Genomic DNA, 53,841 nt, shown 5'->3' on the forward strand with positions numbered 1-53,841 from the left:
TTTTTGCAAATGTACAGTATAGAATGTAATTATATCATCTTCAGTTATTTACAAAAACATAAAATCTAACACTGAGAGAAATTTGCAAGTTTATTAGAAAATTCTCTATTTTAGAGCAATAACTGCAAGCACCTTATACCACCCCCTTATATCAACTTTAAAGACATTAAAATCAGGATAGTTAGGATTAATAGAATGGCATACTACCTGCTTTTCGTCAATAGTACACGGAAAGACGTTCTTAATGATAATGCCGTTTACTGTGTCAAGGACGAATGTATGTCCCCAATCAATAAAAGCCTTATCGTTTATTTTCTTTAGAAAAACTTTACTTCCGTTAGGAAATTCAGGTGACATAGAGTCTCCAGAAATAGTAATTGCTAAAGTTGCTTCTTTGACAGGGGATATGATTTTCTCGCAATCATACTCCATAACCGAATCTTCAAATTCACTGAGCGTCCCTCCTATTGCTTTTACAGGAAGCAGAGGTATCAACACACCAGAAATATCCGGCTTTAAAGGAATCCTCATTTCGCCTATTCCTTTTTCTATCCACTCTGGATTAACTTGTGCATCTATCTTTTCTTTAATTTCATCCCACACCTCTCTTCTTATGTAACCACCTTGCTGAAACGTATTACGGAAATAAGAGTTAGATTTTCCTATAATAGCTGTTATACCGTTAATAGTAGTATTGTTAGCACTTGCAAACTTGCTAAGTCTGTCCATGAATGCTCTTGTCTGTTCGTCTGTCATAATTCTAAAATTCTATTAATAGTACTTAATTATTATTATATTATTCTCTATTTATTATTAACTTTGATAGTAATTTATTAATTTTGGAGTGAAATTTAATCACTTGCATCATTTCGTTGGTGCAAATTTAATAGTAATTTATGATTTAATATATTAAAAGGTAGTTAAATATGGTTTATAAAAGTAAAATGGAGTATTATCGTGCCGTGATTCAGTTCTATGGCGATTGTATTGCAAAAGGAATGCTTAAAGGAGAAGCGAATAAGGCTACAAGAGAAAAATTCTCTATTGCAAGCCCGGATACTATCTATAAAATCATCCGAAGAGTTGTAAAACGGCGGAGTGACGAAAATATGGGAGGTATGGCAAATGGTTAGTGAAATGCCAAATGTGAAGAAGCAAGGCAAGTATAGTGCAAAAGAAACAGCACTTGCTCTTGGTATAGACCCGAAAACCCTTTGGAGGCATACGCAACTTAACCACATACATTGCGAACGTCGCAAGTGTAATGGCAGACCTGTGTACCTCGGAGAAGAGATCATCCGTTATTGGGGTGCTATGTATTAATAAGGTACGCGTATGAAAAGGGATAGTTATATCTTCTATAGAAACTGGTGGGAAACATTTCGTAACATGCCAAATGAGTTAAGGTTGCAAATATATGATAGTATTATGCAATATGCTTTTGAAAGGAGTATAGACGGAATACCCGTTGTTGCTATGGGGTTTGTAAATATGGCTAAACCTCTCATTGATAAAGATTTTGCTAAATACGAAGCTATCTGTCAGAGAAATAAAGCCAATGGGTTACGTGGAGGCAGACCTAAAACCCAGATAAAACCCAGTGATAACCCAGAAAACCCACTGGGTTCTTTGGGTTCTGTTACGGAAACCCAAAACAACCCAGAGAAACCTTATAATGATAAAATGATAAATGATAATGATATATATAATAAACCTAAAGGTTATGAAAAATTTGATTTCTCATTCCTAGAGGAACCATTTAGAGTTTTGTTCAATAGGTGGCTGGATTACAAGAAAGGTCGTGGAGAGAAATATAAAACACAAGATTCACTTCAAACAGCATTCAGAAAATTAAAGAGTTTAAGCAACGACAACCCTGATGAAGCTGCTGAGATTGTAGAACAAAGTATTGGTAATAACTGGGCAGGCTTATTCGCATTAAAGAATCAGAATAACGGCATAAACACTGGCAAAATACAGAAGGAGGGGTTTGAATGGAAACAATAAGTACTATATATCAGCAAATAAAGGATGGCACGGCAATAATGCCGGTGGAGTTTAAAGTTCTCAACGCAAAGAAGCGGATTCTAAACGGCTTTAAATATTTCTGTGGTGAACACGCTCAGTGGTTGCCAGAGTATCAAAAAGTTGCTGATTGGTTAGAGGACACAAAAGGCAGAGGATTATTCCTTATTGGTTCCAACGGCAGAGGCAAGAGCGTTATAGCGACAAAAATACTGCCCTGGTTCTTTAAGGAGCAAGGTTTCGGATATGAGATATTCCTTGCCAGCGAGATAAATCAACATAAGTCAGAGGTAATGTACCCAAAGATTCTCTGTATAGATGATATAGGAGTAGAGGACACGGCTAATGACTACGGAGAGAAGATAAATGTATTTGCAAAGGTTATGGACGAAGTAGAAAGAAAAAAGAAGATGATTATCATAACATCAAATTTAACACAGATACAGCTTGAAAAGAAATATTCCACAAGAACTATTGATAGAATCAACGGATGTTGCAAAGTAGTAGCATTTAATGGAGAGAGTTTAAGAGGTAAGTTTAACATATAACAAGTACAACAATGACAAGAATCAAATTACAATCAATCGCGATTAACAACTTTAAAGGCATTCGGTTCTTAAAGTTGAATTTTGAGGGCAAAGACTCCACTATTCAAGGAGCTAACGGCTCGGGTAAGACAACTATCTATAAGGCATATTACTGGTGTCTTACAGGTAAGACTATCGAACCTAACGAAACGGTTCAGACTTTGGACCAGGACAATGAAATAGTCCACAAGATAGAAACATCGGTAGAAATGACTCTACTCATTGATGATAGCTATGAAGTCATTCTAAAGAGAACCCTTACAGAGAAATGGAAAGCAAAAGGAATGCCGAATGAAACTTTTGACGGAACGGAGCAGAAGCAATTCTTCAACGAGATTCCTTTTAATAAGAAAGAGTTTGAAGCAAAACTGAACGGGATATGTGATTTAGAGAAATGGATTCTTCTCTCTAATATCAATACTTTTATGCAACTTAAAGCCGACGACCGCCGTAAGATGCTTATCAGTATGGCCGGAGAAGTAAATGAGCAAGAATTAATGAAGCCCTACCCTGCTATTATGAAGGCTATAAATGTAGAGAAGAAGAATATAGAAGAATTACAGAAACAAGTTCTCTCTACTAAGAAGCGTTCTAATGACGAGTTAAAGACCGTTCCGAGCCAGATAGATGCACAGGACAGACTTAAAATAAATGAGGATTTCGAAGCTAAGAAGAAAGAAAAGGGCGTTATTGAACAGCAGATTGCCGATATTGACCGTCAACTTGAAGGTAGTAACGAGGAGTTAGAAGCCGCAAAGAAACATAGAGAGGAAATTCAATCCATCACCGCTAAGATAGCGGAAGCTGAAAAGTCTTGGCGCATCAATTACGATAAAGAGCGAGAGGAAGCCACCAAAGCTCTCTCCAATGCACAATCCGAGTATGATAGCGCATTAAAGAGTAAAGAAACTATTGTTGAAGAGCAAGTAAAGAAAGCAACTAATATTAAATCCTTAGAAGAGGAGTTTGACAAGAAGAAAGAAGAATGGGAGAAAGTTAATCTCACAGTTTACACCGCCGAAACTCTTACCGCTTGCCCTGTATGCGGACACGTCTTTACCAAAGAAGAGAAGATTGCGAAAGGAAATGCGGCAATAGAGCACTTTAACGCCGATAAGTCGGAGAAGTTAAAGAAACTCTTAGAAGAGGCCGGAATGATAAAACAGCAAATAACGGCTCTCACGGGTTCTTATAACGAAGGTAAACAAATTATATTACCGCAAGCCGAAACGCTGTTAGCGTCCAAACAAACCGCCTTAGATGAAAAGAAAAAGGAACTTGAAGCAATTAAAGCGAAGAAAATAGAGGACGATAGCAATATTTCTAAGTTAAAGAGCGAACTTTCAACAGTTGAAAATAAAGTCCCTTCCTCTACAGATAACGGTGATAAGCAATCACTAAGAGATAAGAAGAAAGAACTTACGGAAACTAAAGACGCTCTTACCAAGATACTTGCCGGAGAAGAAACCAACCGACGCATTGAAGAGGAAAAAGAGAAACTTAACAAACGAGCCGAGGAACTTGCTCAGATAGTTGCCGACTGTGATAATACTCTTTATCAGATAATGGAGTACAAGAAATCCAAGATAAGTGCTATTGAAAGCAAAATTAACGGGTTCTTTCAGATAGCACGCTGGAAATTCTTTAAGAAGAATATAACTGACGAAAACTATTCTGAGGTATGCGAATGCTTACATAATGGAGTAGATTATAACTCTACTAACGCTGCCGACAAGATAAACCTCGGAGTGGATATTGTATCAAGTATCGGCAAAGCATACGGAATAGAGGCTCCTGTGTGGGTAGACTTCCGCGAGTCGGTAGCCGACTTGCTGAAAGTCGATAATCAAGTTATATCGCTTGAACACGTAGCAAATGCTACACTTACATTAAATAATTAACATATGAAAGAAGAATGGAAAGACGTAGTAGGCTATGAAGGATTCTATCAAGTATCTAGTATTGGTAGAGTAAGGTCTATGGATAAGAAGATAGGCAATAAAACCTATAAAGGGAGAATGCTTAAAGTTATCAATACTAAGCGTTACAATGTAGTATGCCTATGTTCTAATGGAGTACAGAAGCAAAAATTAGTTCACACTCTAGTAGCGGAGGCATTTATTCCTAACCCTGAAAACAAACCATACGTAGACCATATAGATACTAACATGACAAATAACAAAGTAGATAATCTTCGTTGGGTTACCCCTAAAGAGAATTCTAATAATCCTCTTACTTTGAAGCATCAATCATTAAGCCAAAAAGGTTTAGTGAAAAAGCATTGGCCTTGTTCAGAACAAGCTAAGAAGAATATTGCTTTAGCGAAGTCAAGGCCTGTAAAGTGTTGCGACTTAGAAGGAAATGAAGTTGCACAATTTGACCTCTTAAAAGATGCTGCGAAATTCGCAGGAATATCTATTTTTGCTATCTATCACAATTTACAAGGACAAACAAAGACGGCTGGCGGTTATCGTTGGTCATTAGTAAATAACATTTAAAAACTACAGTATTATGGAAGAAAATCAATTAGTGGTTCAAGAACAGAGCCAAGTAGCAAAGATTAATCTCTTTGCATCAAAAGAGGCATTTGAGTTAGGCCAAAGAATGGCGGCAGTTTTTGCTCAATCAACTCTTGTGCCGAAACAGTATCAGGGTAATATAGGTAACTGTATTATCGGTCTTAATATTGCATCAAGAATGGGTGCCGACCCGTTAATGGTTTTTCAGAATCTCGTTATCGTACACAACGTGCCGACATTTGAAGCTAAGTTTGCTATCGCCTGCTTTAATGCAACGGGCAAGTATACGGCTATCAAGTACAAGACAGTCGGAGATGTGGGCAAGGATACTTACGGTATGCAAGCCTATGCAATAGAGAAAGCCACTGGCGAACTTGTCGAAGGACCCATTATCACTATTGCAATGGCAAAAGCAGAAGGCTGGTACAATCAGAATCCTAAATGGAAGAATATTCCCGACCTTATGCTCCGCTATCGTGCGGCTTCATGGTTTATCCGCACTACTGACCCCGGTGTGATGATGGGCTTCCAGACTCGCGAGGAGGTAGAGGATATTTCGGATGAATTAGAGGAGATTGTCGAAATGCCAACAGATGCTGCACAAGAAGCCGAGCAGAACGCTAACACAGAGCAGATTGTTATCCCTACAACCGTAGAGGAACCAAAAGAACATGATGCTTCTGTCGCAGAACCCGAGAAGAAAGAAGAACCGAAAGAAGAAGAAAAGCCAAAGGCTGCAAAGCCGATGGGCGCATCCGAAACCCCTGAACTCTTTAAGTAAGGATGATGACACTTGATATAATCGATTCAGGCTCCAAAGCTAACGGTTATGTTTTGCACAACGAGAGCGAGGCAATCATAATAGAATGTGGTTGCCCACTCTTGGAGTGTGAAAAGATACTGAATTTTAACATAAGTAAAGTAAAAGCTGTACTTATATCCCACGAACACGGAGACCACGCGAGATTCGCCAAGCAATACGCCTCAAACGCATTAAAAATATGTTCCACAAAAGGAACACTTGACGCTATTGGTATAGACAAAACGTTTAGAAGAGAAATGAGGCTGCTAAGTCTGCATCGCTTTGGAGATTTCCTTGTTATGCCTTTTAAAACGCAGCACGACGCAGTAGACCCTTGTGGCTTCTTAATTGATTGCCCCGATGGAAATAGAATTGTCTTTGCAACTGATACTTACTATCTAAGATATACCTTTCCAAGAGTTAACTATTATATGATAGAATGTAATTACTCCAAAGAAATCTTAAAGAGTAACGTGAAGAACGGGATTATTCATCCTACCGTAGCAAAACGTATCACCGAGAGCCATATGTCCGATGATAGGTGTATGAGTACCCTCATAGCAAATGATTTGTCAGAAACAAAAGGGATAATACTACTGCACGGTTCAAGAGATAATAGTTCAGAGAGGAAACCTCTAATAGATAAGATTCAGAAGATAACAGGTAGAGCCGTTTATATAGCCCAAAAGAAAACAAACTTAACTCTCTTATGAAACAGCAGAAAATAATTAATAAAGTCTATTTTGTTGCCGTTATACAAGACGACAAAGTAAAAGAGATTCTTACTGGCAAGTGTTTGGACGACATAATGTTTAGTATAAAACTTAAATACCGAGTATTTCAAACACAGATAATGGAATATAACGACGAGCACAATATCTACGTCCCTGATGTCAATGAACACTTAATGATGATACGGCGGCAACAACAGAACCATAATTATAAATAATACTTAATTCTAATAAATTATTATTAATTAATTATTATTCTTAATACTTTATTCATAGTATTTTATTAATTTTGGAGTAAAGTTTAACATATAAACCCGACAGCGATGAAAGAGATAAGCATTGACGTAATGGTGTCAGGTGGCACTAAGTACTACGGCACATTAAAGTTCATGTGGGACTTTGGTAAGATTCTTACAGAGAAGAAGGTGCATAGCCTTGTGGTAAGCAAATACCCTACATTGAAGTATGAGAAGTTTACGGTAGCATTTAATAGGTAAAGCGTATGAAGAGTATCAAAGAATTTGCGACAGAGTATGCACAGGACAAGTACCTTCCTGTTCAGACATCCCAAGCAGTAAAAGCAGGTGCAAACTATGTGCTTGATGAAGTTGAGTGTATTCTTGAAGAATACAAGCTTTCGGACTGCGAGGAAATATGTAACGAGTTAATAGCATTGGTTGGACAACTAAAGAAATAAGGTTATGAGTACATTTCCATGCGATATTTGTAATAAATGTGTTAGAACAAAGGTTGTATATCAGACAGTTCTAACGCCTAATGATAGTGAAGAAAAGTGTGAATACGGTTGTACTTTGTACAATATTCCATGTGACACAAACGCTGGTAGTAGATGTAAGTCGGTAAGAAAGTGGTTGAAAAAGAACTATTAAATGAATAAGGCTATGACACAAGAAGAACAATTGGTGATACAAGCAAAAGCAAAAGAATATGCAGAACTGCGTACAGAGCAACTACCTGACTTTATAAAATCTAATGTAGTTCGCGATGCTTTATATTGTGCTTACCTTGAAGGTGCTGGTATTAGAACAAAATGAATTTGAATAACTATGGCAACAATTACAGAAAATAACGAGGTAATGCAAGAAATGAAACAAAATCTTGCACAAAAAATACACGATGATGTTCTTGCTCTTTTGGAAAAATACGAAGAACCTTGCTTGGCTCTTAAAATGAGTATTGACATTGACGCAAGTGTTAAGATTGTACATTATAGTGGAAATGGTAGAAGAAGCAATCCTCCTATGACCATTGCAGAGACTAAAGCAAATTATAGTACACATGGAATAATAAATTGGAACGATTAACTATGGCAACAATTAGAGCATACACGACCATTGAGCAAAGTCGTAAGTTGGCAGAGATACTTACGCTTGAAAGTGCGGATTGCTTTTGGGATTACGATGAACTACAAAAGTATCATCGTATAAATTGGTTTGAAGATGGCTATGACAAAGATGGTCAACTTAGACTTAACAAGAACAATGTTTGTGCTTGGAGTCTTGCAAGTTTGCTTGGTGTTTTGCCAAAAGGAACTAACATAAGTACCCCTGACTCTCTCAATAAAATTAGGTATAGTTGCTGGAACGATTATGATATAACCTATGCAGACAATCCTGTTGATGCTTGCGTGGCTATGATTGAGAAATTACACGAACTTAAAATGTTGTGACTATGGACTACGAAAAGAAAAACAAAGATGCTATTAGCACTATCAAGCAAGCACTTAGACAACTTGCAACGAATGGTGTTCCTGTTGGTAATATAATAGAAGCCATAAAGGATATAGAAGAAAAGTACGCAGAGAGCGAGGGTGAGAGGATAAGGAAACTTCTTATTGAAGCGGTGATTCAAGTTTTGCAAGACCAATATTGTTCTAATAGAGGTGTTTCAAAAGAAAAGGTTCTTGCTTGGCTTGAAAAGCAAGGTCAAACTTTTACCAAGAAAGATGTAGATGATGCTTATCTCAAAGGTGTATGTGATACAAAGCACGAACTTGAAAAGCAAGGTAAGCAGAAGCCTGCTAATGAGGTTGAACATAAGTTTAATGTTGGTGATTTCCTTGTAAGTGATTATTGTATGGGCAAAGTAGTTGAACTTACTAATGACGCTTATCTCTTAGACACAGAACAAGGCATCCCCTTCTCTTGTGAACATAATGCCCATATCTGGACTATCCAAGATGCAAAGGATGGTGATGTGCTTTTTACTTCATCTACAGCAAGCCATGAAACTTTTATATTCAAAGGCATAGATGAAAAGGGTAATACAAAATGCTATTTTTCTTATGATTCTGAAGACGGTTTTAGAGAAGGTATATATCATTTCATTGGTAGGGCAACAAACTGCAAACCAGCAACCAAAGAACAGCGTGACCTATTATTTAAGAAGATGCACGAAGCAGGCTATGAATGGGATGCTGAGAAGAAAGAGTTGAAGAAGATTGAGCAGAAGAAGACTCCCATAGAGGGAGAGTTCCCGTATGATAATCCTTCTGACACCTTAGAGGGTGAGATAGAGAATATATGGGGAAAGTTAAGTAGTGGAGATAGATTCTCTGCCACCAAAGAGGGTTTTCGCGAAGTAATAACCCACTTCGTTAATTATATTAAAGAACAAGATGACTGGAAACTTGTAGAGCAGAAGCCTGCTTGGAGTGAAGAGGACGATATTATGGCACATGATATAGACTATGCTCTCAGGTGTCAGATAACCTACCCAATATCAAGATTACAGTCTATGTCTACTTGGATTAATAATCTTAAAGAAAGAGTGCAACCAAATCCTGCTTGGAGTGAGGAAGACAGAAGAATGCTTATTGGTCTTATTGATGAATTAGATGCAATTATGAATAAGGCAACACCAAATGAAATATCTGTTTATAGTAAGTATGCAAACTGGCTCAATTCCATCAAAGATAGAGTTGGTTGTAAAGTGAATTGCACAACCACAAAACAGAGAAGTGAAGAAATGGGCAAATTGTTTCTTGATGCGATTTCACTACTTAGAGACTATGCAAGTGGTGTCGATAAAAATAGTCAATTAGGGAAGAAGATTGGTAGAGCAGACGCATTCCTTTCAGACCTCTATCACAATGCCTTTTATCCATCTACTCATAATATGAGAGAAGATTTAAGAAAAGCTGAGTGGAGTAAAGAGGATGAATACTATTATGGAATTATTCAGCATATCCTAAATAACGAATGGGTTAAGGAAATTGATGAAGAGAATGCAATTAATTGGTTTAAATCTCTCAAAGAAAGATACATTTGGAAACCGAGTGATGAGCAGATGAAAGCACTTGAACATGCAATTAATTGCTATTCGGGTGTCTCTCCAACTAACACAGAAGAAGTTTATACTCTCGAAATTATGAAAGAGCAATTAAAGAAATTAAGGGAGGAATAGTTATGAAAGCAAACGAATTGATGATTGGTGATTGGGTGGAATGTACTTATTGGACTCCATCAAAGCAACTAAAAGTCGCTGAAATTAGACGGATTATGGATGATGAAATTAAGATAGGTGTTTATTCTGATGATTTGATTTTGATTTTTAGACAGTCAGAAGTGAAGCCAATACCCATAACACCAGAGATTCTTGAAAAGAATGGGTTTATAAATTACACTGATTTCTATATGTGGAAAGAAGAATCGTTAGAACCCATTCATCTTGATAACTATGATGAAGACGGGTGGAGGTTGCGTATAAATTGTGATAACATTCCGTGCGAATGCAAATATGTGCATCAACTCCAGCACGCATTAAGACTTTGTGGGATTGAAAAAGAAATTGTAGTATGAAAAAATTTAGTTATCCTATACCAGAAAGAAAGATAGGTGAAGTGTTTACCTATAATGGCAAAACATACAAAGTAATGGATGCAAGTAAACAGCCATTATATAGAGTAACAAGTGCTGGAGGTAAGCCACTGGGCAAATTTGACATAGGCTGTTGTATAAGAAAGCCTGATACAGGAAATATCGAGAACTTATGTGTCTTTACTGACTATTGTGGAAAGATAAACAAAAGACATATAGGCTACTGTATGGCTCCTTATAGGAAAGACGGTAATACGGTATACTTTGTAGAAGTAAACAAATAAAAAAAGAAACATTATAATTATGGAACAGTTATGAAAGCAACGGAAACAACGATTAAAGTAGAAAAACCTGTGGCATACATTGAGCATAAAGCCACAAAAAGTAGAATACCAGTATATATACCTATTAGTTGGTTTAAGAGGTTTATGTTGCGTTTTTGTTTTGGATTAGAATATAATAAAGCTGAATAGATAGATTATGGATAAAGAGAAATGGCAGTCAATGACTGACGAGCAGAAGACCTCGTATATGAGGAAAGTATTCAAAGAAATGAATATAGGTGACAGTTTTGACTATACTGAATGCCGAAAGCTCTATGAACGTATGACAGAAGAAAAAGGAGGCACTCATGGAGTATATCACAATCCTTGTATCGTTCTTGAATTGTTTGACCCTATTATGGCTCCTGCTATCTTGGGTTGGATGTATTGTAACTTTGACGATAATGGTGACTGTGCAGGATATGGAAAGGGAAGCCCAGCACCACTATTCGGATATAATATGGTTGAACTGACTTTCGATAAGGGTACGCTTATGGGATTTTCTGATTCAGAAAAGCAAATACTGCGTGAGGCTATAAGTATTATTGGAGAAAAAACAAAGCAGAAAGGAGAAGAGGCATGAAGGTGGAAACAGAAGATAAATGTCTTAAACCGACTAAATGTTTTTGGTATCACGAGAAAGATAATGAATGTTATGTATCACCTTATGAGGGATGTATAAGAAATAAAGCACAGAAAGGAGAATAGCGTATGGATATGATATACATAGCAATAATAATGCACGCAACAATTCTAAGCAGTGCAATCATAGCAGCAAGTTATATATTAAGAAAGTAAGCGTATGACAAACAAAGAAGCAATAAAATTCTTACAGCAACTCTATCCAAACGGTGGTCACTGTTGGCTTGATGAACAGAGAATAGAAGCTATTGGCATGGCTGTAAAAGCTTTGCAAGAAGAGCCTGTCGCACCCAAAGTACTGAAAGACATACTTAATGCAAAAACTGCCGCTGAAAGCCTCGGTATCTCACAGGAAGAGCATGACAGGATTGTTGATGAACTTATCTATGGCAAAGAGCCAGAGTTGGTAGATGTAGATGATTTGCCAGAAGAAGAGCCTGTAAGCGAGGACTTGAAAACAGAACTCAACAAGTATATCAAAGACTATTTTACTATTGACACAGAACAACTTGATAGGTTTGGTATTGAAGAGAAGGACTATATTTATTCGATGGACAAGAGTGATATGCTTGCGTTGGCTGAACATTTCACTAACTGGCAGAAATCAAATCTTTGGAAACCTGCCGATGGAGAGGATTTGCCAGAGTATGACAGAGAGGTTATAGCCTTGATTAAGTATAATGCACAGCACAATATCCATGATGAGGAATATCCTACTTATAGAGTTGGATTTGGTCATAGACCAGACCCTAAAGGATGGGATGGCAAGAGTGTTACCACAGGACAGGTAGAGCACTATACGCCTAAGACCTATGACAAAGGTGATTGGAATATTCCAGATATTGTTTATTGGTTAGATGTTGAACTTCCAAAAGAAATAGAACTATGAGTAAAGCAGAAGAATTTATACAGGACTACACAAGGAATTGTAGCAATGAATTTGAACCACAAAAAGCCCCACCATCAGTTTACAATCCTTGGCTAACACCAAATGAAGCAAGAAAGGCTGTGGAGATTGCAAGGGAAGAAGTGATTGAAAAGGCTTGTGAGTATCTTGACTTACATTGTAATGAGGTAAAGACTGAAGACAATGGCATAGCTGGCTGGATTGATAATGAGTTTATTGATAACTTTAGAAAAGCAATGAGAAATGAGATACAAGATAAAGTACAAAGACCTCATAAGAAAATTTAAGCCTTTTGCAGATAATAAGGTGGTTATGGTAGCTTCTAATGGAGAAGTATCTTTCTATGATGAAGAAGGAATGTTTCGTATCACACACCTTGTAGAGAAAGATGATGGAGAACTTGTAAGGGTAGTAGAGGATAATGAATTATGAGCAAAGAAAACAAACACATCTACACGCTTGAACTAACAGAGCGTCAGGCGAAACTACTGTCGTATGCCTGTGACCAGTTCACACGGCTAATACAAGGGCAAGACAATGCCTTTCAAGACCTCTTTGAGGAAGCCTGGGAGAAAAGGGCGTTACTACACGCAGGAGATAGTATGCACAAGGAATGGGATGGTGGCTGGTATAATATGCGCCACGAAGCGGAGAAGATAGCCAACGACATCAAGAAACGTTTCTGGGGACTTGATAGGCAAACGCTCAACGGAATACACTATGACGATACTGCGGACATCCTTTGGGATATTCATCGCGTTCTTAGACATCAGTTCTACTTAGACAGAGGCGACACGTCTATTGCTACCGTGGATAGCGAGAACCCGACAAGTTCCGTCGGTTCTGAGCCGCTTTCTATTGTTAGACGGGCAGATATACCAACCGAGGACTTAAAAGCTGATATCGCCCGTTTGTATGCCGAAATCGACAAGTGTATCAGTGACCTCGTAGTAGCGAGAGGCAAACGTGATGACAAAGGCATATCCGATGCCCATTGGAAAATGGAGTCTCTTATGGTAAAAGCGCAACAAGAGTTTCAGGTTATTTACGAATTCTTAAGCAAATGAATATGGAAGCAAAAGAATTTAGGTCAGTAGGCAAGATGTACAAGAAGATTGCGGGCAAACGATACAGACTACCGCGAAAGGTCAAAAAACGCTTCAAGACCAATATGTGCAAGCATGGTTTGGACATCAAAAAGCTAAAGTTTAGTTACAAACGCTTAAATATGGATATGTATGGAAAGACTAAATGACAACGAAGTAAAAGAAGTTGCGAGAATGCAACAGATGATAGATTTATACGAAGGATTTATCTGCGCTTTACACATGATGATGTTGAGCGAAAAAGAAATTAACTATCCACAATTTACCGACACCAACTTTGACAAGGAAATGAATAAAATATGGCGATGGGTAAAAGAACACAAATGAATATGGAATGGAAATTTCGCGGCTGGGATGCCACAGGTAACAAAGGTTGGGTTTACGGCGATTTGGTACACAATCAGAAAATTACAAAGACAGGCTTAGAGCCGAGAGTTATGGTAGGAGGCTATGAGGTCGTGCCGGAGAGCGTAGGCTTGTGGACTGGCAGAAAAGACAGCAATGGCAAAGATATCTTTGTCGGCGACATCCTTAGAGACGCATGGGACCTTGTCAATGAAGTAATATGGGATGATGATGCCGCTGGCGTGTATCTCTACTATAAAGACATATACTCTACTTTTATGGATAAAGAATATGAGCATATGGAGATTATCGGCAATAACTTTCTGAACAAAGAACTTTTGGATAATGAATAACAAAAAGCTGAAAGACCTTAGAAAGGATGATAGAATATGGTATTGGCATTTCACTTGTACAACACCTATCTATGTAGAGAGCATAAAGCGTGAAGGTGACCTGATGCGCATTAAGGTAAAGTGGGACGAAGCGGAATTTGAATGCTTCGGACACGCATTAGGCGTAACTTGTGTAGGACATAACAGGAAACTCAGAGAAGATATTATGTTTACCTGTTCTTACGACATTTCCAAGAATAACGAAGAAAAGAGGCAGAAGATAAAAGCACTTCTTCCTGTATTGAGTGATTTAACCAAAAGAATAGAAAAGTTATGAAAGAGAAAGAAGAGAAATACTGCGGCGAATGCTGCTGGTTTTACGGAGAGGACACCTACGGATACGGAAGTTGCCCGTTCCGCTTTGCAGATATTCATGAGTGCGGACAACAATGTGACACACCGACGAAGTATGTCAGCAAGACACAGATGCGCCACTATCAGGCTATACTATTGCAAGCAAATAGGTATCGCAGGGATGATAACGTTCCTGCCATCTATAAAATGCCAGACACGAAAGAACTTGGCAAGGCGATAGACTTTGCTTTTGAATATATAAAAGTATTCAGCAACCTATGAAAGAAAACAGCCTGTCCTCACGGATGGGCTGTTGTCTATTAAAACCTAAAACTATTACTAAAAACTCCTAAATCCATTCAACCTTTTAGACTGCGCTCACGGGCTATCCAAAAGTGAACTAAACAAATACATGAAAAAACTATTACTAAAACAAATACATAAAAATGAACGTTTACATACCTCTGTATGCCGTTAATGCTAAAAACACACAATTCATGAAATTATTTTTCTCCTTATCCATCTAATCATCATCACGATAGCCGCAATGATGACGGCGATGGTTACGCCTGTTGTTACCTTTCCGAAATCAAGGCAGAACTGCTCCCATTTGTTGAGATTCCTCTCGACTGGATATGGGGTACGGATGGAATCAGTCTTGATAAACGAGTCCACTACGACACGCTCTTTCCATCGGTCTATATATTTGGTATGCCATTTCTCATACCATACCGTATCACCTTTTGAGTGAATGAAAACGGAGTCCTTGACGAGAACCGAGTCTTTTTGAATGAACGTGTCCGTCTTGGTAACATACTCCGTTTTCACCGTTTCCACGGGGATATACTGAACGCTCTTGCATCCGCATAAGAGGAAGAGCAAGAGTATCATCATGGCTATCATAGGTCCGGAACAGCCGTTGTTATAGTAACCATCCCTCCCGTAGGTTTTCAAGAACCAATATGAATAACTCCTTTGTGTAATCATAGTCCAAATTCTCGTTTAAATCTTCTAAGATAGTACATTCTTTCGCTAAGTCCATTTGTACCGCCATTGATACGCTTTGTTACGGCTATCGCATCATCCCTATCTGCAAGCTGATTACAACCATTGGCGTACCAAAACCACATCGCACTCTTATAAGCGCCAGGACTCTGTGCAAGCCATTCGGGATGTTCGCTTACCTTTCCATTGCAGAATCCGCTTTTCTCATAGGCTATAACGTTGGACTTGCCAGTTATCTGCACTATACCACGTCCACGATATTTCCATCCATCACCACTCTTTTCATCTCCATTACCCATGCGATTTGCGTAGACTCTATTGGCGATCTTCTCTGGCTGACGTGCATAGTCTTTTACGTTCTCCTTATTAAAATATTTCGGGAAAACCTTTAATAAGCCATCGGCAGAGTAATTCAGATTCTCTTCAACGGCATTGAGGGCATTACTTTCATGGAAGAATTGAGCGAGCGCATGAGCTGTCCTTAGTGGTGTGTTGATGCCAAAACGTTCAGCCCATTCGTTAAACACCTTCACGAGCTCCAAGGCCCTTGTCTTATTGGTTTTTGGCACTGCTCTTAATAACTGTGACTGATTAATTATCATAATAGGTTGATGTTATTTAGTTATCGTCTTTATCCAATATGGTGTTACGGCTCTCCTTGTCGGGATATGTCTGCGTGAACTTGGCACAGAAGGCTGCTCCGGCACTTGTTCCTACCAAGTAGGGGTAGATGTCAAGCCACCACTCATGGGGCTGTGCTCCTGCGGCTATCATACCTTCATTGATGGCTATGGCAAGACCGCCGATGAAAGCGGCTACACCAAAGACCCACTTGAAGAACTTAGGCATCTTGTTCCGCCAACGGCTCACAATCTCGTTTCCTGTGTTCTTGATTTGCTCTCCCATGGTCTTACTTCTTGTTCTTCTTTATCTTCACCCCCTTGTCTGATGCCTCTACCATACTATTGAAACTGTTGAGTTCCGATGTAAGCCGTGAGAACTGCTTAACCATTTCAATCTTTAGCTCGTTGATAGTATTCAACAGCTCGTCGTATTTCTTCGAGTGAGATTCCTGTCGCGTTTCCATCTTCTTGACCTTTTCCTCAAGGATGGTGTTAAGGTGCATCTGCTGGGCTACCTCGTCGGTCATCTCCTTACATTTCTCGTCCATAGACTTCGACTTCTCTTTCAGAAGCCGAACATCAGTACGCAGGTTGTTGATGAAGCCCACGTACATCACAACGGCAGCGACTAAGGCTGCTATTATCTCATTGATGATAGCCTGTTCCACTCTCTACTCCTCCTTCTTCCTGTTGTGCCACACATGTATCATGTACAATGGTATCAACACAGGCCAGAAAATACTATACCAAATCGTCTCGAACTTGCTCTTACCCCATCCCTTGATAACCTGATAGGCTAATACGATGCTTACAAGGTAAAGAATACCTACGATAATCCAAACTGTTTCCATAATCCTACAATCTTTAGTTAAAAATGTTATCCTTCTCGCTTTTCTACTAAAGTAGAAAGTATATTCCGCTACAAAGATAATCTTTTTATTCGATAATCGTATATCTTTTCACGAAAAAGTGCGTACAATTTGCAAAATGTGACAAAGAAGGAACAGCCGACACTTTTCCGTCAGCCGTTCCTCTTTCTGACAACACTTAGCTGTTGTGTATCTTATGAATGAGATACAATGGGATTAGCACAGGCCAGAAGATAGTGTACCAGATGGTCTCAAAGGTGCTCTTGCCCCACTTCTTAATCTTCTTGTAGGCAGGGATGAATCCTATAATCCATATCACTGCTGCTACGATTCCTACATTAATCCAAAAATCCTCCATAGTCTGATAAATTTAAATTGTTAATTACTATTCTGCCGAAACAGCAGACATTACCTCGTCAGCAACCAGCTTGGCTTTCACTCTCCATGCTTGCATATCATCCATCTCAGCCTTGGCATCCTCGTCTTCTGGGTTAGCGAGGTAGTTGTTCTGGACTGCCTGCATCACATCATTGGGATAGCCTGCTGTGACAATTGCATCAACAATCCTGCTGCGGGTAAGAGGTGCATCAAGACGTACCACATAGGCTTCCCATATCTTCCGCTTGATGGTTTCCTCTCCACCCATTGATGGATACTCTTTCTCTACCTCCTCAACATCGAAGTTGATGCGTACCTGAGTGCCTTCATGTGCAATTAACGAAGGCTGTAAGTCAAATTCCGATTTTCTCATAATAAAACCTCCTATAAATTTGTAAGAAATCAATTTAATCTGATATGTCGTAGTCGGGATAGCCCGAAGCGTTCCTGTTCACTATCTTCCCGCGGAAAGGCAGTGCGTCATGCTCAAAGACATACTGGAATATCTGAAGCAGCCTCGGCCCGCTTGTCATGAATTTAAGCATCTTCCCTTGCGCATTCCTCACCTGTATCCAGGCGGCAGGCTTACCAAACTTGGATTGCAAGCCAAGCTCCACATCAAGAAACTCAAGTGGCTCATTAGCGATGGTGTCTATCGCCGTCCTCGTTCCTTGCAGTATGCGCTTGCCGTTGGCATCACGCTTCTCATATTCCGGTATTTGCAAATCCTTGAAAGATTTCATATTCATTACTTTACACCATAGATTAAATCCATTGCAGTGTTGCAACCACCCTTTGTAGCTTGCGGCTACCCTGTACTTATGTAAAGGCTCCATGAGTCGTGCCATCTTACGCTTGAACTTTTTCTTCATCCGCTTGCGCAGTTGGATATGTTCTATAAAGAACACATAACCTACGAAGTCGAGCCCGTGACGGCTGTCGATTATCTGCACCCCTATGTTTTCATGCAATGGTTGGCACATCACGTCAGCGGCATAGTGCCTGATGAAGTTGACAGCCTTCCAAACCTCTTTCTTTGAAGTTCCCATCACCACGACATCATCACAGTATATCTCAATGAATACATCAAATCGGGATGCTGTCTCACGGCATAAGTCGCAACTGTAGAAATTGGCTATCGGCTGTATGGGGTATAATCCTATGCCGAGTCCTCTCTCGCAGGCGGAGATAATCTCCCATAGAAGATATCTTATGCCTTTATTGCCGAACTTACGTGCTATGCGGTTATAGCATTTCACTTGGTCGATGTTATGGTAGTACTTCACAAAATCAAGTTTGGAATAGTAAAGTCTTCCTGCTTTCTTGTGCTTGTCTATCCACTTTTCTGTGCGACGGGCGGCGAAGTGCATTCCCTTGCCCTCTATTGAGGCACTGCTGTCGTAGTAGTAGTGTCGCATCAATATCGGCATGATGACACGCATCAGTGCATGGTGTTCTATATGGTCTGGGAAATACGGCAACTTATGAAGCCGGCGCATCTTTCCACAAGGACACCACTGCTCTACTTCCTGTCCAGGCGATGTATGATAAGTTCCTGTCATTAGCATCTTCTGAAGGTTGTCAAGGTTCTTGTCACGTTCCTTGTCGAAGAGACGGACACCCTTGTGACCTCCTTTGCGCTTGCGAGCCTCACGGTCTGCCTCTATCAGGTTGTACATCTGCCACACCTGTTCTATGCGTACCTTGCGGTTCTTTCCACGCTTACTATATGTCAGTTCCTTTTCTTCCATCATACATGATAATTTCTCACGGCCTTCTACACTTTTGGCTACCGAGCGTTCGGTATAGGCGCACAACTGCCTTGCTTACTTGCACAGCGGGACTTTGTTTCATACCCAATGCCTTTTATTTTTGCTCTGTCGGGTGTTACCCCTCCATCGAGACAGGTTCAATCGTGTGACCGGCCCGTAACTTGGGACGCGTCCCCGTATATTTTTTTATAGTGTCGAATTTCAGGCGAGCCCCGATATTGTCATTCGCGTTCGAGAAAGCGTTATTCGAATTCGCGTACGAAAGACCGCATTGCGAACCGTTGTTCGCGTTACTGCCAACAATCAGGAGCTCCACGATATGTCACCTTTTCGGAGGTTCTTTATGCCTCCTCGCCAACGCTATACGTTCCAAGGAAGAAGAAGGTTGTATAAAACTACCTTAGAACACGTCAGCGTAACTTGTATGTATCTTTCCGTGATACTTTCCTTATGGGTGCAAATTGTCAAAGAGCAACGTTTCTAATCTGGCGATTTTTCTAAATTGTTAATACTTTTTTGTCATTTCTCTTTTTTTTGTTAGGCGGAAGCCTGCCGGATTTTCAGAAAGCGACGCTTCCCGATTTCGCTTTTCGCTTCGCTCCGACAGGCTCCGGCCCAATGCTTGCCTACGCAAGCATTGACAGAAGTTCCGCTCCGCTAACGATCTCTGGTTCCGAATAGAAGGCCAGGCGAGCCCCGACACTGACATCCGCGCCCGAGAAAGCGCGATCCGAAGACGCGGACGAAAGACCGCACGGCGAACCGAGGTACGCGGGACCGCCAACAACCAGGAGCTGACCACCTGTAGCAGCCCAATATCCGTCGCAGTAGTAGGTGGTTTCACTACCGCCTACAGCCTTTGGCAGCATATCCCAATACTCTCCGAGTTCCATCTGTGTTGCGTACTGTCCGTTTGCACTTGAAAGCACACCACTGATGTCACGTCCTTCTGCGGTATTGCTTACCACATTGCCGTCATAGACAACAGCATGCCTAACACTTCCGCTCATATAGAAGCGAATACCAGGACGGAACTCCCACAACTTGCCGAACATGTCCTCAAAGCCGAACAGCTTCGTCACATAGCGTGTAACGTTAGCTCTGTCCGTTGCTGTCACGCATCCTGTTCCATCACCAAGGCTATCTGCCATACCATGAGCTAAGTCTCTATAAGCATCCCATGACGCACTTGAGCGGGCATTGCCGTTGGAAAGGAAGCTCTCTGAGTTGAGATTGCCATAGCGTGCCTGATAGAGTGCATTGATAAGACAGTGGAACTGATAGTTAGCCAATCCAAAGTCTGCGTGAATGGCTTGTGCGTCCTGCCAGAAGGCACTCATCGTCTTAGAGTGTGAAGAGCCTACACCTGCACGGCTATGCCCTCCTGCAGACATCTGATAAGCACCCACCCAATGTGGGGATGCAAATACATGTCCTCCGTTAATAGGTGTCATTCCACCGAATTGTAAGGTAGTTCCATTGCCTAAGTAATGACAGTCTGGAACATGTATCATACACTCAGTGGCGGCTTTGGCTGCATCTGTCACAGTGCTTCCATCTGCGAACAAACTCCAATTGGAAGGATTTAGTTTGGCGGCATATACCTTGCCATCCTTTACGAGGAATAGATAGCCACCCATACGGTTGATATACTGTGCTGCTGCTCCCTGATTGTTTACGGTGAATGTAGGTGATGAACTTCCCTCAAGCGTGAAATTAGATACAATGGAATCTATTGCATAGGACATGTTAGTCTGTATTTCCTTCACTGATTGCTGTAGGTTATCTATCTGCTCTTCATAATCTCCCTCTGGTGTCTGCCAGGTTCCGTCTTCGCGCAAATACTTACTTGTACCACTGCCAGTACCAAGAGCAGACTTAACTTCAGCGGCTGTTGGTGCAATATGCTTCTGAGCACCTGCCTCTATACCGCCTAACTTATTCTTCTCATCTGTTGTATAGTCATTGGTTGACAGTCCCTTACCTGTTACCTTATCAACCTTTTTGGCAAGTTCGGTATATGCACCACCAGTCGTGAACTTGGTAGTACCTCCTGATACTGGTGTTGCACTATCTCCCGTGTTGACAACATCCCCCAATCCTACCTGTACCTTTGTGACACCATGCGGATTGCTTGTGTTGTTGATGTGGTCGTTGACCACCTTTCCATCGGCAGCAGTACCTGTTGTGGTGCCAATCGCAAGGTCGCCTTTAATCTGAGTATATGCAGAACCACTCCATCTCCAAGAGGTATTGGTTGACTTGTCAACGTAAATCTTTCCTCCCTCACCAGTTGCGGGGAATGCTGACTTGGTGTCATACTCCAATACATCATCCACGTAAGACGGAAGTTGCGAAGAAGGCACTTTTCCTGCGGAGTCAAGCGTTGCCACACCAGAAGCAGCACCCATCTCACTTCTCTTAACCTGTGCATCGTTTGTTACACTGCCAAGACCGACATCGGACTTGCTGACGGTAACATTGCCGCTCAGAGCATGACCATTGACGGTCGTTGTCTTGTCTACCTTCGGGTCTATCTTGTCCGTCTTGAGCTTCTGCAAAGCCGCTTTGAGGTCTTGGACGTTGATAGCCTCGGTTTCATGTCCTGTTGTTGCCATAATATATATCGTTTTTTCAAGTTAATTCATTTATGATTGATTCGCAAGTAGCCACGGAGGCATACTCGGTAAGTCCCGGTATCGCAGGCTTCAGCTTGTCATCCCATAGGGTCTTGAAGTCTTCGAGAGCCATATAATTTTCGCCTGTCATAATCGTTTCTGTTTATTCTTCCTTTATCATGTCAAAAAAGAATCTCGGGGAGAGGAACGCGTCCCCTCCCTGAGAAAAAGAGAGCCTTAGACTACGAAAGCAGCCAGTTCCTGTGCGGTAACGCGGTTGGGCACCTCGATGTCAACAGCCTTGTTAGCATCGGGAGTCAGAGCCGTGCCGTTCACCTTCACGCTCTGGATGGCGGTGTCGGCCTTACCACCCTGTGCAGCGGTAGCGAAGTCAGAAGCCTTCGCGCCTGAGTCTGTCAGGTTGCCGTTGGCATCCAGTCCGGCGAAGTTGCCGTTAGTAGCAGAAGCCACCTTGTCGGCCTTTCCGCTGATGTCCTGGTGCTGCTGAATAGCAGTATCAGCCAGTGCGAGGGAAGCCTGCACTTCTGCCGTCATGTCGGTAGAAGGAATACCGCCGCTTGGCTTGTCGTACTTAGCACCCCAGGCAGCCTTGTCGCTGGTGGTCACGTGGATGTCGCTGTTGCCAGTGTGAGAGGCAATGGCAGCTGCGTTGGCAGCACCCTTGGAACCTTCGTAGGCAGTGCCTGCGGTCTCACCGAGAGCGATGCTTGCGGAAATCTCCGCATAGGCAGTGCCACCCCAACGATAAGTCTTGTTGTCATCGAGCGTGACATAGATCTTGCCACCCTCACCCTCTGCGGGCAGTGCTGCGAAGTTGGCTGCCTCGATAACGTCGTCAACGAATGAAGGCAGCTGGCTTGATGGAACCTTACCGGTAGCATCCAAGGTGGCAACACCACTGTTGGCGCCCTTCTCAGTAGCAGCGATGAACGTGCTCTGGGCGATGTTAGTACCATCAGCCAGAACGAGGTTCTTGGCATTGGTGTCAGTACCTGCCAACATCGCAATGAAACCGGCTACGATGTAAGGCTTGAGTTTGCTGGTCCAGAGTTCCTGGACGTCGGCTAACGCCATGTAATTCTCTTTAGTCATGATAATAAAAGAATTAAATTAAACATATAGAGGACTTTCACCTCCGATTACTATAATTACATCATCTGTATGCATGCCATAATCTGACCTTTCAGCTCGTCATGGTCGTCGCCTTGCTTGACGGCTTGGTCGAAAAGCATCTTCAGAGTCATGGTAGCACCTATGATATACCCCTGTGAGGATGCCCTTGGTGCATCGGGTGCTTTCAGTGATGAGTACATCACCATAGCCACCTTCTCAGCCTGCTGTATCTCTTTAGGTACTGCCGGCTTAGTGTGAGTTCTCTTCCTGCCTCTTGGTGCGGGAGCCTTTGGAGTAGGCTTTGTTGCTGTTCTTGTAGTCATAAGTCTTATACGTTAAAGTTGTCCATCTGTTCCTGTGTCACGCGGTCCTTGTCGGTGATCATCGAGTCCTTCACCGACTTGCCCAGGTCGACCATCTCCACGGATTCGTCCTTTATCTCCTGGCTGCCTACGGAGTCAGGTCCCGGCTGGGAGCCACCGCCTCCTCCGTCTAACTCATACTCTTTACCATCATATTCAAAGATAAGCTTGTTTATTTTCTCTGCCATAGTCGTAATTATTTATTAGTTTAACTCATCAATGATACTCTCACACGTCTCTACCGTTGCGAACACAAGTTCTTCCTTTACCCTGCGGGCGAGGTCTTCCTTATCCTCTTCGCTCATAGAATCCCAATCAAGGTCATCACCCGTGGCATAGACGGACTTCTGATAGGTCTTTGTCTGAGCATTCCAGATATACCAATAGTTCTCATCACCTGTCGTGCCGTCGCCGATAAAAGGAGGATGATCGTTCCAGTCCTTAGCATAGTCACCCTGCGCCTTGGCATAATCGCCTTGCGTGTTGGCATAGGTGGCTTTCTCATTGGCTAACGCAGCCTTTTCATTTGCTAACCCTGCCTTATCATTCGCTAACGTTGCCTTATCATTGGCATTAGAAGCAGCATTATTGGCGAGCGTTGCCTTGCTATTAGCGTTCGATGCTGCTGTATTGGCATTCGACGTAGCGGTCTGTGCGGCCTGTGTCTTGCTGACGACATCAGCCCTAAGCGTGTTCCAATCCCCACGGACACCACTGCTCTCATCTGTTCCAAAGAAGGAGTTCCATGATGTATTGACACCAGACCAGAAGTCGCCCCATAGCTTCCTTACGCCTGTTGGCAATGTGTCACTGAACCAGTTAGTCCAATCGGTCTGACGCTGTGTCTCCGCAGCAACACGGGCCTGCTCGTTGCTCTGGCGTGTCTGCTCGTTAGCCTCTATCTGCTGACGGCTTATATTGGCGTTATCTGCTGCCGTCTGTGCGAGCGTAGCCTTTTGGTTTGCATTGGTAGCGGCACTATTGGCATCCGTGGTGGCCTGCTGAATAGCTGGCTTCATATTGGTTAGCCAATCAGCCCACGCTTCCGATGATGCCTGGTCAAGGTCGCAGAGGAAAGTAAAGCTTCCTTGTGAGTTCTTGCAATACATCTTGGCATTGTCCTCCGATGTCTTGTCGGTGGTAGCAATGATGACGAACTTTCCCTGTGGCACGTTTGCGGCATCGGCATTCATAGCAGCAACGGAAGGATAGGTGCGATATATATCAAAGCCAATATCAACACTCCGTGACACACCATTTCGGTCTGTGATGGTTACGGTAAACCCTTGCAATCCTGCGTTGACATTCTCTGCCCCTGCGGTAGCGCCCTGCGCTGCCGTTGCTGCGGTGTTGGCATTGGTGGTAGCCGTCTGCGCATCTACTTTCAATGTGCCCCATTCAGTAGAGCGTGCCGTGAACCAGTCACTCCATGTCTTGCGCACTCCCTGTTGGTCTGATGTGCCGAACCATGTGTTCCATGCGTTCTGTATTGCCGTGACGGTATTATCAAGGTACTGCTTCAGCACAAGGAGTTTCATGCTGACATATCCAGTCATAGAGCCTCCCTGTACACGTATGCCGGGAAGGGTGACATCATCGTTTATCTGCGAGACATCATCAATGACATCCTCTTCCTGCTCTACCGAGTACCCTAACTGCTCAAGGGCTTCGCTGACCTGTTCTATAAATTCGGGTGTTACTGCCATATCTCTTACTGTTTAATATATCTAATCCATGCAAAGGCATCCCTTCTGTCCAAGTACATGAGGTCGTACTGGTTGGCGTATGCCTCACGCTCCAAACTGATGTTCTTGTATGCCGTCATCATATTGCGGTAGATGCACAGACGGACAAGCCACTCTATGCCGTACCACCAGAAGAAGAGAGGGATGGCAAGGAGCGACCACCACCCGCATCCTGCTGCGGCGAGGACGGCGGCAATGATAGCACCTACGACAAGCATCTCCTTCTGCTGTCTGCCGTGCGTTCCCTCATGGCGCTCTCCTATGGTGTTGAAAGCCCACGCTCTGTCCTTGCGGATAAAGAGGAACGGCCAAATCACCATTGACGTGAATCTTTTCACTGGGAATATGTTGTTATATATCTTTTTCATATCGTCTTTTTCTCCTGCATTAATTACTGTATATCATTGACCAGCACTTTCCATAAGTAGGAATATCACCTAAGTAGAAGAGAAGTGCAGAAGTCCTATCATTCCAAGTATATGCCTCCCCCGGCTCAATAAGTGCGACATCATCACTTCCATTAAGCACATAGGCATTACTGCTTGCTTTTAATATCATACTATCTGACATATTCTTGATAATAAATATTGTACCAACAGGCGGGTCCTTTGGCAGAGTAAAGGATTTTGTCCTTATGTTGATTCTGTCATAATTCTTGGTATCCAATACCTTCAGATAGCCCCAATCATCAACATACACACGTCCTTCAGGATAGGCTTCATTTCTGGTAGGCCAACTATTACTATATAAACAAGCTCCGCTATCATCTGAACCAACCTTTAAAGTATATCTGGTGTTGTTATCTTTTGGATATTGGCTCTCTATTATAGGATAGAAAGAATTGTAGAAAGCATCAATAAATGAACTGTTTTCTGATGATTGTGTTCTCCAGTAGTTTCTAAAATATCCGCCATCAACTTTATCAATTCCACTTTCTTGCTTTACAAAAAACAGCCCGCCGCCATAGGAAATGTCTATTCCATCTCCACTATCTCCATCAAATAGTATTTTGATTTTTGACCGTCCATCTTTATCATATCCTGTAATTGTAGGAATAGCTATTGAAGTGGTTGCTGTGTGATATGCGGACGGTGCTATTTCCCACCTTCCTTTTCCTTCTGCTATTGAGGTTACCTTTCCTTCAAAATAGCCGTTTTTGACATTTACATTACCAGCATTATCCCAATTAAAGTTTCCTCTAGCAAAATATCCAGAGCCATCCATGCGGAAAAGTGAAGTTGCCTTACCGCTATTAGTTGTGTCATAGGTTTGAGTAGAACTGTTGTATCTATCTTCCATAGAACCACCAAACCATGCAGCAATAGTACTATCATTAAGATAGATACCATTCATCCCGCCGTATGTATTGTAATTCTCTACATCTTCCTTGTCTCCAGTTCCTTTATAATGGCGAAGGGCAATAAGTGATGTCAAAAGAAGTCCTCCATCTATTAACGTTGCACCATTCAAAGCGTCTTTTATGGTATCAAGTAAATCTACTTTATTTTTTGCCCCTTTTGCTAAGCTATAAGCGTCATCTGCAGCAGCCTGTGCATCATCAGCAACTTTCTTTGCTGCTGTTGCTATGGCGTTCATTATCGTTGTTCTAGCTGTGTAGTAAGCAGATATATTTTCATAATCGCTTTCTATTGTTATGTCCTCTGGAGAAGATGCAGTGTACTTATCGAAAGCCGTAATAGCATTTCCATATGCCGTTACAAATGCTGTTTTTGAAACACTATACTTGTCAGCTTCTGAACAAATCTGAGAATACTCCTGAACAATATCGTTCTTTTGCTGCTTGAGAGAAGTCTTTTCTTGTGGTGAAATCTTACCGTCAGAAGCCCAATTGTTTAGTCTGTTGTTAGCTGTGTTAGCAGAAGTCTGAGCAGCACTTGCTGCATTGGCGGCGTTTGATGCAGCGGTTGCAGCTTCATTTGCAGCGGACTGTGCTGTTTCTGCGGCACTCTGCGCTGTTGCAGCGGCACCGGCGGCATTTGATATACCTTGGCTTATCTGTCCACCTGTAAGTGCCTGCACATATTGGTTTGCTTTAAAATCATTGAGTGCAGAGTCGTCAGTGTAATCTATCTCCTCAAAAGTTACAGGAGAGACATTGGTACAACGATACACCTTGCCTTTCTTATAAACAACACCGCTCTGTGTCGTATTATCATTTGGTATGAAGAGGTCTCTCACATGAAGATTATTTCCCCATGCTCCCCAATTAACATAGATGTTTGATTTTCCGTCAATAGTGTCAAATACACTTTGTGGAATATTCTGCTGCTCCCAATCATAACGTGGACTTGCGCCTTGTCCTTTGTCCTTATAGTACCATGTCGTTCCGTTACCTGTTTTATACCACAGGTCTCCAACATGCTCTGCTTTTAACTCGTCTGTATTCCAAGCAGATGACGGGTCTGCGTTCTGATACCACGTTTCGGCTTTCTTGTCCAACTGTAACTCTATGTCATCCGTGATGGCAGTGATGAGATTGTTGATGTAAGTATCCAGGGCTTGATTACCAATAGTGCTTTGTGCGGAAATCCTCGCCTTTACCTCAAGTAACTTGTTCAATGAGTCATACTTAATGTACGTAGAGTTATCCCTTGCACCGATGAAAGCGTCTCCATAGTCCTCTATGATAGGCACACCCGTATTAGGGTTGTAAAGTAACCCAATGATACGTTTGTTCGCCAAGGAGAAATCGTTTATGTCGTGATAGAATTTAAGGGCAGGAGAGTCTGCATTGCTTACATCTAATGTTATGATATTCTGACGGTTTGTGGTGCGGTCGTTACCGAACTGTACGACATGGTCACCTGCGGCGGGAATGTCAGAACCTTCGTCATAGCCTCCATCCACATTGCTGACATCGAACCAATGGTACACCTTTCCGTCTATCAAAGCAGGCTGGCAGTGTGTCGTGTCGGGATTCTCTGATGGCTCTTCGGTATTGGATGACACCCTTATCACCTTCCTCCACCAATATACATTGCCTATTTTCGATGAACCTTCAACATAGGTGTTTCTCTTGGAACTCTTCATATTTATCGTCTGACAGCGTGCAAGGTCACCAATAGCCCACATGTTGTCAATCTCCCTGTCATCATCCTCGGCAAGGAAATAGAGACGGAAAGCCTTTACGTCCTTCAGTTCCTCTGATGTTATGGTCTTCTTCGTCTTGCGGTTTCTTCCGAAGAACACTCCCTTCAAAAGGAACGGCATCTTCTTCAACAGCCAAGGCACCTGACGATATACATATCCTACCACCTCACCACTCTCATTGATGAAATCGGTCTTTACAATGATGTTGGCAGCAGAAGAATATACCTGGTTACCCGCTATGGCTGTTTCCTTCTTCACCTCCAACTCCTCAAAGGTAGCCTTCTTCCTGACGTGCAGGTTATCGACGGTCAAAGCACTTGAACCCGTGCCGTCATCCGAGGTAAGACGGAATCCTGTGTCTGCGATGCCGTCACCCGTATAGTTGGAAGAACGGACGGTATTCATGATACCCTCTGCCGCCCTTAGTTCATCCTTTAATGTCAGGGAGTTCAAAGAGCCGTTGCCATCGGCATCGAAACCGAACAACCCCTTTGTCTTTATCCATAGTCCTTTGAGGAAACCTATCTCTCCTTGTGCGGTATCATTATCCGTCTTTGAGAGGAAACGGGTGTTTACATAGTCCTTTACGATATTCAGCACACCGCTTTCAGACATACCGCCACCTGTTCCGCTGCCACCACCAGAGATAAGCGTCTGCACCTGCTCTTTGAGTTGTGTCTGTGAGCCTTTGATGACCTCATTGCCTATCGTTATCTCCTGCTCGAAGTCATAGTCCATCTTAGTGACTATCTTCATTACACGGGTCAGCAACGGGTTCTCAGCGGTGTAGTTCACATTATCCGCATACCTTACCTGCTGTCCTATAAAGAGGTGTGAGTCACGTTCTCCTTGCTGCTCGTCCTCCCTGAACATCTCCTCAAAGGCTATGGGGTCGGACTTGAAAGTATATGAGTTGTTGTCGGTGAATAGGTTGTCGATATATTTCTCCGTCTCGCTCTCCAACTCCTTCTGCGCAGCCGTTTCAAAAGGCTTGTCGGCAGTGGTGTCCATGACAATGTTATAGAGGTTGACGATATTTCCTAACAGTGAAGGCTCGTTAAGTCCTTTCGGGATGATGCCCTGTGACTTGGTGGTAGGCAGTATGTAGTCGTTCTGCTCTTGGAAGACTATCTCATAGTAGTTCTCATCTACGGTGCTGCTTGCTCCTGTCAGCGCATCAACGATACCCGTATCTCCTTCTTCCGTCGGTGGAGTGTTGGCAACGGATATATAGTTCTCGCCCTCAATACCTAATGCTATCAGTCCAAAGCCATAGTTGCCATTATCCCCATCGCCACGTCCGGCGAGCGGTGATGTCTCGGCATTCGGTGTGGTGTTTGCCTTGAACTGCCCATAGAGGGATTTTCCGTCTATTATCTGCGAATACTCCACAGGGAAACGTGACTTGTCAACACCTGCGGCAAAGGCGATCTTCTTACCTTCAAAGATAGCATTCTGGAAAGCGGTAAGGTTGGCAAGGCTTGGCTCATCACGGTCATCTTCCGGTGTGTCGCCCGTATACTCAGCATAGAAACGGCACTCCCCTTGGTTGAGATAAGACCCGTTGATATAACCTTTTATCGTGATGTTGTCTGCCGTGAGGCTCACGATATATGTTCCACCATAGGACTTTGACTCATTTGTGAACAACGATGCGGTGGCATCTATGTCCAGGGTCATTTCGATATTATGATATGCCGTGCTGTTGATAAGGATTTTCTTGATGATGACACTCATGTCCCTTACCTCCGTAATGTCGTAGTCGTGCCATTCCGTTACCTCTCCCTCTGCGTTCTTCTCTGGATAAGCAAGACGCATATACCAAACGGCATAACGCTTGTATACGGGGTTATTGTCTGCATCGTAATGGTCGATAACCTTCTCGTTATTGTCATCAAGGCGGTATCTCTCCCTATACTTTATATTATAAGCATAGAGGTCAAGGTGTGGATACACATTCTCAAAGATAAGGCTCTTGACATAAGGCTTCATGCCGAGCAAGTCGAAATGCTCTTTGTCGTAGGTTATTATCTTACCCTCACTGTCCCGCTCTCCTAATGAATATATAATACCATCGGAGTAGTCGTTTCTGTTCAGCGACAGGCGGACGTTAGCCTGTACATACTCTCCGCTTGCTGCCCGACGTGTGATGTTACGTGAAGAACCCTGTGCCTCGAAAGCGTTCCAGTAGCCATCTTTGGTGTTTCGTACCGATGGGATGCCGATATTCTTATCAACCTCAAGAAGTAAAGGTTCTTCGCCTTTGCTGAACATGATATGGCCGAAATACAGGGTCTTGCGTTCCCAATCTATGTGCCACTCGCATTTCAATAGGTTGGCAACGTTCGATAGTGCCGAAAGGATATCCACGGTGGAGAATGTCGTATTTACCACGTTGTCAATCTCTCCGATGACCTGATAGCCGAAAGCCTGCTTACCCTCTAAGTGGTAGACAGCATTCATCTGGTCGCAGAAATACCCTAATAGCGTTTGTATATCACCAGTATACGGCCAGTCCAAAAGGTTTATGTCGTTAGCATCTGAATCTTTTGTGGGACGGGAGAACGTTACCTTTCCAAGATACATCTTAGGATGCTGGAAATGCGGCTCATAATGGAATTGTGCCCCGCTTTTCTGCTCTGGTTTATACGGCTCTAAGAGAGAGTAATGTAACCCGTCCTTGAAAGGTATGATATACGCATCTACGGGGATAACATCACATACCGCATCATCCCATGACAGTTTCACGAAGTCGGACTTCATCAGTTCCTCTTCGTGCTCTGCTGCTTTCGTGAGAATCACATCATGCAATCTATTCCCGTCTGCGTCGTATAATACCATTTTCTTATAATGTTATCCTATCTTTCGGATTCGGTTCCGTTAAACTGAGTGTAAAGGTAGCCTTTTTATTTCTATACTCTTGCTTTGGTTGGATGTCTTTATAAACAAGTTTGAAGATGCGGTATTTTGAAGGTATCTTTAAGTAAAACATTCCATTCGATAACTTATCAATGAATGCTTCTAAGTTATCAACAAAATCTCTCTCTGTATCCGCTTCAAAAAGGACTTCTAATGATACTGTATTCTCTGCGAGTTTAGAGTACTCTGCTTTTGCAAGGTATCTTGTTCCATGTTCTAAGCGGCTTGTATTTGTAACATACTCTTTTGCTTTTCCGTTGCAAAGCAACTTGTAATAACCGCCTTTAATAAATGATACGCCATATTGCTCAAAGATGTCGATGTAAGCGGAATCGTCCTCTGTTGGCAGTTTAATAAATGCACTATTCTTCATATACGGATATTTTTATTGTTCGTCAATTTTCTTCCTCATTCTTACTACCTCGTCGTACATTTCGGGTAATACCCTGGTATTCTCGCTAATTTCGGCAAGATGTGAGTTCATAAGGCCTTGCGTTTCCACCATAGACTGAACACCCTCACTGATATTTACTACTCTTGCTCTTGTTTCTCTTATATTGTCGCCTATATCTGTAAGGAGTTCGGTGTGTATCATTGTTTCCGAAAGAGTCTGCTCTAAGAGAATGGTATGATTCAGTCCGATACCAACAAGGCTGTCTGCTTGGTCGTAGGAAATGTTCTGTATAGAGTTTGCCGTAGCGGATTGTTGGCTACGAGCATTCTCAATCCTGTCTATGCCTAACTCTCTTAACTGTTCTATTTGGCTGATACCCGAATCAATAACACTTTGGTAACCTCTGTAAAAAGCATCATTCGCCTCTTGCAAAGCCTTTTTGTCGTTGTTTGCGTTAGCAGCCGATACACTCTTATACCAAGTATCATAGAGAACCTTTAGTTGGTCTTTAAGATTCTGTGCTACAAGGTTGTTGATAAGCATCCTGTTAACCATCTTCTGCCAACTCTCTGCTATGCTGTCGGTTACATCTTCTACACCATCAGCATAGTCGTAGAGATGGTTTATCATATCGTCAAAAAGGCTATCAAATGAAGTAGTAAGCATTATCTCGGAAAGTTTCTCCGATGCTTCCTCCATCTCATCGGCGAGGTCAGCCCATGCGTTAGCAGCTTTTGAGATACGTCCTTCGTCGTCCCATCCTGTATTAGCAATCTGAAACCATAGTTCTGCGGCTTCGGCATTTCCTTCTTCGGCAAGACGACGCAACTCTGCGAGTTTCTTCGCACCTTCATTACCCATCTTAGAAAGTTGTTCAAACAGCCCTTGCCATGCTGTACCATATTCGCCTTCTGATAAGCCAAGCAAGTTCCTTATTCGCCATACATATCCTCCTTCTCCTTCACCTCCATTCTCGTTTCTATAATACCATTCGCGATGTCGGCGACCATAATAACCCCAACCAGCTTCTTGTATCTGACGGTTATACTGTGCAGATTTATTAATGAACTTCTCTAGCAAATCCTCATACTTTGATAATGCGCTTGCACCATAACTTTCTGACATCTCGTCAGAAATACGCTTTACACTCTTGTCGATACTTTCAAGGATAGTGTTAGAAGCCTTAATTTCTGCGTCAACTTGCGCTCTTGTATCTTTCGAGCCAAACCATGAGTCAAAGCCACCAAATGTAACAGCGTTAAGGATATTTCCTATACCTTTCGTTAACGAGCCTGTTATCTGTCCTACAAAATCAAGCGATAGAACATTGTCTAAGATACCTGCAACGGCATTTAGAACAGTATCTATGAGATTCGAAATAAGTGTTCCTATTCCGTCTTTTAATATATCAAGAATAGATAGGATAGCGGAGATTAGTTGTCCGATAAACCCGGCATTGCTAAGAGTGTCGGACAACTTGCTAACAGCCTTTCCTACCTCTCCACCGATATTCAGTTTAGAGAGGCCATTAAGCATATTCTGAATGCCTTGAAAAGCACCAGAAAGCGTATTGTCGGCAAATCCTCTAAGGCCGTCGGCTACTAAGTTAAGTCCGTCAACGGTATCTTCTTCTGATTCTCTAAGGCCGTTAGCAAGGTTCTGAACCGCTGTTTGCTGAACTCTAACAGACTCGCTCGCAGCAGTGGCAACTTTTTCCGCTAAATCAAGACTTATCTTTGCATTTTCAATCTCGGCTTTATTACCAGAATCTAATGCTTTCTTATATCTTTCTTTTGCTTTTTCAAGGTGCTCGGTAGATGTTATCTCGGCATTCTTTGCTTGTTGGAGCCTATTAATAGCAGCACCAAGACTATCCATCTGCTTCTTTATAGAAGAGAAATTCAGTGTACCTCTGCCCTCACCCGTTAGCCCTTTTAATTTTGTTATAGCATCATAGACTACTTTTTGGTCGGCTTCATTCTTCTTTGCAAAACTCGGCTCTCTTACATATTGACGCAGTTTCTCCAAAGTGGTTCTGAGTTGGTCTCCTAAAAGGTTTGTAAACCCGCCAAGAACAGATTGCCAATCAATACTCTGTTGTAGAGCACTCATATTGACAGCATTCTTCTTGCTATTCTCCTCTGCCTTCAACCTAAGAACCTCTCCTTTAAGACCGAGGGCTTCTGCTTTTGCAATCATCTTAGCATACTTCTCAGTAATGGCAAGTTTTTGTTGTTGGAACGTACCATACTCTATTAGGTATTCTCGCATTGATTGAATTTGCTGTTGCAATTCATTATTCTGCTGACGGGCAATAGTAAACTCCTCTAACTTCTTATATTGCTCTTTTATAGCATTAATAGCACTTTGGTCTAACTTTGTTTCATCCCATTGCTCAGGTTTGCCTCCGCGTGCTTTGATTATCTTCTCTTGTGCTTCAAACTCGGCTTTTTGACGGGCTCGCTCTGCTTCAATAGCAGCTTTTCGCTGTTCTGCTAACTGCTCTAGTTCTTTTTCAAAGGAACGATTCTTCTCAGCAAGAACCTTGTCGGCTCCGTCTTTCATTGCAGCAATACGAGCATCAGTGATTCTTTGCTCCATATCCTGCTCTGCTTTTGCTCTAGCAACGACATTCTTATGGATAATCTCTTCTAACCTTGCCTCGGATTCATCTATCTGCTGTTGCTGACGGGCATCTTTCTTCCCTGCGTTAGCCATTGCTTTGAGGTTGGACTGTTGCATACGAACAAGCATTCGTGTTGAAGCAGCCCTCTGTGCTTCTAAGGCATAAACAGCGCCTTGTGCTTCTCTTTCTTTTGCATAACTTTCGATAGACATTGTATGAAGAGCGTTACGCTCTTTTGTTATGCGGAGAAGTTCTTTCTGAGCCTTAATCTGCCCATCATACTTCTCTTTAAGCATATTCTTTACAAGTTCTATCTGAGCGTCCTTCTCCTTACCTGTGAGGGTGTATATCTTTTCACGCTCTCTGGCAATATCTATTTCAAGTTGTTTTTCTTTTACCTTGGCTTCAGAAAGTGCTTTCTGTGCGTTAAGTTCTTGTTCTGCTAACTGTGCGGCTTTCTTTGCTCTGCCAAACATATCGGCACCGATAGCACCGAGGTCAGCTGACCAACCTTGACTAATACCTTCGCCTAAGAGTTTAACTGTTCCTTTTGCTGCTCCGGCAAGAGTGTCCCAACCTGATTTGAGAGTATCAACTACCGAGGTGCCTGCTTTCTTTAAATCCTCCCATCCGTTTTTTATTCCTTCTATGGCTTTCTTTGCTTCTGCGACATTCGCTCCTGACGCTATAAGGTCTATAACGCCTTTGGCAATCTGACCTACACCTGAAAGTGTCTTAGCGACGGCTTTAAGAGGATTAATGACTAAGCCTATTAATCCTTTGCCAAATTGGTTTAATGCACCTTGTGGGTCGGCGAAAGCGTGGTAAAGATATTTGCCTATCTTTACCGCTATATCCATAAGAGAGGAAAGCAGACTACCGAGATAGGCTGTAATCTTAGCAAACGCACGCTGACCTTCCGCATCTTTTTTAAACCACGCAAATATTGCTTGTAATGCTAATACAATAGCACTAAGGACTGCTCCGATAGGTGTCGCAGCCATCGCCCATAAGGCTTTGGTGAATGCAACGGCACCTCCAGTTGCTGCTGTAAAAGGTGCAACCAGACCGCTAAGAGCGGTTTTCATGTTACCCAATGAATCTTGGAACTTGCCATTTCTTGTGATTGCATCTACGACACTATTCTTCCATTTTGCGAGGTAGCCACCTGCCCTACCTTCTTCCGACATCTCTTTCTTTGTGTCGGCAATCTCCTTCTTGAGATTGTTAATCTTTTCTAGAAGTTCTTGTGCTTTCTTAGATTGTTGGTCAAACCCTTGTTTCTCGGCTAACTTGTCATACTCCTCTTGAAGGGACGCATGCTCTTTCTTAAGGTTCTGTAATCTGTTATGTAACTCGTTAACAGCATTCCATTGTTCTTTGAAAGATGACGATGCGGATTGCGAGGACTGATTTTCCTCGTTCTGAGCAGCAGACACTTGTTCCGTAGTAGACAAGAGTCTTGCTTTTGCATCCCTTAATTCATTGAGAGTGTTGCTATATAGTACGGCTTTCTGCTGTGCCTCTACATAGTCCGCTGACGTTATGTATTCATTCCACTCCTCTCGGCGCTCTCCTTTCTCACCTACGAAGTTAGTTGTCTTTGCGTTTTCGGCATTGTACAACTCCTGTATCTTAGCAATCAACTCATCGTATTTCTGGATAGCCTTCTGAATATCTCCGTCTTTTGAGAGTTCTTGGTTTATACTCTCTATCTCCTTATGGAATGGTTGTAGTGCGTCAATAGCCTCTTTTTGGGCTGCCGTTAACTGTTTTTTGCTTTCAACGTTTTCTTTGGTGGCTTCCGTTTCTTTTGTCATTTCGGAAGCATTAGCAGCGTGCGCACCTGCTTCTACGACAGTAGCAGCAGTTACCGCACCATGAGCGACAGCATTAGCTGCCGTGCTTACGTTTGCCACACCGAGCATAGAAACGAGTCCGTTATAACCTGCCTCCATTTGCTGAACAACAGCATACTGAGCCTGATAAGCATTGGTATTGTTATGTATCTGCTGCTCTACACCTGCAATAGAGGTTTTTAACTGATTATACTTCTCTGAGCCTATGACTGAGCCACTTAACTGAGTATTCAGCTTTGCGAGTTCTTTTTCAAGGTTTGCTGTCGCTGATTCAGTCTGTTGCATCGCTTCTTTGGCAAGACGTATTTGCTCTGGATAGTTTGCAAGTGCCGCTTTTGCTTCTTCGGTAGCCTGAGCAAACACCTCCATAGCCCGCTTTTGTTTCGTTGCGCTGTCGTCAGTAGACTGTGCTATCTCACGCATTGCATCGCTTACACGCTTGCTAAGTGCATCGGTCTTTATGCCAATCTTATCGAGATTGTTTATCATCTCGTTTATAGAGCGGTCTATGTCTGATATATCAAGGTGTCCGCTTATACCAAGTATTTCGTCGTTTGCTGCCATATTTCTATATTTTTGCGATTTTATCGCAAATTTAAGGCTTCTCACGGCGTTTTGGAAATGTTCGAGTATAAGTATATAAACAAGTAGCAAAACGCTGTTAGATTGCGTTAAAATAAGTCTTAGGCGGTTTACTTGTTTACTTTGATAAAGTCTAATTTGACTTTATTATAGTAATATGGTGTACTTTTGTGACGTAGTGCTTTGGAGAAGTTATATGTAAAGTCCCCCGGCACTACAGAAAGATGCTTCACTAACTTTCAATAGAATTGCCCTCCGAGGAGGTGCCGAGGGACCGTGTATGTCCTTGCCACTCGCCGGAAGGCAGATAATTCTATTTGTTAGTGAAGCGAGTGCAAATTTACTAACTTTAAGTGATTTGTGCAAATGAAAAAGGTTTTATTTTTGAAATTAAACGCTGAAATGTTAAAACTGATGTCAAAATGTGGCCTCAGAGAAGATGACTATAAGTACATAAGAGCGTTTGAAGAGTACACTTTCTTAAGGAACGAGAATCAGAAAGTCGATGTCATACTTATGGAACTTTCTAAGAAGTATAGAGTATCTGAAAGCACTCTAAAAAGGGCTTTTCGCAGGCTCTCAGGTGAGGTCAGATACTGACCTTTGGAATATTATACTTTTGTTGTTTCTTGCCGTTATTCTGTCTAATTTTGCCTCTGTCAAGGTATTGACACAGGTAACATTAGTATTAACAATTTAATTTCTACAACTATGGCATTAGAAATGAATGATTTGATGATGCTGCGAGGTATGGATAAGGAAGGGCTTTCTCCTTACGAGCAGTACAAGGTTGGTTTCATGCAACAGAAGAATCACACAAGTGGTATCGGAGTTGCGGGTTTAGTTCTCGGTACGGTAGGTACAGCCGCAGCCGTTGGTGCTTGGATTTTCGGTCCGATGTATGGTAATGCAAAGGCTAACCAGGCAAAAGAGGTTGCTAACTCTGCAAAGGAACTTGCCAATGTACAGATTGCTGCAAGTCAGCGTCAGCTTGACCAGTTGACAAGTCTGCTTGCATCGGAGCGTAGTGAACGTTTGCAAGGCGACTACACCATCAGCCAGACTATCACCGACACTGTTAGCGGTCAGCAGGCTTCAAACCTCACCGCACAGCAGGCCGCAGAGTTGTCTGCCGTGAACTCTGTAATGCAACAGACCTATTCCGACTTCGTGACAGGTCGTGCCTCTCTGAACCCCACTCCTGTAAGTTTGTACTCGGCTCCCCAGCCTTGTGCTTGCCCCGCAAGTGGATGCGGTTGTAACGGCTAAAAATGGCAATGGGTGTACTTAGGTATTTTCAGGTACTTTTAGGTACACCCTCATTTTCAACAACTTAGAACACGGCAAATGTTATGGTTTACAAACAAAAAGAAACGATTGGAGATGATGCAAGGAATAAGACCAACGAGTAAGGCAACGCTGAAATTGCAATGTTTGTTCTGTTGCAAGGGAGATATTGACGAGGCTATGAAACTCTATGACTACTTTGCTAAGGATATGCCCGAACTTCCCGACTACGACCCTGTACAGCCAACATGGATGGATAACACCAAAGAAACTGTAAATGGTCTTATGGGATGGCTTAGAGAAAATCAAGACACTCTGGCACAAGGGTATGACTTTATTCGTGGAATAATCCAGAGCAGGCAACTGCCACCGATAACTCCCGAAACACCGTCAGCACCACTACCACCAATCAACGAGTAATTACTAACACGGCAAGAATATGGAAGAAAAGAGATTAAGAGGTTTCCCGATAAGTTTCAATATCTATGCGGAGAGCGAGGAAGAGGTTGAAGAGGCTCGTATGGCTATTATTGCTTTCATTGGCTTACACGCTTCACAATGTAGGGCTGTCACGGCAAAGAAAGTAGCACAAGCCTTATCCAACTGGGATAAGAACCCAATAGTAAAGAATCATATAATCAATTATTTCAAGTGATATGGAACAGACAAATCAGAATCAGTTTAAGTGTTCGGGCAACTGTCTACAATGTTTGCCTGCACAGAGAGCGTATTGCTCCTCACAGCACGCTTACTCCAATATGAAAGTCCTTGATATGGTTGCCAAGGCGGTGCTGAGTATGCAAGGAGAGATTAGTGTTATCAAAGAGAAGATAGAGACTATACAGAATAACGAGGCTAACATCTTTGACCCTAGTATAGCGCAGAAAGGGGACGGCGCAGTAATAGAGCCCCAAAATAATTCACTTAACATTTAACTATTATGGCTTGTAACAATGGAAAGACATTCGTGGTTAGTTTGACTACGGTGCCTGGCGGTACCGCCGCCAATGCCAACTATCTGTTGGCTCTCGACCACTTTACTTGTGGTAACAAAAAATTATGTATTAATGAGTCCTATCCGGTAACGGCTGATCTGAAAGCAACAGCTATCGGTCTGCCTGTCGATGTAGGCAATGGAACGTTCTGTCAAGAGGTGCTTATCAACGGTACGGTAAACTATATGCCGTTCAAATGTGGGTGCCAGTGTGGAGTATGCCCTGTGACGGAGAGTATTTACTGTTCTATCTGTGTTCCTTGCTCGTCAGCAGCGACACCGACACTTGCCGTAGGAGCATCGAAAGCTGCACCAACAAACGTTCAGCCCTGTTGCAATGTGACTAACTGCGTGGCTATCACCACAACGCTCAACGTAACGACTGGTGCATAGTATGGAATGGATTGATATTGCGGGTATCGTCTTTATCTGCGTAACGATGAACCATCTCGGACTGATAAGCAAGATAGAAGAGATATACGGTGGAAAAATCCCTATCCTCAACTGCCCTAAATGCGCAAGTTTCTGGATAACCTTTATATTCAGTCTATGGGAAGTATCATCGTTTTACGGAGTGATAAAGGTTCTCGCAATATCTTTCCTCGCAAGTTATATAGCTATATGGCTGGAATTATTAGAAGGATATGTAGATACTTTATATATTAGACTATATGGGAAGATTTACGAAACCTCAGACAACACGCCTGCCGCAGATGCCGACAATGGTAATCCCGCAGGCTCCGTGCCCGAATTGTGAAAAGACACAAGTCCGCAAGCATGGAAAGAAATAGGTTCTCTTTCTTTTAAAAGTAGGCAGAAAAAAGTGCTGATTTAAGAGAAAAGGATATTGAAAGAAGATAAAAACCGTCTAAAAATCAGACAGTTACTTATCCTCTGGATTTAGTCCGCAGATAAAATAAAAATTTTAAAATTAAGAAAAAATGACACAAGAAGAGATGAAGAAAGAGTTTAGTGCCCTCTATGATATGATGGCACGCTCAGAGAAAGTAGAGTATATGCACACCTTTGGTATGGTGCATAGGGAGATGATGGAATGGTTCATACAGAACAAGCCCGAACTCGCACAGGAATGGCTTGACAAGTTAGAATCTATCCGTTGGAAGAACTACCTCTCTCCGAAGGAAGCAGAAAAAATTGTTGCAAAGATGAATCCCCAGGCTCCGTGGAGCAAGGAACAGTGGAAACAAGCAATGGAGAAAGAAGGCTTTGAATTAGAGAAAGAACCTTGTTATAACCGTTGCGCTCTTTGGGTAACTATGGAGATGATTATGTCAGATTCTTCTGAAACGCTTTCAAAGTTTGTGCAAAGCGCAGACATCTTCAAGGTTGTCTATGGTCTTGCCGTTGACAAACTTACCGACAAGGATAACGTTTTCAATATCCGACATTATTTTTCTCTCTAAGCAATGAATTATAGTGAGTTGATGCGAAGGAAACTACTTGAAGACATCTACAATAAGATGTCCGACGAGGAAAAACGTACCTTTGTACAACTCACTTTACAAGATAAGAGCCATCAGGAGATTATGGAAGCGCTCTCCCGTCAGAGAGCACAACTTGAAAGCATAGAGAAGAAACAGAACTGGGTAACCGATTTCGGTAGCGACGTAGCAGCAAACTTCCTCACTGACGGCCTTATATTCTTCGGGCGAAAGTTGTTCGGCAAACTATAACCATCACTTTGCCGTGTTGGTTGAGGGTGGCAACTTTGTTTGTCGCCCTCTAACCGATTTATTAAGGATTAACTTAATCTTTGCTTTTATCTTCTCTGGATTGCGAGCGTCGTGGTTTGAAAGGCGCACAACGTGATAACCTAAACGCCATATCCCGCTACTTCGGTTAGTGTCTAATCGTCGTTGCTTAGTAGTAAAATGATACCCTCCATCTAATTCTACTATAGTTTTGATTTCTGGAAGATAAAGGTCTGCAAAATAGATGCGCCTACCTGTGTTTATAGGATACTGCCTAATAACCTTGTAACCGAGAGCGTTAATTGTACGAAATGTTATTCTTTCTGCTTCGGATGACTTTGCCATTAGGTCTGCACGCCTTAGACGTAGCCATTGCTCAGATATGCGCTTGCAACAACTTTTCTTCCGTTGGGTGTTTGTGGGCTTTGTACTTCGCGTAAGGAGTTTTTCTGAACTCGCAGCACACTTCGTATTCTTCGTAATCATCTTCCATAGTTACTACTTATTAAAAACTCTCGCCCAGAATCCTCGTTCTCTTAACATAGTGATGTTAAAACGCAACTCCTCGATAATCTTGGATTTTACTTCTTTCTCTTCTTCTAAACTCTTCACGCAGCTTTCAAGGAACTTGTTCGTAGACTCAGCAGTCTCCAACTTGGACTGAACATTACGCAACTCCGACTCCAAAGCACGATACGCTGTTAGAGATGGCCGAAATCTCTTCTTCTTTTCTTCCATAACTATACTATTTATTATATTTGATATGCTGCTTTTTCATTAAATCTATGATAAGGTTCTGCATCTTTTCTAATACAAACTCTTTGGTTTCTATCTCTCTGATAAAAAGGGGATGAAAATGATACTTAACATTATTGTAAAAAATGTCGTCTTTCTCTTTTCCTTCTGATACTTTCACCATTATGCGGAACTTAGGAACATAGATGTCCGCTTTAACAGGTGTCTTGCCTTTGAAAGTAGTAAAGAAATGAATCTTTTTCTCTGTAAGGAAGTTAACAAGAACATCTAATTTTGCTTTTTGGTTATTTGTCATTGTTCTTATTGTTTTATGTTAAACTTATTTGCGTTTATCTTCTCGTATATCATCTTAAGTTGTTCTCTTTGTCTCTTTAGCCTCTCTTTTCGGTTTTCACTTAGAACTACTTTTTCTTTCTTTTTATTCTTGCTATCTTTAATAGCCTCATATAGGGATTGAACAATTATTCTATCGTAACATTCACTATTTGAGATTCGAAGTGTTTTAATACCCTTCTTCTTTAGAATAAAATCCCTTTCTTTGTCCTTTTCTTGTCTCTGAGAATGAGAACTTCCGTCTATCTCTATTGCAACTTTATAATCTTTTATGTATATATCAATAAAATACTGGTGCGTTCCGCTTTTTACATAGTATTGGCAAATTGCTTTCTTCTTTAACTTAGGAGGAAGATGTGAAAATATCCACTCTTCTTCTCTTGTTCTGCTTTCTAAGAGCTTTTTTCTTGTAGTCTTTGCCCAATTATTCATTATTATATATGTTATAATATTTTACTACTGGAAGCCTTCTGCGAGCATACGAGAGTTTTACAGGGGTTTCATCCCCTCCGAACTCTCATTGCGTGCTTACTGACTGTTGAGCCCCATAGCATCACACACGGCCTAAAGCAACATTGCTACTCTTCGGCTAACGGTTTTAGCGGCTTTGTCGCCAGGCACGAGGGTAATCCGTCCAAGTTCCAACCTCTCCGCCGTGTGCTGCCCCTTGCGGTAGTTTATAGTCCAATGATGCGGGGTCAAAACTCTCAAAAATGCCTTCTTACATCAGACTTAGGAATCATAAAATGAAACCCCGAAAGCACTGGAACTACTTTCGAGGTTTTATCGTATAGCCTTTCGGCGATTTACTTCTTATTCTCAGCAATAAGTTCCAGTTATCGCTTTCAAGGTGCAAAATTAATAGTAAATTCTCATTTTAGCAAGGAAATTCTCTAAAAATATCTTAAATATCTCCGTGTTTTACTAAAATAATATTAATTTATTAAGTTTTTTCTCTCAATCTTAATATTATCTGAAACATTATTATTAATTTTGGAGTGTAAAAGTTAATAATTAATAGAGAATAGTTTAACAATACATTATTAATATAAGGAGATACAACAATGAAAAAAGACCCAATGAATCCAATGACTTGGAATTCCGACCAATGGAAAGACGCTCTTATCGGAGCAGTATTAACATCCTTCCTTCTTGGAATGGTATCAGTAGTAACATTTATTTTTCACTAATTTATAGGAGATACAACAATGAAGATTAATTCTTTCGGCTCAATGCCACAGTCAGAGATTGCTCCCGTAGCAGTAGTAGAGGAAGTTCGGAACGAGAATCAGTTCTTCGATTTCGAGAAAGCCAAAGTCCAGGAATTATCCTTGGACCAGTTAAAGCGCACCGTAAAGGAGAATCGCGGCGATGACCGCACCTGTCCTCACGGTATCTATCATTTCGCCCTTGTTCAGCAGATATTGGATATGTGCGCTGAACACGGCTACAACGCAGAGGTTTACGACCTCTTTGCCACTAACAACCGAGACAAGCAAACTCCCGGTGTTTCCCTTAACCCTGAGATTGAAGCAAAATACGGTGAGCGTGCCGTAGAGGCTCACACCCTTCGTCGAATCTATGCCAACATCCGATTGAAGGACTTCGATACAGACGAGGTGACAACCAATCTTGCTGTTGCCTATACTCAGAAAGGTATTCAGTTAGGGTTCGGACGCAACGTAATGGTGTGTCACAACCAGTGTATGCTGGGTAGCGGACGTTTTATCTCGGATTATCAGTGTCGCAAGGACACAGCGAAAGCAACCTTACAAGGTATGCTCCAGACCGTAGGCTCATGGCTTACCAACGCTCAGAATATCACCATTGAGGACGATGCCACTATCGAGAGAATGAAAAGCAGCATTCTTACCGCCGAGCAGATCTATACTATCCTCGGTATGCTGATGTCTATCCGTGTCGCCCACGACACCTCTGTAAAGTCTATCCGCTATAACGGCGAGGTCTATCCTCTGAATCAGGCGCAACTCTCTCAGTTTACCGAGAACCTGCTTGTCAAGCAGAAGGAAGAAGGTCGCATCACCGCATGGTCGTTCTACAATGCGGCTACAGACCTCTACAAGCCACAGAGTGCTGAAACGAATATGATTATGCCTCAGAACCTCTCAATGATAGAGTTTATGCGAGCACAGGAAATATTCTAAATCTAACAGGCGAACATCCTCCGGGGCGGGTACTTATAGGCTCGCCTCGGAGAAACGCCGTTAAAACGCGAATAAAAATGGAAAAATCATTTGAAACAGCAAAGTATCACAATAAGTGGGTGGTATTTGATAAAGTATCGCGCACTTTTACTGATATAGGCAAAGGACGCAAGTTCTGTGAGAAAAGAGTATTAGAGTTAAACAGTATAACAAAAAATTAAGATTATGGAATTATCAGATTATTTTGGAAGCATCGACTTGACAAAGTTAGGTCAGATTATTCGCTTACACCCAGAGTTAGTAAAAACAGTAAACATGAAAGACGGAACGCAGCATAAGTTCCTCAACGTTGACATCAATGCGAAGCAGCAAGCCGACCAATACGGCAATGTCGCGTATCTGAAAGTGGCTTGCAAGAAAGCTGAGCAGAAGCAAGGCTTGAATTACTATCTCTGCGACCTACGTCTTTCGCAGAACCAGCAGCAGGCCGCCTCTCAACCACCGCAGCAGGCACAAGCGCCAGCGTCAACCAGTGACGATTTACCATTCTAATCCCCGTATAGTATGAAAGACGAAAATATTGCCTTATTTAAGAGGTTTCTTAAAACCGAAGGGTGCAACACCTTGTATGCCGGGATGTATAATCAATCACACCCCAAAGATGCTCCTGACGATGTAGAGATGTTTTTAAGAGAAGTTGATGCGAAAGATGCTATTCTTGGTGCTTTTGTATTCCCGGAGGGTAATAGTAACTTCGGTGTAAATTACTGGTTTGAAAAAGCCGTCAAGTGGGAGAAGACACTTGAAAGTGCTACCGCCAGCCAGTTCTACGCATACTGCTACCATAACAAGGAAAGTGTTTCAAGAGAAGCAGCGAGACCACTTAATAAAGTGAATACCTATCTGCATACTTACAGCACAGAAGTAACAGGAATAGAGAGAGCCTTGCAAACTCAGTCAAAAGAAACGAAGAAGCAAAGCGAACCCGTGAAACTTGACGCATGGAGTAGCAATAGAAAAACCGAAGAGCCCGTAAAACAGCCCGATGTTCCTCTACAACATAGTGTAACAGAAGAGCAGATGGCTCTAAGCGGTTTTAAACTTTTCTCCATAACAAAGAAAAGCTCTGAGAGGCTCAAAGAGGACGAGGTTACTATCAATACTAAGTCGGGGAACCGCTTCTGCTTTAACAAGAAGCTTTCAGAAGAGATTAAAGATGCACGTCACGAATACATCCATATATATTCAAAGGAGAACACCATCTACATGCTCTTCGACGACAACGAAAAAGATGCTATAAAGTGGCGCATAAACAGTTGCAATGTTGTTTTTAGTAGCAAACAGCTTGTTTCAAATATCTGCGAGTTCTTTAATATCAAAGAAGAGCAAACAACTTTGCATATCTCTAAGAACATGAGCAAGACATCTAACAACTTGTTCTATAAAATCACTAAATCAAAATAAAAGAAAGCTATGAGAAGTAAAACAGCAACATGGTTCGTCTGCGGTATTCGTTACGAAAAGACCCTAGAGGACGGAACACAGAAGAAAGTCACAGAACAGTATGTAATTGATGCCCTCTCTTTTACGGAAGCAGAAGAGCGCATCACAGAAGAGATGTCCGCATATATTAGCGGCGAGTATGAAGTTAAGACTTGTGCCTTTGCGCCTTTTCGTGAGATATTCTTCTCCGGCGACGATAATGCCGACAAATGGTATAAAGCAAAGATTGATTTCATTTCTTTCGACGAGAAAAGCGGCAAAGAGAAACGTTCACACAACTACTACCTCGTACAGGCGGGCTCTATCGGCAGTGCATTGTCAAACATTGATTTCGTTATGAGCGGTACTATGCTTGACTACGTTGTGATGTCTATACAGGAAACACCCGTCGTAGATGTCTTTGAATATAAAGTAAAGCCCGATGACGGAGGAGAGCAGACTGAGGCGTAAGCAAAAAGACCATGAGCGTTACATCGCTTCCTGTGAAGAGCGCAAAGAATATCAACGCATCTATTACGCAAACCATAGAGAGCGGTGTATCGTTTCTGTAAGAGAAGCCGAAAGAAAACGAAAACTTAGAGAATTATGCAAGAAGAAAGGTTATGCCAACTAAAATCTTTCCAAGAGCAGATGAAGACCTTACGGAAAGACGACTCGCTACTAACAGGGGTTACATTTAATACTCTTGCTGGCGATATTAGAATAGTAAAGAAAGAAGTTGCTGTCTTCTTGTTGGATAGCGTCATAAAGTATATTAAAGACGAAATTAAATACAACGAAAGATGAAAAGACTTGTTAGACTTAAAGATAAAGAAACAAAGGAGATATACTCTTACTCTTCCATCACCGAACTAATCCGACGTAATGGAGAAGAAGCGCTTGGAATATCCTTGCAATCCCTATATAACGCGATGAGTACCAATAAAGGAAGATGGGGGAACGACAGGTATGAGGTATATTACGAAACCATAGAACTTGGTAACAAGGAATGGAGATAGGGATATGAAAAAGGTTACATATTGCAATCTTACACAGAAAGAGGCTTTGGAATATACTTCAAAACTAGTAGATTTCGGGCTATCTCTACTTATCTATGCTGCACTGAATGAGTTGCTCACCTCACACAACTATCTTCGGCAAAGCAAGTATTACAAGCAAAAGGTAAAACTTCGGGCAAACGAAGCTTTGCGGCTACGGAATAGAAAGATTGATGAACTTAGAAACGCCGTTTACCGTAAAGACTTCTCCGAAACCTATTAGGATTCGGTGATAGACATCTGCGAAGATGACGTAAAAACGTTAAGAAATGCTATTCAGAAAGTTCTTAAAGAAGGAGGTGTCGAAGATGCGGAGTTGTTTAGTCATATTGAAGTTACGAGGATACTATTAGAATCTTCTATCTACCACTTTGAGGAGATAATGAATGATTGCACCAACAAGTTCCTTTCGGCGAATAGCAAGGAGATGAAAGGGCTTGAACTAAGGAAAATCTTTGTTGAGTTTAACATAGAAAATATCTTCAAAGAATGGGATACAATGTGCGACCTTATCTACGATAGTAAAAAGATTGCAATAGATTTGAATAAAGAAACCATTTCTAATGCTTTTAATAATATTGCTGACAAGTTTGCAAGAGGTGAGTATATTGATGCTTGTCTTGAAGTTGCAAAGAGAGAATATCCCGAATTTTCAAACGCCAAAGTAATTAGAGAAGAATGAAGTATGACGAGTTAAAAGCAATGCTGGCGAAAGAAAAGAAGCCACAACGGCACAGACACCTTGAAGGCGATATACAAGAAGCCTGCGTGAAATACTTTCGCTATGCCTATCCTAACTATATTATCTTTTCTGTTCCTAACGGCGGCACAAGAAATAGTAGAGAGGCTGTTCAATTAAAGCGTGAAGGTGCCCTTGCTGGTGTAGCGGATCTCGTTGTTGTTATAGAGGGTGCTGTTTTGTTCGTGGAGATGAAAACAAAGAACAATAAGCAACAGGAGAGCCAAAAGGTGTTCCAGAAGAACGTAGAGCGGTTAGGTCATCAGTATTCCGTATGCCATAGCTTACAAGAATTTCAGTTAGCAATAGAACGTTTTATTAAAGATAGATTTGGTATATGATTTACATAGAATTTAGAACATGGTATAAGGCTTCACAATACCGTTTAAAGCAATTCTCAGAAGGTTTCTATGGGTTAGTAGTAAAATGCCTACTCTTAGGTTTAATAAGCCTTTTATGCTATTTATATCGCGTTATAAACGCATTCTTTCGGAGAGAAACTATCGCTGGTTGTATTATATCGGTAATCCTCTTTGGAGTAAGCTTTAGCTATGCAACGTCTTTTATTAAAGAACGGAAGCTAAGAGTTGAAGCACAATATCGCGCTGATTCTCTCTCTTATGAATTAAGCAAACTCACCCAAATGTTTGAAAAAGAAGATACACTGATTGTTAATGGCGACACTTTAAGAAGCTGGTAATCAGCCACTTAAAAGTTTTAAAGTCATCTTAAAATGTCTTAAAGTTTTACCTATTATGTTGGAGATACGAATACTAATTTATAAATTTGGAGTGAAGTTTAACTTAACATAGGAGATACAACAATGAGTAGAGTTACAGAGTACAGAAAGACTACACCTTTCTACATTTACTACAATCCCAATCCATTGGGCAATGAGAAGAAAGCATGGGACAGAGGCGATTGCGTTATTCGTGCTTTTGCGGTAGCATTAGACATAACTTGGATAGAAGCTTTTGATATTCTATCAGCAGAGGCAAGGCGCACCTACAACGTTGCTGAAGACGACAAAGTATGGGATGCCGTTCTAAAGAGTATGGGTGCAATCTATCACGGAATAAAGCCCGAAGCAGGAAAGAAGCGAATAACTGTTGAGGAGTTCTGTAAGACGCACCCTAAAGGGAACTACTTTGTTTCTGTATCAGGGCATTGCACCGCCGTTGTCAATGGTGTATGCGTTGACACTTGGAATCCTGCTAAGAAAGCAGTTTGTCGTTATTATGAGATTAAGTTAAAGAAGTAAGCAATGAATAAGAAAGAACTCTTTAAAAAGGACTTCGCCCGCATCCGTCGCAAGATTGAAAAGTACAACAAGGAACTTGCCGACTACGTTAAGATGACTGGCGACAACGAAGTGCCCGATATAGATAGTACTATTATCGGCACCTCACCGATGAACCCAATAGAGGTAAAAGAACTGCCTAATGGTGTTTCATACACAGACGATGGTTGGTGGGAGAACATAACCGTAGAATCGGTATACGGAGAGTATTGGCTATCGGGCGAAGATGAACTCGACGACCTGCTGAAATATAACCGCCGCCGACTTCGCAAAGGTGTTCGCGTTTGGAAATCAGAAAACCCAGATATTGAATTAGAAAAAGACGACGATTAATTATGAGTATAGAAATTAACGGGAAGAAAATACAGTCGTGCGAAGGTTGCGCACTGTATGAGAATTGCAAGAAAAGCAATAGAGAAAACGATGAAAGCGGTTGCTTGTGGTCTACTATACATTTCATAGTCAAGGACTATAAGAGAATGTTTAACAGGTTTCAAGAGTTGGAGCCTTCTATTAAGAAGAAGAATGAGAAACTGAAAGAGGACAGAGATAGGATTATCGAACTTATTCATAAGTTAGACGAGAAGCAAGTAGAGGCAATGTCTGACGAGCGTTTGAAAACAATGTTTAGAACACTTACTTCTTCTGTAAAGAGGTTGAAAGAAGAAAAGGAAGCGTTACAAAACGAAGTAAAACTACTATATGCTCAGATAGACGAAACCAAGAATAGCCGTAACGCTGTTGTCGAAGCGGTAACAGCAGACCTTGAAGAAAAGTTAGAAGAGGCGAATAATAAGATAAAGCTACTTGCGAGTGCGGTAGTAGACCCAGAGAAAGCAGATTCCGTTTTCTTACAATCTTGCAAAGTTCACACTATAGAAACAGATGACGACAAGAAATGGATGGCGGGCGCAATGAGGCAGTTAGAGAAAGCGTCTATGAAATTACTTACAGTTGACGAGCGTCTTTCTCGTTATGAAGAAACATTAAAAGAGAATAATGGTGAGTTGACTACGAGCGTTGAAAAGATTATAAAGAAAGCAATGAATAGCATCAGTAGTACTATCTCTCATATAGAATGCTTTATGGATAAAGTAGGTAACATAAAAATAGAAGAAGATGAATAAAGAAGAAAGAGTTGACGAGCAGCCCACGCAGCTGCCTGACGAAACTAACGAAGAGTATGCCGAAAGGCTTAGATTCTTAAACCCATACTTTTACTAAGAAATGAAAAAGATAGAGTTTAGCAAATACCAGTTAACGTTATTTGAAAAAGCCGTGCGGTATATGATAAGTGACCTCCAGTATGAACGGCATCAAGCACTTGCTCATGGTTGCGCAGGAGGGAGTTATGATAAGGAGATAGAAGAGTATAAACAACTAGAAAATATAATAAGCAATGCAAGGTCAGCAAATGATTAACATAGAAGAACATAGAGTTCCTAAGTTTACGGAACACCCTAATGGTTTTGAGGTTGTAAGCAATGACGGCTCTATAAAGATAGTTCTTCAACATACTACCGTTATGAATGGTAGTATGGAAAGTGATTTCTACTCTACTAAAACCTGGATAAAAGAAGAAAGTGGTTGGATAGAGGTTAACGGAACGCAGACATACCCCACCAAAGAGGCTTTTATAGAGGTTATCCGTGACAACGAAGATTTTACACAAGCAATGAGAGATTACGAAGAATATAAGTTTAACATTTAAAACAATAATGAGATTATGAAGAAAGAAAAATGGATTCTAAAAGTTCGCAACCAGTTAGCGAGCCTCGCCATGGAATGCGACAGCGCAGCAGCGATTGAAGGCGCAAAGATGACACCAGGCGAACGCGAAGATTTACAAAACAAACTACGCGACGCTTATAGGTGGATAGACAAGAAACTTGGTTTTTAATGGTATGTTGTATCCCTATGATGGGAAGTGGCACACAGTCCGCGATGGATAGTGTGCCACTATTATTTTAACACATAGTAAACTGCTTTTAGAGGGAGAAGCAGTCTATCTTCTTCGGAAAGTAGTTCGTAATTATCAATCCATAACTTTACTAACTCCGTAGAACCTATGAGACGTATGTTGCTTTTGTGTTCTCGGGCAAAACGGATAGCCTCGTTGGTAAATGTACCTGAAGAGAAAACAATGCCCGTATCGCCGTCTTTTTTTAGTAATGCCGCAAGGTTACGAACTACGGTAACATCTATTGCGGTAGTTGGCATATGTTTCACTTGTGCGATGATGCGCTGCCCTACCCCAGCAGCATTCTCATAAGCTACAATGTCTATTCCTCCGTCTTTGCCTTTAGGCGCAATGAAAGGTGTATAGTAACCCATACCACGCAAAAGTGTTGCACATAAGTCCTGGAACTCATAAGGGTTCATCGCTTTTATTCTCTTGCTGATACCTTCTTGTGCCGTACTTTCGGCTTCCGCTACTATTATTTCGTCTGTCAGTTCCGAAACCTCTTCTACATCTTCGTCTATCGTTTCGTGCTTATCATTCTCTTTCTGATATTGACGATAAGCCGTATGTGCGATTTCAAACACTTGCTGCGGTGTCAAGGCGAGTGCTTTTTCTCCTTCTTCGGTAAGATACCATACACCTGCGTCTTTTCTTATCAGACCTGCCTTAACATACTCTACAGAATAGAAAACGGAGTTTACAAACCAACGTGGCTGCGGTGTCTTTTCTGACGTGTTAGCACTCTCCCAATCATTGAATGTTAAGATAGTTGGTATCTTCTCCTTGATTGCCGCAAAAGACATTGTACCCTCGTTTTGCTTTATCAGCTTCATTGCTTCATACATAGTCCTTGCGACAACGGAAGCCGACCTTGATAGTTCTTTGTTTTCGCCCATAGATGATTAAATTTTCTGATTAAAGCAAAGGTATTCATTAGTAAAAGCCAAAATATAAAAATAATAGATTTTTTACTTAATGAATCTTAATTTTATTAGTTTTATCCAAATTATTATTAATTTATTACACCAATATTATTATTTATGATACTTTATTATTAATTTTGGAGTGTAGAAATAATTAATTCACTAAAGATAGGAGATACAACAATGAAGAAAAAGATTAATTTTAACGATGCAAGTTTTAAGGAAGTTATAGGTACTTCTAGTTACAGAGGTTATGTTAAAACTACCGCAAACGCACTTTCAATGGTGCTCGGTTCTCCAATGTCAGGAGATGGCGACAAGACGACTTATGAATGGTATAAGAAATACGGCTCAGTAGTATTTACTATCTACGATTACAAGGAGTATGCCGGTATCACTAAGAACACAGAAGTTGAATACCATATTGGTACCAAGTGCCCAGAAGATACAGGCATCATCGTCGGCATACTCGCAGGTCTTGGTTTTAACGCTTATATCGAAAAATAAAGGAGAAAAGAATATGTTACAATCAGAGTTTTTTGAAAGAACGCATATCACCCTCACAGGCGAGGAATATGCCGACGTGGAGTGCCTTTACAACGCTGTAAAGATGGATAAGGACGAGTTTTGCAAGCGATGGGTGTCGGAGAAGAAAAACCCACTATTCAAGGAACTTGCGGAGGCTTTTTGCAATGAGTACAGGATGCACCTTTCCGACATCAATCAGATGCAAGCAAACGGAAAGTCCTACAACGAAGAGATTAACCGCCTCAAAGGCCAGTTAGCAGAGAAAGACCGCATCCGTGAAGAAATGCTTAACGAAGCCAACAAAAGAAATGGTGAGCATCTTACCGATTTTGCAAAGAAGATAATCCTTTCGGGTGTTGAGGACGAAACCCTATACGACATCATCGAAGAGGAGTGCGGTATCAAGTTTATCATACTCGTTAAGAGGGAGGCTGGAATGCCTTTGTCTGAGAGCGAGATTGACTACATGGTGGGCAAGTTATAAGCCCGCCATGTAACTTGCCAAGAGAACTCGATTAAATATGGTTTAACATAAATATTACAACAATGAACAACGGATTTATTTTTAAAAACGGCAGTATCAAGAGAATGCCAATGGAGAACGAAGTAGTTTCGGCAAGCGGAACAAGTGAAGAACAGAAAAAGGTATGCCCCGGATGCGGACGTGAGTTGCCGTTGTCGGCTTTCAACAAACACCCAAGGTCTGCTGACGGACATATGAAAGAATGCAAGGAGTGTACCCGTCGGCGGTTGCACTCTTCTAAAAAGTCGGCTAAAAGCAACCCACTGGCGCAATTCACGGCCAGAGAACTCATGAAGGAGTTAAAGACTCGCGGCTATGAGGGCATTCTGGAATACACTACAGTACAAAGGATTAACATTAGTGATATGTAAGCCTTATGACAACATCAGAACAGAGATTTTTCGATAGCGTTCCTCGCCGGTTAGACGGAATAGAGCGCAACTTGGAGAAGATAAGCGAGTGTTTGGAGAAGATCACCGACATCGTTACTATTATCTACGGAAGCAAAGAATAGACAAACAGAAGGGCGGTATGCAAAAACCGCATATCGCCCGAAGTTTAACATACCTCTTACGCTTTTCACAAAGCAAGAGATACAACAATGAGTTGCAAAAATAAGAATATATTGCGAGATTCGCAAGTTTTTTAAAGATTATTTGGACTTCTGATATATTTTTATTAATTTTGGAGTTCAAAACTAAAGATAAAGAAAGGGTACAACAATGAGAGGTGCAATTATCGGTGATATTATCGGTTCAAGATTTGAGTTTAACAACCTCAGAGAAAAAGAGTTCGACTTCTTTACAGAAGAATGTGACTTTACAGATGATACAATATGTACGGTAGCTATAATGGAAGCTATCTTGGAAAATGATTTGGATTACGCAAGGCATTTACAGAAGTGGTGTAGAAAATATTCTTTCCCGAAAGGCGGATATGGAGCGTCTTTTGCCCAGTGGGTCAACAATCCCAATCCTCAGCCTTACAACAGCTTTGGCAATGGTGCGGCAATGAGAGTTAGTCCTGTTGCATGGGCTTTCAATACGGTAGGAGAGACTATTTCTCAGGCTATCGCTACCGCTAACGTATCACATAACCACCCCGAAGGCATCAAAGGTGCTATCGCCACTGTTCACGCCATAATGCGCCTTGAAGCATCTAAGGATAAGACACAAGCAATAATTACAGAGCAGATGTATTACGACCCATTCCAGTCTTATGAAAGAGGGAGGTTCGACGAAACCTGTCAAGGTACAGTTCCCGTTGCTCTAAGAATAATAGACGATAGTTCTTCTTTTGAAGATGCAATGCAACTCACAATGCAATGGGGAGGAGATAGCGATACGCTCGGTGCTATCGTTGGCGGTATGGCAGAAGCCCTCTATGGCGTACCAGAATATCTGTGGTCGCAAGCAGAGGCATTCTTGCCCTTTGAAATGAAGATGATAATTGAAGAGTTTTATAAAAGGTTTGTAATATGAAAAGAGAAGATTTAATCAAGCAATGCCGCTATTACAGCGGAGAAGAGGTGTGTCCTTTTACAGAAGAGAGGATGCAATGGTTCTGGGA

76 protein-coding genes (1 of these 76 only partly in view) are annotated in these 53,841 nt (G+C 41.8%); 52 read left to right on the forward strand and 24 right to left on the reverse strand.

Annotated features, from left to right (window positions below; all coding sequences use genetic code 11):
- Positions 1-105: 105 nt before the first annotated feature.
- A complete protein-coding gene (locus tag BLU47_RS11740; protein WP_091962902.1) occupies positions 106-756 on the reverse strand; it encodes a S24 family peptidase in 651 nt (216 codons plus the stop codon).
- Between the two features lie 170 nt (positions 757-926).
- Here BLU47_RS11740 and BLU47_RS11745 point away from each other — a divergent pair, with 170 nt between their 5' ends.
- The 24 genes from BLU47_RS11745 (at position 927) to BLU47_RS11855 (ending at position 14,794) form a co-directional block, all read left to right on the forward strand.
- Positions 927-1,133 carry a hypothetical protein gene (locus tag BLU47_RS11745; protein ID WP_091962906.1) on the forward strand — a complete coding sequence of 69 codons (207 nt, stop codon included), beginning with the start codon at positions 927-929 and terminating at the stop codon, positions 1,131-1,133.
- Between the two features lie 202 nt (positions 1,134-1,335).
- Positions 1,336-2,007, forward strand: a complete 672-nt coding sequence (locus BLU47_RS11750) for a DUF6291 domain-containing protein (protein WP_091962909.1) — start codon at positions 1,336-1,338, stop codon at positions 2,005-2,007.
- Positions 1,995-2,573: an nSTAND3 domain-containing NTPase gene (locus tag BLU47_RS11755; RefSeq protein ID WP_091962911.1), complete on the forward strand. Its 579-nt coding sequence runs from the start codon at positions 1,995-1,997 to the stop codon at positions 2,571-2,573. The genes BLU47_RS11750 and BLU47_RS11755 overlap by 13 nt, the downstream gene beginning before the upstream one ends.
- A gap of 11 nt (positions 2,574-2,584) precedes the next feature.
- Positions 2,585-4,513, forward strand: coding sequence for an AAA family ATPase (locus tag BLU47_RS11760; RefSeq protein ID WP_091962914.1), 1,929 nt, complete (start codon positions 2,585-2,587; stop codon positions 4,511-4,513).
- A gap of 3 nt (positions 4,514-4,516) precedes the next feature.
- Positions 4,517-5,110 (forward strand): NUMOD4 domain-containing protein, encoded by a 594-nt coding sequence (locus BLU47_RS11765; RefSeq protein WP_091962916.1) that lies wholly within the window; start codon positions 4,517-4,519, stop codon positions 5,108-5,110.
- Between the two features lie 13 nt (positions 5,111-5,123).
- On the forward strand, positions 5,124-5,912 hold the full coding sequence (locus BLU47_RS11770; protein ID WP_091962919.1) for a hypothetical protein: 789 nt from the start codon (positions 5,124-5,126) through the stop codon (positions 5,910-5,912).
- Between the two features lie 2 nt (positions 5,913-5,914).
- On the forward strand, positions 5,915-6,646 hold the full coding sequence (locus BLU47_RS11775; protein WP_091962922.1) for an MBL fold metallo-hydrolase: 732 nt from the start codon (positions 5,915-5,917) through the stop codon (positions 6,644-6,646).
- Positions 6,647-6,987: 341 nt separating this feature from the next.
- Positions 6,988-7,161, forward strand: coding sequence for a hypothetical protein (locus BLU47_RS14840; RefSeq protein ID WP_176780572.1), 174 nt, complete (start codon positions 6,988-6,990; stop codon positions 7,159-7,161).
- 5 nt (positions 7,162-7,166) lie between these two features.
- Complete coding sequence (locus BLU47_RS11785; RefSeq protein ID WP_091962928.1) at positions 7,167-7,361, forward strand: hypothetical protein; 195 nt, start codon at positions 7,167-7,169, stop codon at positions 7,359-7,361.
- A gap of 205 nt (positions 7,362-7,566) precedes the next feature.
- A complete protein-coding gene (locus tag BLU47_RS14845; RefSeq protein ID WP_176780573.1) occupies positions 7,567-7,719 on the forward strand; it encodes a hypothetical protein in 153 nt (50 codons plus the stop codon).
- Between the two features lie 12 nt (positions 7,720-7,731).
- Positions 7,732-7,989: a hypothetical protein gene (locus BLU47_RS11790; protein WP_091962930.1), complete on the forward strand. Its 258-nt coding sequence runs from the start codon at positions 7,732-7,734 to the stop codon at positions 7,987-7,989.
- 2 nt (positions 7,990-7,991) lie between these two features.
- Positions 7,992-8,354: a hypothetical protein gene (locus BLU47_RS11795; RefSeq protein ID WP_091962933.1), complete on the forward strand. Its 363-nt coding sequence runs from the start codon at positions 7,992-7,994 to the stop codon at positions 8,352-8,354.
- Positions 8,355-8,356: 2 nt separating this feature from the next.
- Positions 8,357-10,090 (forward strand): hypothetical protein, encoded by a 1,734-nt coding sequence (locus tag BLU47_RS11800; protein WP_091962935.1) that lies wholly within the window; start codon positions 8,357-8,359, stop codon positions 10,088-10,090.
- A gap of 2 nt (positions 10,091-10,092) precedes the next feature.
- A complete protein-coding gene (locus BLU47_RS11805; protein WP_091962938.1) occupies positions 10,093-10,485 on the forward strand; it encodes a hypothetical protein in 393 nt (130 codons plus the stop codon).
- Positions 10,482-10,787 carry a hypothetical protein gene (locus tag BLU47_RS11810; protein WP_091962940.1) on the forward strand — a complete coding sequence of 102 codons (306 nt, stop codon included), beginning with the start codon at positions 10,482-10,484 and terminating at the stop codon, positions 10,785-10,787. The genes BLU47_RS11805 and BLU47_RS11810 overlap by 4 nt, the downstream gene beginning before the upstream one ends.
- 30 nt (positions 10,788-10,817) lie before the next feature.
- Positions 10,818-10,976 carry a hypothetical protein gene (locus BLU47_RS14850; protein WP_176780574.1) on the forward strand — a complete coding sequence of 53 codons (159 nt, stop codon included), beginning with the start codon at positions 10,818-10,820 and terminating at the stop codon, positions 10,974-10,976.
- 7 nt (positions 10,977-10,983) lie between these two features.
- Positions 10,984-11,409 (forward strand): hypothetical protein, encoded by a 426-nt coding sequence (locus BLU47_RS11815; RefSeq protein WP_091962943.1) that lies wholly within the window; start codon positions 10,984-10,986, stop codon positions 11,407-11,409.
- 219 nt (positions 11,410-11,628) lie between these two features.
- Positions 11,629-12,357 carry a hypothetical protein gene (locus BLU47_RS11820; protein WP_091962946.1) on the forward strand — a complete coding sequence of 243 codons (729 nt, stop codon included), beginning with the start codon at positions 11,629-11,631 and terminating at the stop codon, positions 12,355-12,357.
- Positions 12,354-12,662 carry a hypothetical protein gene (locus BLU47_RS11825; RefSeq protein ID WP_091962948.1) on the forward strand — a complete coding sequence of 103 codons (309 nt, stop codon included), beginning with the start codon at positions 12,354-12,356 and terminating at the stop codon, positions 12,660-12,662. The genes BLU47_RS11820 and BLU47_RS11825 overlap by 4 nt, the downstream gene beginning before the upstream one ends.
- A gap of 141 nt (positions 12,663-12,803) precedes the next feature.
- On the forward strand, positions 12,804-13,442 hold the full coding sequence (locus tag BLU47_RS11830) for a hypothetical protein (RefSeq protein WP_091962951.1): 639 nt from the start codon (positions 12,804-12,806) through the stop codon (positions 13,440-13,442).
- A 171-nt stretch (positions 13,443-13,613) separates the two neighbouring features.
- Positions 13,614-13,808 carry a hypothetical protein gene (locus BLU47_RS11840; RefSeq protein WP_091962956.1) on the forward strand — a complete coding sequence of 65 codons (195 nt, stop codon included), beginning with the start codon at positions 13,614-13,616 and terminating at the stop codon, positions 13,806-13,808.
- Positions 13,809-13,810: 2 nt separating this feature from the next.
- Positions 13,811-14,179, forward strand: coding sequence for a YopX family protein (locus BLU47_RS11845; RefSeq protein WP_176780575.1), 369 nt, complete (start codon positions 13,811-13,813; stop codon positions 14,177-14,179).
- The gene (locus BLU47_RS11850) at positions 14,172-14,495 is read left to right on the forward strand and encodes a hypothetical protein (RefSeq protein ID WP_091962960.1); all 324 of its coding nucleotides are present in this window, start codon (positions 14,172-14,174) and stop codon (positions 14,493-14,495) included. The genes BLU47_RS11845 and BLU47_RS11850 overlap by 8 nt, the downstream gene beginning before the upstream one ends.
- Positions 14,492-14,794, forward strand: a complete 303-nt coding sequence (locus tag BLU47_RS11855) for a hypothetical protein (RefSeq protein ID WP_091962963.1) — start codon at positions 14,492-14,494, stop codon at positions 14,792-14,794. The genes BLU47_RS11850 and BLU47_RS11855 overlap by 4 nt, the downstream gene beginning before the upstream one ends.
- A 213-nt stretch (positions 14,795-15,007) precedes the next feature.
- Here BLU47_RS11855 and BLU47_RS11860 read toward each other — a convergent pair whose 3' ends face one another.
- The 18 genes from BLU47_RS11860 to BLU47_RS11940 all read right to left on the reverse strand — a co-directional run bounded on the left by BLU47_RS11860 (position 15,008) and on the right by BLU47_RS11940 (position 36,491).
- Positions 15,008-15,499 carry a hypothetical protein gene (locus BLU47_RS11860; RefSeq protein WP_091962966.1) on the reverse strand — a complete coding sequence of 164 codons (492 nt, stop codon included), beginning with the start codon at positions 15,497-15,499 and terminating at the stop codon, positions 15,008-15,010.
- On the reverse strand, positions 15,496-16,086 hold the full coding sequence (locus tag BLU47_RS11865; RefSeq protein ID WP_091963242.1) for a glycoside hydrolase family 19 protein: 591 nt from the start codon (positions 16,084-16,086) through the stop codon (positions 15,496-15,498). The genes BLU47_RS11860 and BLU47_RS11865 overlap by 4 nt, the downstream gene beginning before the upstream one ends.
- A 49-nt stretch (positions 16,087-16,135) precedes the next feature.
- The gene (locus tag BLU47_RS11870; RefSeq protein WP_091962968.1) at positions 16,136-16,423 is read right to left on the reverse strand and encodes a hypothetical protein; all 288 of its coding nucleotides are present in this window, start codon (positions 16,421-16,423) and stop codon (positions 16,136-16,138) included.
- Positions 16,424-16,427: 4 nt separating this feature from the next.
- Positions 16,428-16,808, reverse strand: coding sequence for a hypothetical protein (locus BLU47_RS11875; RefSeq protein ID WP_143025559.1), 381 nt, complete (start codon positions 16,806-16,808; stop codon positions 16,428-16,430).
- A gap of 3 nt (positions 16,809-16,811) precedes the next feature.
- Positions 16,812-16,991: a hypothetical protein gene (locus BLU47_RS11880; RefSeq protein WP_091962973.1), complete on the reverse strand. Its 180-nt coding sequence runs from the start codon at positions 16,989-16,991 to the stop codon at positions 16,812-16,814.
- Between the two features lie 196 nt (positions 16,992-17,187).
- Positions 17,188-17,367: a hypothetical protein gene (locus tag BLU47_RS11885; RefSeq protein ID WP_091962976.1), complete on the reverse strand. Its 180-nt coding sequence runs from the start codon at positions 17,365-17,367 to the stop codon at positions 17,188-17,190.
- Between the two features lie 27 nt (positions 17,368-17,394).
- Positions 17,395-17,760, reverse strand: coding sequence for a hypothetical protein (locus BLU47_RS11890; RefSeq protein ID WP_091962980.1), 366 nt, complete (start codon positions 17,758-17,760; stop codon positions 17,395-17,397).
- Between the two features lie 34 nt (positions 17,761-17,794).
- Complete coding sequence (locus BLU47_RS11895; RefSeq protein WP_143025560.1) at positions 17,795-19,141, reverse strand: RNA-dependent RNA polymerase family protein; 1,347 nt, start codon at positions 19,139-19,141, stop codon at positions 17,795-17,797.
- 644 nt (positions 19,142-19,785) lie between these two features.
- On the reverse strand, positions 19,786-21,777 hold the full coding sequence (locus BLU47_RS11900) for a hypothetical protein (RefSeq protein ID WP_091962987.1): 1,992 nt from the start codon (positions 21,775-21,777) through the stop codon (positions 19,786-19,788).
- A gap of 16 nt (positions 21,778-21,793) precedes the next feature.
- A complete protein-coding gene (locus BLU47_RS15195) occupies positions 21,794-21,928 on the reverse strand; it encodes a hypothetical protein (protein ID WP_255402184.1) in 135 nt (44 codons plus the stop codon).
- An 86-nt stretch (positions 21,929-22,014) separates the two neighbouring features.
- Complete coding sequence (locus BLU47_RS11905) at positions 22,015-22,890, reverse strand: hypothetical protein (RefSeq protein ID WP_143025561.1); 876 nt, start codon at positions 22,888-22,890, stop codon at positions 22,015-22,017.
- Between the two features lie 56 nt (positions 22,891-22,946).
- Positions 22,947-23,234: a hypothetical protein gene (locus BLU47_RS11910; protein ID WP_091962993.1), complete on the reverse strand. Its 288-nt coding sequence runs from the start codon at positions 23,232-23,234 to the stop codon at positions 22,947-22,949.
- Positions 23,235-23,239: 5 nt separating this feature from the next.
- A complete protein-coding gene (locus BLU47_RS11915) occupies positions 23,240-23,461 on the reverse strand; it encodes a hypothetical protein (protein WP_091962996.1) in 222 nt (73 codons plus the stop codon).
- A 15-nt stretch (positions 23,462-23,476) separates the two neighbouring features.
- A complete protein-coding gene (locus BLU47_RS11920) occupies positions 23,477-24,979 on the reverse strand; it encodes a hypothetical protein (protein ID WP_091962999.1) in 1,503 nt (500 codons plus the stop codon).
- Positions 24,980-24,984: 5 nt separating this feature from the next.
- Positions 24,985-25,386: a hypothetical protein gene (locus BLU47_RS11925; RefSeq protein ID WP_091963002.1), complete on the reverse strand. Its 402-nt coding sequence runs from the start codon at positions 25,384-25,386 to the stop codon at positions 24,985-24,987.
- 19 nt (positions 25,387-25,405) lie between these two features.
- Positions 25,406-30,970: a hypothetical protein gene (locus BLU47_RS11930; RefSeq protein WP_143025562.1), complete on the reverse strand. Its 5,565-nt coding sequence runs from the start codon at positions 30,968-30,970 to the stop codon at positions 25,406-25,408.
- Positions 30,971-30,974: 4 nt separating this feature from the next.
- Positions 30,975-31,421, reverse strand: a complete 447-nt coding sequence (locus BLU47_RS11935; RefSeq protein WP_091963007.1) for a hypothetical protein — start codon at positions 31,419-31,421, stop codon at positions 30,975-30,977.
- Positions 31,422-31,433: 12 nt separating this feature from the next.
- Positions 31,434-36,491 carry a hypothetical protein gene (locus BLU47_RS11940; protein ID WP_091963010.1) on the reverse strand — a complete coding sequence of 1,686 codons (5,058 nt, stop codon included), beginning with the start codon at positions 36,489-36,491 and terminating at the stop codon, positions 31,434-31,436.
- Between the two features lie 384 nt (positions 36,492-36,875).
- On the opposite strand from BLU47_RS11940, the gene BLU47_RS14855 reads away from it, so the two are divergent.
- The 9 genes from BLU47_RS14855 to BLU47_RS11985 all read left to right on the forward strand — a co-directional run bounded on the left by BLU47_RS14855 (position 36,876) and on the right by BLU47_RS11985 (position 40,484).
- Positions 36,876-37,109 carry a hypothetical protein gene (locus tag BLU47_RS14855; RefSeq protein ID WP_091963012.1) on the forward strand — a complete coding sequence of 78 codons (234 nt, stop codon included), beginning with the start codon at positions 36,876-36,878 and terminating at the stop codon, positions 37,107-37,109.
- Between the two features lie 111 nt (positions 37,110-37,220).
- A complete protein-coding gene (locus tag BLU47_RS11950; RefSeq protein ID WP_091963015.1) occupies positions 37,221-37,778 on the forward strand; it encodes a hypothetical protein in 558 nt (185 codons plus the stop codon).
- A 78-nt stretch (positions 37,779-37,856) separates the two neighbouring features.
- Positions 37,857-38,216: a hypothetical protein gene (locus BLU47_RS11955; RefSeq protein ID WP_091963017.1), complete on the forward strand. Its 360-nt coding sequence runs from the start codon at positions 37,857-37,859 to the stop codon at positions 38,214-38,216.
- Between the two features lie 19 nt (positions 38,217-38,235).
- Positions 38,236-38,451, forward strand: a complete 216-nt coding sequence (locus BLU47_RS11960; RefSeq protein ID WP_091963019.1) for a hypothetical protein — start codon at positions 38,236-38,238, stop codon at positions 38,449-38,451.
- A gap of 1 nt (position 38,452) precedes the next feature.
- Complete coding sequence (locus BLU47_RS11965) at positions 38,453-38,731, forward strand: hypothetical protein (protein ID WP_091963021.1); 279 nt, start codon at positions 38,453-38,455, stop codon at positions 38,729-38,731.
- Between the two features lie 5 nt (positions 38,732-38,736).
- Positions 38,737-39,183 carry a hypothetical protein gene (locus tag BLU47_RS11970; RefSeq protein WP_091963024.1) on the forward strand — a complete coding sequence of 149 codons (447 nt, stop codon included), beginning with the start codon at positions 38,737-38,739 and terminating at the stop codon, positions 39,181-39,183.
- 1 nt (position 39,184) lies between these two features.
- On the forward strand, positions 39,185-39,547 hold the full coding sequence (locus BLU47_RS11975) for a hypothetical protein (RefSeq protein WP_091963026.1): 363 nt from the start codon (positions 39,185-39,187) through the stop codon (positions 39,545-39,547).
- A gap of 184 nt (positions 39,548-39,731) precedes the next feature.
- Positions 39,732-40,214, forward strand: a complete 483-nt coding sequence (locus tag BLU47_RS11980; protein WP_091963028.1) for a DUF7841 family protein — start codon at positions 39,732-39,734, stop codon at positions 40,212-40,214.
- Positions 40,215-40,235: 21 nt separating this feature from the next.
- Positions 40,236-40,484 (forward strand): hypothetical protein, encoded by a 249-nt coding sequence (locus tag BLU47_RS11985; RefSeq protein WP_176780576.1) that lies wholly within the window; start codon positions 40,236-40,238, stop codon positions 40,482-40,484.
- Between the two features lie 3 nt (positions 40,485-40,487).
- Here the strand turns inward: BLU47_RS11985 and BLU47_RS15290 are convergent, their stop codons facing one another.
- Genes BLU47_RS15290 through BLU47_RS12005 form a run of 4 tightly spaced genes read right to left on the reverse strand, consistent with a single transcriptional unit; the run spans position 40,488 to position 42,023 of the window.
- The gene (locus BLU47_RS15290; RefSeq protein ID WP_091963032.1) at positions 40,488-40,988 is read right to left on the reverse strand and encodes an endonuclease domain-containing protein; all 501 of its coding nucleotides are present in this window, start codon (positions 40,986-40,988) and stop codon (positions 40,488-40,490) included.
- Positions 40,989-41,000: 12 nt separating this feature from the next.
- Positions 41,001-41,240: a hypothetical protein gene (locus BLU47_RS11995; RefSeq protein ID WP_091963035.1), complete on the reverse strand. Its 240-nt coding sequence runs from the start codon at positions 41,238-41,240 to the stop codon at positions 41,001-41,003.
- A 7-nt stretch (positions 41,241-41,247) separates the two neighbouring features.
- On the reverse strand, positions 41,248-41,553 hold the full coding sequence (locus BLU47_RS12000) for a hypothetical protein (protein ID WP_091963038.1): 306 nt from the start codon (positions 41,551-41,553) through the stop codon (positions 41,248-41,250).
- Between the two features lie 5 nt (positions 41,554-41,558).
- On the reverse strand, positions 41,559-42,023 hold the full coding sequence (locus BLU47_RS12005) for an endonuclease domain-containing protein (protein WP_091963041.1): 465 nt from the start codon (positions 42,021-42,023) through the stop codon (positions 41,559-41,561).
- A gap of 776 nt (positions 42,024-42,799) precedes the next feature.
- On the opposite strand from BLU47_RS12005, the gene BLU47_RS12010 reads away from it, so the two are divergent.
- From BLU47_RS12010 to BLU47_RS14860, 13 genes are all read left to right on the forward strand, one after another.
- Positions 42,800-43,756, forward strand: a complete 957-nt coding sequence (locus BLU47_RS12010) for a hypothetical protein (RefSeq protein WP_091963043.1) — start codon at positions 42,800-42,802, stop codon at positions 43,754-43,756.
- A 225-nt stretch (positions 43,757-43,981) separates the two neighbouring features.
- Entirely contained in the window at positions 43,982-44,308 is a 327-nt protein-coding gene (locus BLU47_RS12015; RefSeq protein ID WP_091963046.1) for a hypothetical protein, read from the forward strand.
- Positions 44,309-44,320: 12 nt separating this feature from the next.
- On the forward strand, positions 44,321-45,220 hold the full coding sequence (locus BLU47_RS12020; protein ID WP_091963049.1) for a hypothetical protein: 900 nt from the start codon (positions 44,321-44,323) through the stop codon (positions 45,218-45,220).
- Positions 45,221-45,229: 9 nt separating this feature from the next.
- On the forward strand, positions 45,230-45,709 hold the full coding sequence (locus tag BLU47_RS12025) for a DUF4494 domain-containing protein (RefSeq protein ID WP_091963052.1): 480 nt from the start codon (positions 45,230-45,232) through the stop codon (positions 45,707-45,709).
- A gap of 816 nt (positions 45,710-46,525) precedes the next feature.
- Complete coding sequence (locus BLU47_RS12045) at positions 46,526-46,978, forward strand: hypothetical protein (RefSeq protein ID WP_091963065.1); 453 nt, start codon at positions 46,526-46,528, stop codon at positions 46,976-46,978.
- The gene (locus tag BLU47_RS12050; RefSeq protein ID WP_218131546.1) at positions 46,975-47,376 is read left to right on the forward strand and encodes a VRR-NUC domain-containing protein; all 402 of its coding nucleotides are present in this window, start codon (positions 46,975-46,977) and stop codon (positions 47,374-47,376) included. Before BLU47_RS12045 ends, BLU47_RS12050 begins: the two co-directional genes overlap by 4 nt.
- The gene (locus BLU47_RS12055) at positions 47,373-47,735 is read left to right on the forward strand and encodes a hypothetical protein (protein ID WP_091963069.1); all 363 of its coding nucleotides are present in this window, start codon (positions 47,373-47,375) and stop codon (positions 47,733-47,735) included. The genes BLU47_RS12050 and BLU47_RS12055 overlap by 4 nt, the downstream gene beginning before the upstream one ends.
- 123 nt (positions 47,736-47,858) lie before the next feature.
- Positions 47,859-48,296: a hypothetical protein gene (locus tag BLU47_RS12060; protein WP_091963072.1), complete on the forward strand. Its 438-nt coding sequence runs from the start codon at positions 47,859-47,861 to the stop codon at positions 48,294-48,296.
- A gap of 3 nt (positions 48,297-48,299) precedes the next feature.
- Entirely contained in the window at positions 48,300-48,668 is a 369-nt protein-coding gene (locus BLU47_RS12065) for a hypothetical protein (protein WP_091963075.1), read from the forward strand.
- A 2-nt stretch (positions 48,669-48,670) separates the two neighbouring features.
- Positions 48,671-49,462: a hypothetical protein gene (locus BLU47_RS12070; protein ID WP_091963080.1), complete on the forward strand. Its 792-nt coding sequence runs from the start codon at positions 48,671-48,673 to the stop codon at positions 49,460-49,462.
- 100 nt (positions 49,463-49,562) lie between these two features.
- Complete coding sequence (locus BLU47_RS12075) at positions 49,563-49,757, forward strand: hypothetical protein (RefSeq protein ID WP_091963085.1); 195 nt, start codon at positions 49,563-49,565, stop codon at positions 49,755-49,757.
- On the forward strand, positions 49,750-50,046 hold the full coding sequence (locus BLU47_RS12080) for a hypothetical protein (protein ID WP_091963088.1): 297 nt from the start codon (positions 49,750-49,752) through the stop codon (positions 50,044-50,046). Before BLU47_RS12075 ends, BLU47_RS12080 begins: the two co-directional genes overlap by 8 nt.
- Before the next feature lie 15 nt (positions 50,047-50,061).
- Entirely contained in the window at positions 50,062-50,235 is a 174-nt protein-coding gene (locus BLU47_RS14860) for a hypothetical protein (protein WP_176780578.1), read from the forward strand.
- 62 nt (positions 50,236-50,297) lie between these two features.
- On the opposite strand, the gene BLU47_RS12085 is transcribed toward BLU47_RS14860, so the two are convergent.
- On the reverse strand, positions 50,298-51,131 hold the full coding sequence (locus BLU47_RS12085) for a restriction endonuclease (protein WP_176780579.1): 834 nt from the start codon (positions 51,129-51,131) through the stop codon (positions 50,298-50,300).
- Between the two features lie 273 nt (positions 51,132-51,404).
- Here BLU47_RS12085 and BLU47_RS12090 point away from each other — a divergent pair, with 273 nt between their 5' ends.
- From BLU47_RS12090 to BLU47_RS12110, 6 genes are all read left to right on the forward strand, one after another.
- Positions 51,405-51,728 carry a hypothetical protein gene (locus tag BLU47_RS12090; protein WP_091963093.1) on the forward strand — a complete coding sequence of 108 codons (324 nt, stop codon included), beginning with the start codon at positions 51,405-51,407 and terminating at the stop codon, positions 51,726-51,728.
- 13 nt (positions 51,729-51,741) lie between these two features.
- The gene (locus BLU47_RS12095) at positions 51,742-52,233 is read left to right on the forward strand and encodes a hypothetical protein (protein ID WP_091963096.1); all 492 of its coding nucleotides are present in this window, start codon (positions 51,742-51,744) and stop codon (positions 52,231-52,233) included.
- Between the two features lie 62 nt (positions 52,234-52,295).
- A complete protein-coding gene (locus BLU47_RS12100) occupies positions 52,296-52,643 on the forward strand; it encodes a hypothetical protein (RefSeq protein WP_255402187.1) in 348 nt (115 codons plus the stop codon).
- 5 nt (positions 52,644-52,648) lie between these two features.
- Positions 52,649-52,786 (forward strand): hypothetical protein, encoded by a 138-nt coding sequence (locus BLU47_RS14865; protein WP_176780580.1) that lies wholly within the window; start codon positions 52,649-52,651, stop codon positions 52,784-52,786.
- Between the two features lie 208 nt (positions 52,787-52,994).
- The gene (locus BLU47_RS12105; RefSeq protein ID WP_091963099.1) at positions 52,995-53,753 is read left to right on the forward strand and encodes an ADP-ribosylglycohydrolase family protein; all 759 of its coding nucleotides are present in this window, start codon (positions 52,995-52,997) and stop codon (positions 53,751-53,753) included.
- Positions 53,750-53,841, forward strand: the 5' portion of a protein-coding gene (locus BLU47_RS12110; protein ID WP_091963101.1) for a hypothetical protein. 238 nt of this gene lie beyond the right edge of the window; only the first 92 of its 330 coding nucleotides appear in the window; it begins with the start codon at positions 53,750-53,752; its stop codon lies off the right edge, out of view. The genes BLU47_RS12105 and BLU47_RS12110 overlap by 4 nt, the downstream gene beginning before the upstream one ends.

The organism is Prevotella sp. tc2-28 (assembly GCF_900107705.1).
Lineage (GTDB): Bacteria > Bacteroidota > Bacteroidia > Bacteroidales > Bacteroidaceae > Prevotella.

Excerpts from the sequence above, each read along its gene's own strand:
- BLU47_RS11740 (WP_091962902.1), bottom strand. The coding sequence starts at position 756 with ATGACAGACGAACAGACAAGAGCATTCATGGACAGACTTAGCAAGTTT.
- BLU47_RS11745 (WP_091962906.1), top strand. The coding sequence starts at position 927 with ATGGTTTATAAAAGTAAAATGGAGTATTATCGTGCCGTGATTCAGTTC.
- BLU47_RS11750 (WP_091962909.1), top strand. The coding sequence starts at position 1,336 with ATGAAAAGGGATAGTTATATCTTCTATAGAAACTGGTGGGAAACATTT.
- BLU47_RS11755 (WP_091962911.1), top strand. The coding sequence starts at position 1,995 with ATGGAAACAATAAGTACTATATATCAGCAAATAAAGGATGGCACGGCA.
- BLU47_RS11760 (WP_091962914.1), top strand. The coding sequence starts at position 2,585 with ATGACAAGAATCAAATTACAATCAATCGCGATTAACAACTTTAAAGGC.
- BLU47_RS11765 (WP_091962916.1), top strand. The coding sequence starts at position 4,517 with ATGAAAGAAGAATGGAAAGACGTAGTAGGCTATGAAGGATTCTATCAA.
- BLU47_RS11770 (WP_091962919.1), top strand. The coding sequence starts at position 5,124 with ATGGAAGAAAATCAATTAGTGGTTCAAGAACAGAGCCAAGTAGCAAAG.
- BLU47_RS11775 (WP_091962922.1), top strand. The coding sequence starts at position 5,915 with ATGATGACACTTGATATAATCGATTCAGGCTCCAAAGCTAACGGTTAT.
- BLU47_RS14840 (WP_176780572.1), top strand. The coding sequence starts at position 6,988 with ATGAAAGAGATAAGCATTGACGTAATGGTGTCAGGTGGCACTAAGTAC.
- BLU47_RS11785 (WP_091962928.1), top strand. The coding sequence starts at position 7,167 with ATGAAGAGTATCAAAGAATTTGCGACAGAGTATGCACAGGACAAGTAC.
- BLU47_RS14845 (WP_176780573.1), top strand. The coding sequence starts at position 7,567 with ATGACACAAGAAGAACAATTGGTGATACAAGCAAAAGCAAAAGAATAT.
- BLU47_RS11790 (WP_091962930.1), top strand. The coding sequence starts at position 7,732 with ATGGCAACAATTACAGAAAATAACGAGGTAATGCAAGAAATGAAACAA.
- BLU47_RS11795 (WP_091962933.1), top strand. The coding sequence starts at position 7,992 with ATGGCAACAATTAGAGCATACACGACCATTGAGCAAAGTCGTAAGTTG.
- BLU47_RS11800 (WP_091962935.1), top strand. The coding sequence starts at position 8,357 with ATGGACTACGAAAAGAAAAACAAAGATGCTATTAGCACTATCAAGCAA.
- BLU47_RS11805 (WP_091962938.1), top strand. The coding sequence starts at position 10,093 with ATGAAAGCAAACGAATTGATGATTGGTGATTGGGTGGAATGTACTTAT.
- BLU47_RS11810 (WP_091962940.1), top strand. The coding sequence starts at position 10,482 with ATGAAAAAATTTAGTTATCCTATACCAGAAAGAAAGATAGGTGAAGTG.
- BLU47_RS14850 (WP_176780574.1), top strand. The coding sequence starts at position 10,818 with ATGAAAGCAACGGAAACAACGATTAAAGTAGAAAAACCTGTGGCATAC.
- BLU47_RS11815 (WP_091962943.1), top strand. The coding sequence starts at position 10,984 with ATGGATAAAGAGAAATGGCAGTCAATGACTGACGAGCAGAAGACCTCG.
- BLU47_RS11820 (WP_091962946.1), top strand. The coding sequence starts at position 11,629 with ATGACAAACAAAGAAGCAATAAAATTCTTACAGCAACTCTATCCAAAC.
- BLU47_RS11825 (WP_091962948.1), top strand. The coding sequence starts at position 12,354 with ATGAGTAAAGCAGAAGAATTTATACAGGACTACACAAGGAATTGTAGC.
- BLU47_RS11830 (WP_091962951.1), top strand. The coding sequence starts at position 12,804 with ATGAGCAAAGAAAACAAACACATCTACACGCTTGAACTAACAGAGCGT.
- BLU47_RS11840 (WP_091962956.1), top strand. The coding sequence starts at position 13,614 with ATGGAAAGACTAAATGACAACGAAGTAAAAGAAGTTGCGAGAATGCAA.
- BLU47_RS11845 (WP_176780575.1), top strand. The coding sequence starts at position 13,811 with ATGGAATGGAAATTTCGCGGCTGGGATGCCACAGGTAACAAAGGTTGG.
- BLU47_RS11850 (WP_091962960.1), top strand. The coding sequence starts at position 14,172 with ATGAATAACAAAAAGCTGAAAGACCTTAGAAAGGATGATAGAATATGG.
- BLU47_RS11855 (WP_091962963.1), top strand. The coding sequence starts at position 14,492 with ATGAAAGAGAAAGAAGAGAAATACTGCGGCGAATGCTGCTGGTTTTAC.
- BLU47_RS11860 (WP_091962966.1), bottom strand. The coding sequence starts at position 15,499 with ATGATTACACAAAGGAGTTATTCATATTGGTTCTTGAAAACCTACGGG.
- BLU47_RS11870 (WP_091962968.1), bottom strand. The coding sequence starts at position 16,423 with ATGGGAGAGCAAATCAAGAACACAGGAAACGAGATTGTGAGCCGTTGG.
- BLU47_RS11880 (WP_091962973.1), bottom strand. The coding sequence starts at position 16,991 with ATGGAAACAGTTTGGATTATCGTAGGTATTCTTTACCTTGTAAGCATC.
- BLU47_RS11885 (WP_091962976.1), bottom strand. The coding sequence starts at position 17,367 with ATGGAGGATTTTTGGATTAATGTAGGAATCGTAGCAGCAGTGATATGG.
- BLU47_RS11890 (WP_091962980.1), bottom strand. The coding sequence starts at position 17,760 with ATGAGAAAATCGGAATTTGACTTACAGCCTTCGTTAATTGCACATGAA.
- BLU47_RS11895 (WP_143025560.1), bottom strand. The coding sequence starts at position 19,141 with ATGATGGAAGAAAAGGAACTGACATATAGTAAGCGTGGAAAGAACCGC.
- BLU47_RS11900 (WP_091962987.1), bottom strand. The coding sequence starts at position 21,777 with ATGGCAACAACAGGACATGAAACCGAGGCTATCAACGTCCAAGACCTC.
- BLU47_RS15195 (WP_255402184.1), bottom strand. The coding sequence starts at position 21,928 with ATGACAGGCGAAAATTATATGGCTCTCGAAGACTTCAAGACCCTATGG.
- BLU47_RS11905 (WP_143025561.1), bottom strand. The coding sequence starts at position 22,890 with ATGACTAAAGAGAATTACATGGCGTTAGCCGACGTCCAGGAACTCTGG.
- BLU47_RS11910 (WP_091962993.1), bottom strand. The coding sequence starts at position 23,234 with ATGACTACAAGAACAGCAACAAAGCCTACTCCAAAGGCTCCCGCACCA.
- BLU47_RS11915 (WP_091962996.1), bottom strand. The coding sequence starts at position 23,461 with ATGGCAGAGAAAATAAACAAGCTTATCTTTGAATATGATGGTAAAGAG.
- BLU47_RS11920 (WP_091962999.1), bottom strand. The coding sequence starts at position 24,979 with ATGGCAGTAACACCCGAATTTATAGAACAGGTCAGCGAAGCCCTTGAG.
- BLU47_RS11925 (WP_091963002.1), bottom strand. The coding sequence starts at position 25,386 with ATGAAAAAGATATATAACAACATATTCCCAGTGAAAAGATTCACGTCA.
- BLU47_RS11930 (WP_143025562.1), bottom strand. The coding sequence starts at position 30,970 with ATGGTATTATACGACGCAGACGGGAATAGATTGCATGATGTGATTCTC.
- BLU47_RS11935 (WP_091963007.1), bottom strand. The coding sequence starts at position 31,421 with ATGAAGAATAGTGCATTTATTAAACTGCCAACAGAGGACGATTCCGCT.
- BLU47_RS11940 (WP_091963010.1), bottom strand. The coding sequence starts at position 36,491 with ATGGCAGCAAACGACGAAATACTTGGTATAAGCGGACACCTTGATATA.
- BLU47_RS14855 (WP_091963012.1), top strand. The coding sequence starts at position 36,876 with ATGAAAAAGGTTTTATTTTTGAAATTAAACGCTGAAATGTTAAAACTG.
- BLU47_RS11950 (WP_091963015.1), top strand. The coding sequence starts at position 37,221 with ATGGCATTAGAAATGAATGATTTGATGATGCTGCGAGGTATGGATAAG.
- BLU47_RS11955 (WP_091963017.1), top strand. The coding sequence starts at position 37,857 with ATGTTATGGTTTACAAACAAAAAGAAACGATTGGAGATGATGCAAGGA.
- BLU47_RS11960 (WP_091963019.1), top strand. The coding sequence starts at position 38,236 with ATGGAAGAAAAGAGATTAAGAGGTTTCCCGATAAGTTTCAATATCTAT.
- BLU47_RS11965 (WP_091963021.1), top strand. The coding sequence starts at position 38,453 with ATGGAACAGACAAATCAGAATCAGTTTAAGTGTTCGGGCAACTGTCTA.
- BLU47_RS11970 (WP_091963024.1), top strand. The coding sequence starts at position 38,737 with ATGGCTTGTAACAATGGAAAGACATTCGTGGTTAGTTTGACTACGGTG.
- BLU47_RS11975 (WP_091963026.1), top strand. The coding sequence starts at position 39,185 with ATGGAATGGATTGATATTGCGGGTATCGTCTTTATCTGCGTAACGATG.
- BLU47_RS11980 (WP_091963028.1), top strand. The coding sequence starts at position 39,732 with ATGACACAAGAAGAGATGAAGAAAGAGTTTAGTGCCCTCTATGATATG.
- BLU47_RS11985 (WP_176780576.1), top strand. The coding sequence starts at position 40,236 with ATGCGAAGGAAACTACTTGAAGACATCTACAATAAGATGTCCGACGAG.
- BLU47_RS15290 (WP_091963032.1), bottom strand. The coding sequence starts at position 40,988 with ATGATTACGAAGAATACGAAGTGTGCTGCGAGTTCAGAAAAACTCCTT.
- BLU47_RS11995 (WP_091963035.1), bottom strand. The coding sequence starts at position 41,240 with ATGGAAGAAAAGAAGAAGAGATTTCGGCCATCTCTAACAGCGTATCGT.
- BLU47_RS12000 (WP_091963038.1), bottom strand. The coding sequence starts at position 41,553 with ATGACAAATAACCAAAAAGCAAAATTAGATGTTCTTGTTAACTTCCTT.
- BLU47_RS12005 (WP_091963041.1), bottom strand. The coding sequence starts at position 42,023 with ATGAATAATTGGGCAAAGACTACAAGAAAAAAGCTCTTAGAAAGCAGA.
- BLU47_RS12010 (WP_091963043.1), top strand. The coding sequence starts at position 42,800 with ATGAAGATTAATTCTTTCGGCTCAATGCCACAGTCAGAGATTGCTCCC.
- BLU47_RS12015 (WP_091963046.1), top strand. The coding sequence starts at position 43,982 with ATGGAATTATCAGATTATTTTGGAAGCATCGACTTGACAAAGTTAGGT.
- BLU47_RS12020 (WP_091963049.1), top strand. The coding sequence starts at position 44,321 with ATGAAAGACGAAAATATTGCCTTATTTAAGAGGTTTCTTAAAACCGAA.
- BLU47_RS12025 (WP_091963052.1), top strand. The coding sequence starts at position 45,230 with ATGAGAAGTAAAACAGCAACATGGTTCGTCTGCGGTATTCGTTACGAA.
- BLU47_RS12050 (WP_218131546.1), top strand. The coding sequence starts at position 46,975 with ATGAAGTATGACGAGTTAAAAGCAATGCTGGCGAAAGAAAAGAAGCCA.
- BLU47_RS12055 (WP_091963069.1), top strand. The coding sequence starts at position 47,373 with ATGATTTACATAGAATTTAGAACATGGTATAAGGCTTCACAATACCGT.
- BLU47_RS12060 (WP_091963072.1), top strand. The coding sequence starts at position 47,859 with ATGAGTAGAGTTACAGAGTACAGAAAGACTACACCTTTCTACATTTAC.
- BLU47_RS12065 (WP_091963075.1), top strand. The coding sequence starts at position 48,300 with ATGAATAAGAAAGAACTCTTTAAAAAGGACTTCGCCCGCATCCGTCGC.
- BLU47_RS12070 (WP_091963080.1), top strand. The coding sequence starts at position 48,671 with ATGAGTATAGAAATTAACGGGAAGAAAATACAGTCGTGCGAAGGTTGC.
- BLU47_RS12075 (WP_091963085.1), top strand. The coding sequence starts at position 49,563 with ATGAAAAAGATAGAGTTTAGCAAATACCAGTTAACGTTATTTGAAAAA.
- BLU47_RS12080 (WP_091963088.1), top strand. The coding sequence starts at position 49,750 with ATGATTAACATAGAAGAACATAGAGTTCCTAAGTTTACGGAACACCCT.
- BLU47_RS14860 (WP_176780578.1), top strand. The coding sequence starts at position 50,062 with ATGAAGAAAGAAAAATGGATTCTAAAAGTTCGCAACCAGTTAGCGAGC.
- BLU47_RS12085 (WP_176780579.1), bottom strand. The coding sequence starts at position 51,131 with ATGAAGCTGATAAAGCAAAACGAGGGTACAATGTCTTTTGCGGCAATC.
- BLU47_RS12090 (WP_091963093.1), top strand. The coding sequence starts at position 51,405 with ATGAAGAAAAAGATTAATTTTAACGATGCAAGTTTTAAGGAAGTTATA.
- BLU47_RS12095 (WP_091963096.1), top strand. The coding sequence starts at position 51,742 with ATGTTACAATCAGAGTTTTTTGAAAGAACGCATATCACCCTCACAGGC.
- BLU47_RS12100 (WP_255402187.1), top strand. The coding sequence starts at position 52,296 with ATGAACAACGGATTTATTTTTAAAAACGGCAGTATCAAGAGAATGCCA.
- BLU47_RS14865 (WP_176780580.1), top strand. The coding sequence starts at position 52,649 with ATGACAACATCAGAACAGAGATTTTTCGATAGCGTTCCTCGCCGGTTA.
- BLU47_RS12105 (WP_091963099.1), top strand. The coding sequence starts at position 52,995 with ATGAGAGGTGCAATTATCGGTGATATTATCGGTTCAAGATTTGAGTTT.